Origin of the sequence: Streptomyces sp. NPDC046925 (assembly GCF_040644915.1) — a bacterium.
In the GTDB taxonomy this organism is placed as follows: domain Bacteria; phylum Actinomycetota; class Actinomycetes; order Streptomycetales; family Streptomycetaceae; genus Streptomyces.
The window spans coordinates 967707-1025377 of sequence record NZ_JBEYWZ010000001.1 but is presented as its reverse complement, the minus strand read 5'-3'; the positions used below and the strand labels follow the sequence as shown (position 1 = coordinate 1025377).

The following is a 57671-nucleotide window of genomic DNA, read 5'->3' as shown; positions in this document are numbered from 1 at the left end:
GAACGGCACCGGAGAAGCGATCTTGCTGGAACTCGTCGACGAGGACGGCAGGACGATCGGCACAGTGGAGAAACTCTCCGCGCATCAGGCGCCCGGGCAGTTGCACCGGGCGTTCTCCGTTTTCCTCTTCGACGAGCAGGGACGGCTGCTGCTGCAGCAGCGCGCCCTCGGCAAGTACCACTCCCCCGGCGTCTGGTCGAACACCTGCTGCGGACACCCGTATCCGGGCGAGGCGCCGTTCGCGGCCGCCGCGCGCCGGACATACGAGGAGCTGGGTGTCTCGCCCTCGCTGCTCGCGGAGGCGGGCACGGTGCGCTACAACCACCCGGACCCGGACTCGGGCCTGGTGGAGCAGGAGTTCAACCACCTCTTCGTGGGGATGGTCCAGTCGCCGCTGCGGCCCGACGCCGACGAGGTCGGCGAGACCGCCTTCGTGACGGCCGGGGAGCTGGCGGAGCGGCACGCCGAGGGTCCGTTCTCGGCGTGGTTCATGACGGTCCTGGACGCGGCGCGGCCCGCGATCCGGGAGCTGACGGGGCCCTCCGCCGGCTGGTGAGTCAACTCCTGGCCGGGGTGGAGCCGTTGGGCTTCAGGGGCAGGGCCGCCCAGATGATCTTTCCCCCGCTCGCGGTGTGTTCGACGTCGCAGGCCCCGCCCGCCTCCTGCGTGATCTCGCGCACGAGGAGAAGCCCGCGGCCGCCGGTCTGGCCGTGGTCGGCCACCAGGGCGGTCGGGCGGTAGGGATGGTCGTCCTCCACGGAGACCCGCACCCACTCGGCGCCCACCGCCACCTCCACGGCCAGCATGGGCGACAGCAGGGCCGCGTGCCGCACCGCGTTGGTGACCAGTTCCGAGACGATCAGGAGCAGGCCCTGCACGAGGTCGTCCGACGCGGGCACGCCCTGCCGGGCGAGCAGGTCGCGTACCGCGTGCCGCGCCTGGGGCACCGAGGCGTCGACGGCGGCGGCGGTGAACCGCCACACGCCCTCGTACGGCACTTTCCCGGTCTCCTGAGGGAGTGGGCCCGGCCCCCTCCCCTCGTCGTCCATCGTCCGGTCGCCGCCCTTGCGCTCGATTGTCACCACACGAAGAGTGTTGGGAACGCACTGGTCCGGACCGCATGACTGACCAGAAGTCAGCTCTTATCGACGGCATTTGATCACGGACGTCCGACCGCGTCAGCCCTAAGACAGTTCCTGTTTCCTCGGCTTCGCTTTCATGCCTTCTTCGGGTTGTACGGGTTGTCAGGTCGCTCCGGCCGGTCGGCCACCATGCTGACGATGCGGCGTCCTCCGAGGCCCGTGGCGAGCAGGCCGAGGCCGTCGAAGAGCAGCGCGAGCGAGAAGAAGCAACCGATCACGTACTGACTGCTGCTCGGCCAGTTCGAGAGCACCAGGATGCCGAGCAGCAGACCGAAGGCACCCTGCACGAGCGTCCAGCCGAACTGCGGGCCGCGCACCACCAGGCTGCCCACCAGGCGGAAGACGCCACCGGTCAGGAACAGCAGCGCCGCGAACATCGTCAGCGCCTCCGCCGCCACTTCCGGCCTGCGGATGATCACGACACCGGCGGCGAGGTTCAGGGCCGCCACGACGACGCCGAGCCAGAAAAAGTTCGTGCCGCGCGACTGCACCGCGTGCAGCAGTCCGACGAAGCCGCCGATCAGGAGCAGCCAGCCGAAGAGGAGCATGGAGGTCAGCGTGGCGACGCCCGCGTAGACGAGGCCCACGATCCCCGCGAGCGCCAGGATCGCACCGAGGAGAGCGAGCCAGCCGAGGCTGCGGTTGAGCTGCTTGGCGCCCGCGGCGTCCGGCGCGGCGGGCTTCGAGGTCCCGGCGGTGTCCGAGGACTCGGGGGTCTTGGGGGACTCGGGGGTCTTGGAGCTCTTGAATAGGGCCATCAGCGTCTCCGTCCTGCTTCCCCCGCTGCGCAGAGTTCTCAGGGCCGCCCCTTCTTGATCGTACGTTCGAGGCGTGCGGATAGCATCCGGCGCATGGAGCCGCAGCTGAGGCACGCCGTCACCCTGGGTGTCGCCACCGTCGTCATCGACCATCCGGCCAAGCGCAACGCCATGACGGCGGACATGTGGCGGCAGGTTCCGCCGCTGCTCGCCGGGCTCGCCGCCGACCCGGCCGTACGGACGGTCGTGCTGACCGGCGAGGGCGCGACCTTCTGCGCGGGGGCCGACATCTCCTCGCTGCGGCAGTCGCCGGGCGAGGCGCAGGACCTGGCGGTGCGGGCCGAGGAGGCGCTCGCGCTCTTCCCGAAGCCGACGCTCGCCGCGGTGCGCGGCTACTGCGTGGGCGGGGGCAGCCAGCTCGCGGCGGCCTGCGATCTGCGGTTCGCGGACGAGGGCGCCCTGTTCGGGATCACTCCGGCGAAGCTCGGCATCGTCTACCCCTCCTCGTCGACGCGGCGCCTGGTGTCGCTGGTGGGGCCCGCCACCGCCAAGTACTTGTTGTTCTCCGGCGAGCTGATCGACGCGGGGCGCGCGCTGCGCACGGGGCTGGTGGACGAGGTGCTGCCCGCGGGCGAGCTGGACAAGCGGGTCGCGGATTTCACCCGGATCCTCGCCGTGCGTTCGCAGCTGACGCAGGCGGCGGCCAAGGAATTCGCCGCGGGGCGCGTGGACCGGGACGCCCACTGGGGCGCACAGGCGCGCGCGGGCGGCGACACCGCCGAGGGGGTCGCCGCCTTCCTGGAGCGCCGTGAGCCGCGCTTCACGTGGACGCCCGGGGCGGTCGCTACTGACTGAAGCGGCTCCCCGCGCGGAACTGCTCGACCAGGTGCGCGGGCGCCTTCTGCGGGGACCCGGCGTCGTAGGGCGGCTGGGGGTCGTACTCGGTCAGGAGCTGTACGGCCCGGGCCCGCTCCTCGCCCGCGATCCGGCCGATCAGGGTGAGCCCCATGTCGATGCCGGAGGAGACTCCGGCCGCCGTGACGTACTTGCCGTCGAACACCACCCGCTCCCCCGTCGGCTCCGCGCCGAACCGCCCGAGTTCGGCGAGCGCGAGCCAGTGCGAGGTGGCGCGGCGGCCCTTGAGCAGCCCGGCGGCCGCGAGCAGGAGCGATCCGGTGCACACGGACGTGGTCCAGGTGCTGGTGGCGTCCGCCGAGCGCAGCCAGTCCAGGAGCGTCTCGTTCGCCATCTGGTCGCTCTGGCCGGGCCCGCCGGGGACGACGATGACGTCGGGGCTCGGCACGTCGGCCAGGGCGCGGTCGGCGACGAGCGCGAGGGAGCCGCTGTCGTTGCGCACGGGCCCGGGGCGCTCCGCCACGAAGACGGTCTCGACGCCGGGCATGCGGCTGAGGGTCTCGTACGGGCCGACCGCGTCCAGGGCCGTGAAGCGGTCGAACAAGGCGATGGCGATCTGCATGGGGGTGCCTATCCGTTGAGGGCGGGTGCCGGCCGGTGTGCGAGAGGGGCGCTGGGGGCGAGGGGGGCGTGGAAGCGCCGCCGGTACTCGGCGGGCGCCGTGCCGAGGATCTTGACGAAGGCCCGGCGCATCGCCTCCGGGGTGCCGTAGCCGCAGGCGCGCGAGATCTCCTCGACCCCGTCGGAGGTGTCCTCCAGGAGGCGTCTGGCATGCTCGACGCGCACCCGCTCGACGTACTTGCCCGGCGTCATCCCGGTCTCCGTCTGGAACGCGCGGGCGAAGTGCCGGGGAGAGAGCCGGGCACGGGCGGCGAGCGACTCGACGCAGAGGTCGTCGTCCGGGTGCTCGGTGATCCACTGCTGGACCTCGCGCAGGGGCTCGCGCCGGGCGGTCTGCGCGGCGAGCTGGGCGCTGAACTGCGCCTGGTTCCCCGGCCGCCGCAGGAAGACGACGAGATGGCGGGCGACCGTCAGCGCCTCGTCCCTGCTCAGGTCCTCCTCCACGAGGGCAAGGGCCAGGTCGATGCCCGCGGTCACACCCGCGGACGTCGCGACATGACCGTCCCGGACGAAGATCGGATCGGGGTCGACCTCGACGGCGGGGTGGTCGCGGGCGAGCTTGCCGCAGAACGCCCAGTGCGTCGTCGCCCGGCGGCCGTCCAGGAGGCCCGCTTCGGCGAGGAGGATGGCGCCGGTGCAGACCGAGACCAGGCGCCGCGCGTGCGGGGCGTTCTCACGGAGCCAGGCGATCAGGCGCGGGTCGGCTTCGCGGGTGCCCAGGCCGCCGGGGGCCAGGAGGGTGTGCGGCACGGGGGCGTCGGCGAGGGAGGAGTCCGGTACGAGGGTGAGTCCGCTGGAGGTGCGTACGGGGGCGCCGTCCAGGGACGCGGTGCGGATGCGGTAGGCGGGCTCGTCGCCGCCCCGGCAGGCGGCGGCGCCCGCGAAGACCTCCACGGGCCCCGTCACGTCGAGGCTCTGCACCCCGTCGAAGAGGACGACCAGAACGGTTCGCTGCTCCATGCCCCGATTCTTGGCGCCGTGCCCGATGACCGCAATGACACATGGCCCACCTTTCCTGCCAAAGGCAGCGCACGCCCCTGACGGGATGGCCCGTCCGCGCGGGCGCCCCGGGCTTCACCTCATACCAACCAGTCGGTAACGTGCGTCCATGACTTCTCTCTCGCCCCCCACCCCGGCCCCGGCACTGCACCCGCGCGCGGGACGTCGATGTCACAACGTGCTCAATTCGCTTCACTCGACGCACTACTTCTCGCCCGATACGGGCCGCGAGCTGACCGACATCGGGATCTCGCACCCCAAGGCCGTCAATTTCGCCGTGCGCACGGCGGCGATGGGCCCGGTCGGCGCCGGAGTGGTCACGGCGGCGTTCTACAACTACAAGCACGAAGCAGTCGCCCGGCACGTCCCCGGCATCTGGCGCCTCGCCTCGCCCGAGGACGTCCTCGCCGCACGCGCGCGTGCCGTCGACGCGACGCTGCGGCGCCTCCTGGGCGAGGAAGCCCTCGCGTCCCCGGAGATGGCGGAGGCGGCGGAGCTCGCCCTGCGCGCCGCCGAGGCCTGCTCCCGCTCCGCACGCCCGCTGTACGCCGCCCACGCGGACCTGCCCGTCCCCGAGCAACCGCACCTCGCGCTCTGGCACGCCGCGACCCTGCTGCGCGAGCACCGGGGCGACGGCCACCTCACGGTCCTCCAGCACGCCGAACTCGACGGCATCGAGGCCCTGGTGAGCCACACCGCGACCGGCAAGGGCATGCGGCCGAAGTGGAACTTCTCCACCCGCGGCTGGAACCAGGAGGAGTGGGACGCCGCCGTACAGCGCCTGCACGCCCGCGGACTGCACGACGGGGTGGCCGAGTTGACGGAAGCGGGCGTCGAGCTGCGCCGGGACATCGAAGAGGCCACCGACCGCCTCGACCGGGCGCCGTACGAACACCTGGGCGCCGCGGGCGTCGAGCGCCTGACCGAGCTGGGGACGGTGTTCGCGGGCGCCGCACTGCAGGCCGGGGCGTTCCCGGCGGATCTGCTCGGCAAGGAGTAGGCGGGACCGCTCCGGGGCTCGGCCCGACCGGCAAGGTGCCGGGGCACGACCGGCGAAGTCCCGGAGCATGACCCGCGCGATCCGAGGTACCCGTACCGTCTCCGGCCCCCGCACACCTGCGTGCCGGACCGGGCGACGAAAGGGGGAAAACCCGTGCTCGGTGCGATCGCGGATGTCCTGCGCACGATCGGCACGGCGCTCGCTCTCCTGGTGACCTGGCCCTTCCGCGCCCTGGCCCGCCTCTTCGGCGGAGGCTCACGCTCCGGAGGCCGATCGGCGCGGGCACGCCGGGTCTGATCCCCCCGCTGTCGGTGCCACCTGCCACAATTGCCCGGCAACCCCAGTGAGAAGGCGGGAAACGTGGCACCTCTGCAGACGTCCACTCCAGCATCGATCGAAGGCAGGATCGCCGAAGAACTCGGCGTACGGGAGCGGCAGGTGAAGGCCGCCGTCGACCTCCTCGACGGCGGCTCGACGGTGCCCTTCATCGCTCGCTACCGCAAGGAAGCGACCGAGATGCTCGACGACGCGCAGCTGCGCACGCTCGAGGAGCGCCTGCGCTATCTGCGGGAGCTCGAGGAGCGGCGCGCCGCGATCCTGGAATCGGTGCGCGAGCAGGGCAAGCTCACCGACGAGCTGGAAGCGCAGATCCGCGCGGCGGACACCAAGGCGCGGCTCGAGGACATCTACCTGCCGTTCAAGCCCAAGCGCCGCACGAAGGCGCAGATCGCCCGCGAGGCGGGTCTCGAACCGCTGGCCGACGGCCTGCTCGGCGACCCGTCGGTGGAACCGCTCGCCGCCGCCACGGCCTTCGTCGACGCCGACAAGGGCGTCGCCGAGCCGCAGGCCGCCCTGGACGGCGCCCGCGCGATCCTCGCCGAGCGGTTCTCCGAGGACGCCGACCTGATCGGCGAGCTGCGCGAGCGCATGTGGGTGCGCGGTCGCCTCGCCGCGAAGGTCCGCGACGGCAAGGAGGAGGCGGGCGCCAAGTTCGCCGACTACTTCGACTTCGCCGAGCCCTTCAAGGAGCTGCCCTCGCACCGCATCCTCGCGATGCTGCGCGGCGAGAAGGAGGACGTCCTCGACCTCGTCCTCGAGCCGGAGGAGGCCACGGAAGGTCCTTCCTCGTACGAGGCGACGGTCGCCCACCGCTTCGGCGTCCAGGACCGCGGCCGTCCGGCGGACAAGTGGCTGCAGGACACGGTGCGCTGGTCCTGGCGGACCCGCATCCTGGTGCACCTGGGGATCGACCTGCGCCTGCGCCTGCGTACGGCCGCCGAGGACGAGGCCGTGCGGGTCTTCGCGTCGAACCTGCGCGACCTGCTGCTCGCCGCACCGGCGGGCACGCGCGCGACGCTGGGCCTCGACCCCGGTTTCCGTACGGGCGTGAAGGTCGCCGTGGTCGACGCGACCGGCAAGGTCGTCGCCACCGACGTCATCAACCCGCACGTCCCGGCGAACAAGTGGGACCAGTCCCTGGCCACCCTCGCGAAGCTCGCCAAGGAGCACGCGGTCGACCTGATCGCGATCGGGAACGGCACGGCGTCGCGCGAGACGGACAAGCTCGCCGGTGAACTGATCACGAAGCACCCGGAGTTGAACCTCACGAAGGTGATGGTCTCCGAGGCGGGCGCCTCGGTGTACTCCGCTTCGGCCTTCGCCTCGCAGGAGCTGCCCGACATGGACGTGTCGCTGCGCGGCGCCGTGTCCATCGCCCGGCGGCTCCAGGACCCGCTCGCCGAGCTGGTGAAGATCGACCCGAAGTCCATCGGCGTCGGCCAGTACCAGCACGACCTCTCCGAGGTGAAGCTGTCCCGCTCCCTCGACGCGGTCGTCGAGGACTGTGTGAACGGCGTGGGCGTGGACGTGAACACCGCGTCCGCCCCGCTGCTCGCCCGGGTCTCCGGCATCGGCGCCGGACTCGCCGAGAACATCGTGTCGCACCGCGACGCGAACGGCCCCTTCTCGTCCCGCAAGGGCCTCAAGGACGTGGCACGGCTCGGCCCCAAGGCGTACGAGCAGTGCGCGGGCTTCCTGCGCATCCGCGGCGGCGACGACCCGCTCGACGCCTCCGCCGTGCACCCCGAGGCCTATCCGGTGGTGCGCAAGATGGCGAAGAAGACGGGCGGCGAGGTCGCCTCGCTCGTCGGCGACACGGCGACGCTGCGCTCCCTGCGGCCGGACGAGTTCGTGGACGAGTCCTTCGGTCTGCCCACGGTGACCGACATCCTCAAGGAGCTGGAGAAGCCCGGGCGCGACCCGCGTCCCGCCTTCAAGACGGCGACGTTCAAGGACGGCGTCGAGAAGATCTCCGACCTCGCGGGCGGGATGGTCCTCGAAGGCGTCGTCACGAACGTCGCGGCGTTCGGCGCCTTCGTGGACATCGGCGTCCACCAGGACGGGCTCGTGCATGTCTCCGCGATGTCCAAGACGTTCGTCAAGGACCCGCGGGACGTGGTGAAGCCGGGCGACATCGTCAAGGTGAAGGTGATGGACGTCGACATTCCGCGCAAGCGGATCTCGCTGACGCTGCGCCTGGACGACGAGGCGAACGCCGCGGGCGGCGAGCAGCAGGGGCGCGGCGGTCGCCCGCCGCAGCAGCGGGGGCAGCGGCCCCCGCGCCAGCAGGGCGGCCAGGGCCGGGGCGGTCAGGGCAAGGGCGGCCAGCGGCAGCAGCGGCAGGGCCCGCCGCCCGCCAACGACGCGATGGCCGACGCGCTGCGCAGGGCCGGACTCCTGGACCCCAAGCAGCGCTGAGCCGGACCGGCCCCGGGAGCGAGAGCCGGGCCCCTCTGCGGAGCGACGGCGGAGGTCAGGGTGACAGCTCGGTCACCTTGCCCTCCGCCACCTCCAGACGGCGCGTGACCCGTACGGCGTCCAGCATCCTGCGGTCGTGCGTCACCAGCAGGAGCGTGCCCTCGTACGCGTCGAGGGCCGACTCCAGCTGTTCGATCGCCGGCAGGTCGAGGTGGTTCGTCGGCTCGTCGAGGACCAGGAGGTTGACGCCCCGGCCCTGGAGCAGCGCGAGGCCCGCGCGGGTGCGTTCGCCCGGCGAGAGCGTGGCCGCGGGGCGCAGGACGTGGGCGGCCTTCAGGCCGAACTTGGCGAGCAGGGTGCGCACGTCGGCCGGTTCGGTGTCGGGCACGGCCGCGCAGAACGCGTCCAGGAGCGACTCCGGGCCGTGGAACAGCGCGCGGGCCTGGTCCACCTCGCCGACGAGCACCCCCGAGCCGAGGGCCGCGTGCCCCGCGTCCGTGGGGATGCGGGTCAGCAGGGTGCCGAGCAGGGTCGACTTGCCCGAGCCGTTCGCGCCGGTGATCGCCACCCGGTCCGCCCAGTCGAGCTGGAGCGTCACGGGGCCGAGCGTGAATTCGCCGCGGTGCACCTCGGCGTCGCGCAGGGTGGCCACGACGCTGCCGGAGCGCGGCGCGGAGGCGATCTCCATGCGCAGCTCCCACTCCTTGCGGGGCTCCTCGACGACGTCGAGCCGCTCGATCATGCGCTGCGTCTGGCGTGCCTTGGCGGCCTGCTTCTCGCTGGCCTCGCTGCGGAAGTTCCGGCCGATCTTGTCGTTGTCGCCCGCCTTGCGGCGGGCGTTCTTGACGCCCTTGTCCATCCAGCCGCGCTGCATCTGGGCGCGGCCCTCCAGGGCGGACTTCTTGTCGGCGTACTCCTCGAACTCGTCGCGGGCGTGGCGGCGCGCGACGTCACGCTCCTCCAGATAGGCCTCGTAGCCGCCGCCGTAGAGGTTGATCTGCTGCTGGGCCAGGTCGAGTTCGAGGACCTTGGTGACGGTGCGGGTGAGGAACTCGCGGTCGTGGCTGACGACCACCGTGCCGGCGCGCAGTCCCCGTACGAAGCTCTCCAGGCGTTCGAGGCCCGCCAGGTCGAGGTCGTTGGTGGGCTCGTCCAGGAGGAACACGTCGTAGCGGGAGAGGAGCAGCGAGGCGAGGCCCGCGCGGGCGGCCTGGCCGCCGGAGAGCGAGGTCATCGGCTGGTCGAGGCTGATGTCGAGGCCCAGGGACGCCGCGACCTCGTCGGCCCGCTCGTCCAGGTCGGCGCCGCCGAGCGCCAGCCAGCGCTCCAGGCTCAGCGCGTACGCGTCGTCCGCGCCCGGTGTGCCGTCGACCAGGCCTTGTGTGGCCTCGTCCATGGTCCGCTGGGCTTCCTCGACGCCGGTGCGCCGGGCCAGGAAGCTGCGGACGGACTCGCCGGGGCGGCGCTCTGGCTCCTGCGGCAGGTGGCCCACGGCGGCGGTGGGCGGCGAGAGGCGCAGTTCGCCGCTCTCCGGGGTGTCGAGGCCCGCGAGGAGGCGGAGCAGGGTCGACTTGCCGGCGCCGTTGGCGCCGACCAGGCCGATGACGTCGCCGGGGGCGACGACCAGCTCCAGGGCGGAGAACAGGGAGCGGTCGCCGTGGCCGGCGGCGAGATTCTTGGCGACGAGGGTTGCGGTCATCAGGGGGTCGAGTTTAGGCGAGGCGGCGGCCCGCTCCGGCGGCAGCACGGGCGGGCGGTGCCGCCCTGTCACCGGCTAGCGCACTATCGCGGCCACCAGGACGCTGTCCGTCGTCCGTGCCACCACGAACGAGTCCCCCTTCGTGGCCTTCGCGTCCAGCGTGACGCGGTGCTCCCCCGGTTCCAGGACGCCGTCGAAGACCTCATGGACCTGGGTGCGCGAGAGCCGGTCGAGGCGGTACGCGATGAGCTGGACCCGGCAGGTCGAGGTGATCTCGACGTCCGCCGTGCCGTCCACCGCCCCGAGCCGCATCAGGCGGCGCTGCTCCAGCGGGCTGGGGTCCAGGGCGTCCTCGATCTGCGCGACCAGGAGCGGGATGATCGGGGCCAGCCCGTCGACGTACGCAATCTGGATGCCCGCCGCGTCGAACGAGGCCCGCACTCCTTCGCGGGTCGCCGCGGACACGGCGCGCCCGAAGACCACCGCTCCGTACGTCCGCAGCTCGTCCGGCGGCACGCCCGCCGCGTCCGCGGCGATCTCGGCGCCGATGCCGATCGTGCGCAGCGCCGCCGCGAGCTTGGCCAGGACGGCGACGCGGGCGCCGATCAGGAGCACCCTGCGCCGCGCCGTCGGCTCCCCGCGGGCCAGCAACTGCCCGAGGGCGTCGCGGTATTCGGCGCCGTCGAAGCGGAAGGGCCCTATGCCGTGGTAGCCGTTGAGTTGCAGGTCGGCCCGGTCGGCCGTCTGCCAGGCGAAGTCCCGCCATACGTAGCTGTCGGTGCCGTCCGGTGCCCGCTCGATGACCGCCGTGACGGCCCCGCACTCCAGGCCCTCGCACTCGGGACAGCCGTAGATGACGTGCCGGTCGTCGCTCAGGGGTGCTTCGGCCTCCAGGAGCAGTCCGCGCACATGGTGGGTGAATATCGCGGGTGGTACGTCGGAGGCCAGTGGGGAGACGGCGTCGAGGTCGGAGAGGTGGAACAGCAGCGGGCGCCCGTTCACGATGAAGTCGAGGAAATCCCGGTGGACTTGATATTCACCGTTGGCGAGAACTCCACCGGCGCGCATGGCCGGTGCCAGACCGAAGGTCGCGTACTCGGCAGACATGGTGTGAGTATCCCCACCCGGGGGCTGATGTGAGCACGGCATGAGCCATTCCGCTACGTTCCGGGTCGGATGGGGCATATGACGGCGCTGCGATGACAGCCCGTCGGCCTCAAATGCCCGTCATATGGCCGGGTTTGGGGGCGCTCCGGAGTCGGGCGGGCGTACGCACGGTCGATGGCGTACACAAGCGGTGTCCGGCTGGACGATACGCGCAGGAGGCGGCCGCCTCGCGGACGAGGCGGCCGCCTCCTGAAAGCGGAGAGGACTCAGACCTTGGTGGCCCCGGTGTCCTCCTCTTCCCCGTTCTCCGCCGGACCGATACGGATCTCGAAGTCACCGTCGTACTGCTCGTGGCCCGCGATCACGGCCTTCTCGACGGCCTCCGTGCCGTGCTCGCCCCGGACGATCAGCGGGTCGTGGCGCAGGTCGCGCATGAGCGCCACACACATCCCGATCATCACGAGGACGAACGGCGCGGCGACGAGGATCGTCAGATTCTGCAGGCCCGTGAGGGCGTTGCCCGATCCGTCGCCGATGAGCAGCATGATCGCCGCCACGGCACCGGTCACGACACCCCAGAAGACGACCACGAGCTTGCCGGGTTCGAGCGCGCCCTTCTGGGAGAGCGTGCCCATGACGATCGACGCCGCGTCGGCGCCCGAGACGAAGAAGATGCCCACGAGGATCATCACGAGCAGGCTCGTCGCGGTGGCGATGGGGTACTCGTGCAGCAGGCCGAAGAGCTGGCCCTCGGCGGTCGACTCGTCGGCGAGGCCGCCGCCCTCGGCCACCTTCATCGCGCTGCTGCCGAAGACGGCGAACCAGATGAGGCTGACGGTGCTCGGCACCAGGATGACGCCGCCGACAAACTGCCGGATCGTGCGGCCCCGGCTGATCCGGGCGATGAACATGCCCACGAAGGGCGTCCAGGAGATCCACCAGGCCCAGTAGAAGACCGTCCAGCTGCCCAGCCAGTCCGAGACGCCCTTGCCGCTCGACGCCTCGGTGCGCCCGACGAGCTGGGGCAGATCACCGAGGTAGGAGCCGATGGAGGTCGGCAGCATGTCGAGGACGATGACGGTCGGGCCCGCGATGAAGACGAACACCACGAGCAGCAGCGCGAGCACCATGTTGATGTTGGAAAGCCACTGCACCCCCTTCTCCACACCGGAGATGGCGGAGGCCACGAACGCCACGGTCAGGACGGCGATGATGGCCACAAGGAGGCTGGTGGGAACGTCACTGCTCCAGTCGAGCACCTCGAAGCCACTGCCGATCTGCAGCGCGCCGAGCCCGAGCGACGCCGCCGATCCGAAGAGCGTCGCGAAGATGGCGATGATGTCGATGACCCTGCCCCAGGCGCCGTTCGCGCGCTTCTCGCCCATGAGCGGCGTGAAGACGGCGCTGATGGTCTGCCTGCGTCCGCGCCGGAAGGTGCTGTACGCGATGGCGAGACCCACGACCGCGTAGATCGCCCACGGGTGGAGCGTCCAGTGGAAGAGGGTGGTGGACATCGCCGTTTCCATCTTCGCCGCGGAGTCGGCGGGATCGGTGCCCGGCGGTGGCTTCATGTAGTGGGCGAGCGGCTCGCTCACGCCGTAGAACATCAGGCCGATGCCCATACCGGCGCTGAACATCATCGCGACCCAGGAGACGGTGCGGAACTCGGGCTCCTCGCCCTCCTCGCCCAGGGTGATCTTTCCGTACCGGCTGACGGCGAGCCAGAGCGCGAAGACCACGAAGCCGCTCGCCGCCAGCATGAAGGCCCAGCCACCGTTGTGGATGAGGCCGTTGAGCATCTTCGTGGAGGTGCTCTCCAGCGAGTCCGTGGCGACGCCGCCCCAGACCACGAAGGCCAGGGTCAGCACGGCGGTCACGCCGAACACGATGCGGTCGGTCTGGGGATGGCTGCCGCCGTGGGCGGCATGCATCAGATGCCCGTCCCCTCCCCCGCCGTCCGCTTTCTGTTGGTCTTGCGTCACAAGTACACCTCTCACGGTTTCGCATTCGTACAAACTCTGTGGTCCGCTACCCAGTACCACATGTGACGCACCTATCAACCACTCAACAGTTGGTGTCGGGTGAACCTGTGACGAGGTGGTAGGCGGCGCGCTCGTCGAGGAGCAGCGGCACGAGCGCCCTGGCGGACTGCCTCATCGGTACGTAGGCGGCCTTTCCGTCCCTTCTGACCTTGACTCCGTGCAGGGCCAGTTCGTCCTTGATGCCGCCGTACTGGGCGGCGTCGAGCCGGTAGCCGCAGGGCGGGTCCTGGATCACCTCGGAGGGCTCGGCCGGGTCGTTGTCCGCGCCGCCGACATAGACGGGGCCGCGGTCGCGGAAGCCTTCGGCGCGGGCCGCTCCGGTGGCCGCCTCCAGTTGGCCGCGCCGCTCGTCGGCGTAGGCGAACAGGCCGCCGAGCGCGGAGAGTTGGGACGTCACCCGGCGCCGGTTGTTCAGCGCCTCGTCCTTCTTCTCGGCGTCGGTGAGGGGGTCGACGCGGCTCTCGATGAGCAGGCCCGCCGCGTGCTTGATGCCGGAGACGTTGCGCAGGATGCGTTCCTGGCCGTCGCCCGCCGTCTGCTTGACGGGATCGCCGGTCACGGGATCGGTCCAGATTCCGTACGTTCCTGTCGTGTATCCCGACTTATTGGCCGCGGGCCTGACATACGCCTCGGACAGGGTCCGCGCCTCGTCGTGCACCGCCTCGTCGGTGTTGAGGTTGCGCGGCCACAGGTCGAAGAGGTCCTTGTCGTAGTACTCGGGAGTTGCTCCGTACTCGTGCAGGTCGTAGATGGAGTCGGGCTGCCGGTCGCGGATGACGGCGGCCATGGCGCGGGCTTCGGCGGTCTTCAGCGAGATGTGGTCGCGGTTGATGTCCACGCCGTCGGAGTTGCCGCGGGTGTCGGCGGCGCGGCCGTCCGGGTTGGCGGTGGGGACGACGAGGAGCGTGGTGCGGGAGAGGAACGTGCGGGTCTTCTTGTCCTTCGCATACGCCAGGTCGCGGATCGTCGACAGACACGCCTCGCGGCCCGAGGGCTCGTCGCCGTGCTGGCTGCAGATCAGCAACACCGTGTTCTTCGAGGGGCGTTCGCCGATGCGGACCAGCTGGACGGGCCGGTTCTGCTTGGTGGTGCCGATGCGGGAGACGGAGACCCGGTCGGTCGACTTGTCGATGGCCGCGAGGAGGGCCTGTTCTTCCGGCTGACTGGTCCAGCGCGCCCCGTCGGTCTCCTCGAATCCGGTGCGCGGCGGGGTCGGCGTCGCCTGCGCGGGCGCGGTCACCAGGGGTGCGGCGAGCGCGGCGGTGGCACAGGCGAGCGCCAGGGTGCGGATGCGGGGCATGCGGCCGGTGCGGGGTCTCATGAAGTGCTGCCTCCCGGTACGTGGCGGAACGGACGCGGCGGGGCCACGCCGTCGAGACGGGACTCGCGGGGGGTGACGCTCGCGGGGCTCCCGGAGGTGCGGAACGCGTCGGCGCCGCCGACCAGCGGGACCTTCGCCGACGTACGGGCCAGGTCGATGGCGAGGGTCGGGGTGTCGGCGGGGGGATCGATGAGGTTCTTGTCGGTGCCCGCGACGATCAGCGCGAGGCGGTGGCCCTTGGGCACGACGTGGTCGCTCGCGGCCAGATCGAGGGTGATGGTGTGCTTCTTGCCCGGCGTGAGGGGGCGGCCCTTGTGGTCGTCGGCCCAGTTGCCGAGGTCGGCCCAGCCGCGGCTGAAGACCGTGTGGTCGACGTCGGCGGTCTTCGCCCTCGTCTCCTTGAAGCAGGAGCTGTCGCCGCCGGTGCTCGCGCCCCAGCAGGTGCGTTCGGGGAGCGTGGTGATGCCCTCGCCCGCGCTCGCGTAGTCACGGATGGTGTCGGGGCCGAGGTCGACGAGGACCGCGGAGAGGTGGGCGGTGCGGGTGGTCGGGGTCGCGGTGACGGTGACCTCGGAGGAGCCGGAGAGGCGCAGGTCGCGGCCCAGGGGCTTGCTGATGAACCCGGCCTTGGAGGGGGTGGAGGAGTCGATCTGCGCGGCCCAGTCGGTCTCGCTCAGCTCCGGGTCGTCGGTGAAGGTCTCGCTGCCGGTGCCCGGCCGTGTGCCGAGGGTGCCGACGCCGGGGGAAGTTCCCTTGCCGGGGCGCAGCTTGACGGTGTCGGTGGCGCGCGGGGGCCAGACGCGGTCGGTGGTCCAGCGGTCGGGGGCGCGCTCGATGTCGGCCATCGGCTCGCGGTCGATGCCGTTGTCGTAGCCGAGGAGTTCGTGGTCGAACCAGCGGTGCAGGGTGCGCACCCAGTCGCCGCGGCGGAAGTCGAAGGGGTCGACGTGGCCGGTCTGGCTGAGCCACACCTTGCGCTCGACGCCCGCGTCCGCGAGCGCGTCCCACCACTGGCCGAAGTGCTTCATGCGGACGTTCAGGTCCTGCATGCCGTGTACGGCGAAGACGCTGGCCTTCACCTTGTCGGCGTCCGGTACGTGGTCGCGTTCGCTCCACAGCCGGGTCCAGTCGCCGCTGCGGGGCGCTTCGTCGACAAGTCGCTTCTGTACGGCGGCGCAGCGGGCGCGCGCCTCGGGGCTCTCCACGTAGTCCGAGAGCCACTCGGGGCCGCTGTCGTAGAGCGGGGCGCCCTTGGCGAAGTAGTAGTCGTACCAGGAGGAGATCGCGCCGATCGGGACGATCGTCTTCAGGCCCCGGACGCCGGTGGCGGCCACGCCGTTGGCGATGGTGCCGTCATAGCTCTTGCCGATCATGCCGGTGGCGCCGTTCGTCCAGCCCGCCTCGGCGCTCTTGTCCCCGGTGCGGGTGGTGTAGGCGCGGGCCCGGCCGTTCAGCCAGTCGACGACGGCCTTGGCGGACTGGACGTCGGAGCGGCCCCCGACGTCCACGCAGCCGTCGGAGCGGTTCGTGCCCGCGAGGTCGACGGCGACGAAGCCGTAGCCGCGGGGCACGAAGTAGTTGTCGTAGTAGAGCGGGAACTGGACGGGATTGCCGCCCGCGTCGTACGTCTTCTTCTGGCTCTCGTTGCCGCGCCCGCAGCAGGAGTAGTACGGGCTGGCGTCCATGATCACGGGAATCTTCCGGCCCTGCCGGGCCGGTTCGCGGGGCCGGACGATGTCGACGGCGACGCGGTCGGACTTACCGTCGCCGTCACCGTCGACCTTCGTGTCGACCCAGACGGATTCGCGGATCGCGCTCTCGTACGAGTAGACGGGCTTGCTCTCACGCGGGGCGCCCGGCGTCCCCTGTGCGGTGGCCGGGGCCACGAGCGTGGCAAGGAGGGCGGCGAGCGCCGTCGTCAGCAGTGATCTCCGGATCAAGCGCGTGCGTCGCGCACGTATCGGCATGGCGCGGAAGGTACACCGGTGAACTCCCGCGCGACAGAGGGCAGTAAGCACCGGCGACAGGCTCATGGGGCGTTTTGGCACATGTCGGCCGAATGGCGATCGTGTGACAGGAGCGACCATGGACATGACGCATGGCCGCGGGGCTCAATATGGTCGGACTCATCTACTGAACCGCCCCCACGACTTGGAGTTCCTGTGCACCGCAGACTCATCGCCCCGGGCGCGCTCGCGGCCTCTCTGCTGCTGGCGATCCCGGCATCGGCCGCCGACTTCACGCCCGGAGCACCGGGTATCGGCGATCCCTACTACCCGGCGAGCGGCAACGGCGGCTACGACGTCTCGCATTACGACCTGCGGCTGAAGTACCAGCCGAAGACCGACCTGCTCGAAGGCACGGCGACCATCAACGCCACCACGACGCAGGATCTCTCCCGCTTCAACCTCGACCTCGGCCTGAAGGTCAGCGAGGTGCGCGTCAACGGTAAGAAGGCGGCCTTCAAGAAGTCCGGCGACCAGGAGCTGGAGATCACTCCGGCGGCCGGCCTGCCCAAGGGCACGCCGATCACCGTCGTCGTGCGGTACGCGGGCAAGCCGTCCGAGGTGAAGATCAACGGCTATACGGCGTGGGCGCGTACGCCGGACGGCGGCGTGGCCGCGCAGGAGCCGGAGTCGGCCGCGTGGTGGTACCCGTCCAACGACCACCCGCTCGACAAGGCGACGTACGACGTCTCGGTCTCCGTGCCGGACGGCTCGCAGGCCATCTCCAACGGCGTGCTCCAGTCGCAGAGTTCGAAGCTCGCCTGGACGCGCTTCAACTGGCGCTCCAACAAGCCGCAGGCCAGCTATCTGACGACGCTCGCCGTCGGCAAGTTCGACATCACGACCGACAAGACCGCGGACGGCCTGCCCGTCCTGAACGCCTACAGCAAGGACCTCGGCGACAACGCGGGGGCCGCGCGGGCGAGCATCGAGCGGTCGGCCGAGGTGGCCGAGTGGCTGGAGACGGTCTTCGGCAAGTACCCCTTCAACGCCCTTGGCGGGTACGTCCCGAACGTGACGAGCGGCTTCGCCCTGGAGACGCAGACGCGGCCGTTCTACAGCCCGAAGCAGTTCGCGAACGGGTCCAACGTCTCCGTCGTGGTCCATGAGCTGGCCCACCAGTGGTACGGCGACAGCGTGTCCGTCGACGGCTGGAAGGACATCTGGATCAACGAGGGCTTCGCGCGGTACAGCCAGTGGCTGTGGTCGGAGAAGGAGGGCGAGGGGACGGCGCAGGAGCTCGCGGACTACGTGTACGCCCAGCACCCGGCCGACGATCCCTTCTGGAAGGTCAAGCCGGGCGACCCCGGCCCGGACAACCAGTTCGACCTCGCCGTGTACGACCGCGGGGGTCTTGCCCTGCAGGCGCTGCGCAACGAGATCGGCGAGAAGTCCTTCTCGGCGATTCTGAAGGGGTGGCCGAAGGAGCATGCGTACGGGAACGCGAAGGTGAGTGACTTCGTGAAGTACGCGGAGAAGGTGTCCGGCAGGCCTCTCGCTGCGCTGTTCGATGCGTGGTTGTTCCAGCCGTCGCGTCCGGACGCGCCCGCCGCCAAGGACGCGGGGATCGCCCGGTCCTCGTCCGCTGGTTCGGCTCCGGCTGCGCCGAAGTCCTGGAAGTCCATCGCCGCGACGAACGGCGTCCACGACCACGGTCACTGATCCTGGCCCGCCGCTTCGCGGCGGATGCTCTCCCGCCCACCCACCCGTTTACCCGGCGTCGAGCCGCTGGGAAGGAGGGGTGGGTGGGCGGGGGGAATCAGCGCGTCCGGCGTTTCAGGACGAACTCGGCGGAGCCGGTGATGTGCGGTGCGCCCCCGGTCAGCCCGCCGCCGCGTACGCCCCCAGGATGAGTTCCGTGACGGCGTCCGGCTCGCGCAGAGTCGGGAAGTGGTCGCTGGAGCGCAGCCGCACGAGCCGGCAGCCGGGGATACGGGCCGCCATCTCCTCGTTGCAGCGGACCACCTCGGGGTCGTCGCGCTCCCCCAGGGCCAGGACGCACGGCACGTCGATTTCGCCGAGCCGGTCGAAGGCGAGCGGGTCGGGCACCTGGTGGGGGTGGACCGCGAACCAGGCCGGGATCACCGCCCTGATGAGCGCGTCCGCCGGGTCGTTCCCGGCCCCCGCGGCCGCCGAGGTGCGCTTGACCAGGGCCACGATGCCGTCCATGTCGCCCGCCTCCGCGAGCCGGCCCACCTCGGCCGTGAACTCCGCCATGAGGAAGTCCGGATTGCCGGTGATGCCGGGGACCAGCAGGGCAAGCCCCGCCACCCGGCCCGGGTCACCCAGCGCGAGGCCGATGGCCGTGGTGCCGCCCATGCTCGACGCCGCGAGGAACGCGCGGGCCACGTCGAAGTGGTCAAGGACCGCGGTCAGGTCATCGACGAGCGAGAAGGGCCCGGTGGGGGCGGGAGACCTGCCGTAACCCCGCGCGTCGTAGCGGATGACCCGGCACCGCTCGGTGAGGCGGGGCAGGATTCCGTCCCAGACACGGGAGTCCGCGACGCCGGGATGCAGCAGGACCAGCGGCAGCGCGTCGCCGCCCGTCCTCCCCCGGCCGCCGGGCTCTCCCGAGTCCTCCGCCCAGACCTCGCCGTCCTTGACCGGCACCATGAGTTCCATGGTCCGAGCGTGCCGCGACACCACGCGGGGCGCCAGGCCGGTGGTGCGCCCGGCGCCCCGTGAGACGCGAAAGTGCTCTGCTAGCGGCCGGAACCCGTCGCCGTGGCGACCGGCTCCCCCACGATCCTGCTCGCCAGCTCGGAGGCCAGCTCCGCTACGTGGGAGCGCAGTTCGGCGTCCGCCGCCGCGCGTTCGGCCGCGATCGTGACCTTCCCGTCCGCCAGCGCCTCGTCGCGTTCGCGTACGCCGTCCTCGCGGGCGGCGGCGATCAGGGCGGCCCCTTCTTCCCGGGCCTGCTGGCGCACCTGAGCGGCCTCGCGGCGGGCCTCGGCCAGCGTCGCTTCCTTCACGGCGCGTATCCGCTCGGCGTCGCGGCGCAGCTCCGCCGCCGGTCCGGCGGCTTCCTCAAGGATCTCGGCGCGGACTTCGAGTACGCGGTTGAGGCGCAGGATCATGCGCCTGGCGAAGAAGTAGAGGGGCGCGAACAGCACGGCTCCGACGACCATGTGCTCGACGTCCGGGTTGATGGGCCCTAGCGGCATGGGAATGAGCTGCATGCCGCCGATCTACCCGCTCATACGTGCGGAACAACGCGCACCTGTACGGCAGTTGAGTGATTCCCACCACTCCGCGGCCGCCGCCCCGCCGCAGCCCCGCCTCAGTCCCCGAAGTCGTACACCGTCACCGCGACGCCCCGCTCCACCAGGCGCCGGGCGATCAGCGGCTCGATGCGGGACCACTTTCCGCCCGCGAGACCGCAGCCGATGCGCGGCATGTGCACGGAGGCTTCGAGCTCGACCGCCTTGTCGGCGAGGGCCGCCAGGGCGGTGTCGATGGCTTCGTACCTCACGGGGACGCCCTTGCTGCCCGTACGCATGCCGTGCTGGCCGATCATGTTGGCCACCCATATGTACTGATCGACCTCGACGAACTGGACGGCGCCCAGACCGAAGTCGTTCTTCGCCCGCTCGCGGTGCCACCGGCGGTACGCCGCCTCCGGCTCGGGCCAGCGGCGTGACACCGCCACGACGAAGCCCTTGCCCCAGCCCCCCAGGTCGTTGCAGACATGGGCGATCAGCTTGACGCCCTTGCCGAACGGCGCGGTGGCGTCACCCCGGACATATGAGATCTCCGACATGACGCCACCGTAGACGCAGCCACCGACAGTGGCCGGTCGAGCCGCTACTTCGTGAGGCCCGCCGCCTCGCGGTCGACCCTGCGTCGGATCCCGTACCAGCCGGCGACCAGCGCCGCCCCGATGATCGGGATGAGGTAGAGCGTCTTGCGGCCGATCTCCGGGTCCTTCCACATCAGGACGAGGACGGAGAGCAGGAAGACGATCGTGACGATCTCGGTGACCGGGCTGCCGGGGAGCCGGAAGCCGGGCCGGGTGATCACGCCCTCCTTGGCGCGGCGGACGAATGCCAGGTGACAGACCATGATGATCACCCAGGTGCTGATGATGCCGAGGGACGCCACGTTCAGGACGATCTCGAAGGCCTTGCTCGGCATGAGGAAGTTCAGACCGACGCCGAGCACGCACACGGCGGAGGTGAGCAGGATGCCGCCGTAGGGGACCTGGCTCTTGTTCATCTTCGCGGTGAACTTCGGCGCCGAACCGGCCATCGCCATCGAGCGCAGGATGCGGCCCGTGGAGTACAGGCCGGAGTTCAGCGACGACATCGCGGCGGTGAGGACGACGAGGTTCATCACGTCACCGGCCGCCGGCACGCCGATCTTGGAGAGGACCGTCACGAACGGGCTCTGGTCCGCCGAGTAGACCGCTCCGGGCAGGAGCAGCGCGAGCAGGACGACGGAGCCGACGTAGAAGAGACCCACGCGCCACATGATCGAGTTCACCGCGCGCGGGACGACCTTGTGCGGCTCGGCGGTCTCGCCCGCCGCGACGCCGACGAGCTCCAGCGAGGCGTACGCGAAGACGACACCCTGCATGACGATCACGACCGGCATCAGGCCGTGCGGCAGGAAGCCGCCGTTGTCGGTGATCACGCTCAGACCGGGCGTCTCGCCGCCGACCTTGTGCTGGGTGACCAGCAGGAAGATGCCGATCAGCATGAAGGCGATCAGGGCCGCGACCTTGACGATCGCGAACCAGAACTCCATCTCGCCGAAGTACTTCACCGAGATCAGGTTGATCGCGAGGACGACGGCGAGGGCGATCAGCGCGAGCACCCACTGGGGGATGTCGGTGAACAGGCTCCAGTAGTGCGTGTAGAGCGCGATCGCGGTGATGTCGGCGATGCCGGTGGTCGACCAGTTGAGGAAGTACATCCAGCCGGCGACGTAGGCGCCCTTCTCGCCGAGGAACTCACGCGCGTAACTGACGAACGAACCCGACGACGGCCGGTAGATGACCATCTCGCCGAGGGCGCGTACGACGAAGAAGGCGAAGATGCCGCACACGAGGTACGCGACGGCGAGCGCGGGGCCCGCGGAGTGCAGGCGGCCGCCCGCACCGAGAAAGAGTCCAGTTCCGATCGCGCCACCGATGGCGATCATGTTGACGTGACGGGCCTTGAGGTCCTTGCTGTAACCGGCGTCTCCCGCGTCCGCGGGGGCCTGGGACGCATCTGTGCGGGATGCGTCCGCAGCGGCCGTGTCTACGGCTTCCTTGCTCACGTGGGGGGTCTACTCTCTGGTGCCCGGAAAACTCCGGTGTCCGGATGTGCTCCGGTCCACGACACCCCTGAGGTGCGTGGACCGACGCGACACCTTCCCCCAGAGATCGCTCGACATGCGGTGGCGCACGTCACATAGCGGCACTTCTCACATGGTGGGCAGGGGGTGTACACACAATGATCACCGGGTGTACAGACCGTGGATCACTGGGTGCGTCAGGTGGTGTACAGCCCGTCGATGGCGTCCCCGTACTTCTCCCGGATGACCCTGCGGCGCAGCTTCAGGGACGGTGTCAGTTCTCCCGTCTCCGGGCTCCACTCCTCCCCCAGGAGCCGGTAGCGCTTGATCTGCTCGGTGCGGTTGAGGCGCGCGTTGGCCGCCTCCACGGCCCGCGCGATCTCGTCGCGTACGGCTTCGCTCGCCATCAGGTCGCCCGTGATGCCCCGAGCGGCGGCCCAGGCGGGGGCCATCTCGGCGTCCAGGACGAGCAGCGCCACGAGGTAGGAGCGGCCGTCGCCGTGGACGAGGGCCTGCCCGATGAGGGGGTGCTCCTTGAGCGTGTTCTCGACGAGTGCGGGCGAGACGTTCTTTCCCGTCGACGTCACGATCAGTTCCTTCTTGCGGTCGGTGAGCCAGAGGAAGCCGTCCTCGTCGATCCGGCCGACATCGCCGGTGGCGAACCAGCCGTCGGCGTCGCGGGCCGACTCCACGCCGCCGTCCGGCAGGAGATAGCCGTCGAAGACGGTCGCGCCGCGCACCAGGATCTCGCCGTCTTCGGTGGTGCGGATCTCCAGGCCGTCCAGGGGTCTGCCCACCGAGCCGAGCCGGAAGGAGGCCGGGGTGTTGAGGGTGACGACCCCGGTCGTCTCCGTCAGACCCCACGCGTCCATGATCACGAGGCCGAAGCCCGCCCAGAAGCGCACGACGTCCTGCGGCATCGAGGCCGCCGCGCTCGCGGTCCACACCAGGCGGTCGAACCCGGCCAGGGAGAGCAGCGGATCGAGGACCTTCTCCTTGGCCTCGCGGTACGCCGTCTCCAGGTCGTCCGGCGGGTCCTCGCCACGTTCGACGTACTCCACGCGCGCGCGTGTCGTCTCGTTCGCCGCTTCGATCGCCTCGCGCTGCTCCTGCGGCAGCCCGGCGAGAGCGGCACGCACGGACGCGGCGAGCTTCTCCCACACGCGCGGGACCCCGAAGAACTGCGCGGGACGCAGCTCACGGGCGGTCGCGGCGACGGCGGCGGGGTCCGCGCACAGGTACACGTGAGCGGCGCGGGACACCGGCAGGTAGATGCCCAGCATGCGCTCGGCGACGTGCGCGAAGGGGAGGTAGCTGATGTGCTCCACGAAGTCGGGGAGCTCGACCACGGCGTCCAGGGCCACCGCGTTCAGCACGACGTTGCGGTGGGAGATCCGGACGCCCTTGGGGTCGCCGGTGGTGCCCGAGGTGTAGACGACGGTGAGCGGATCCTCCGCGGCGGATTCGCGCCAGGCCTTCTCGAAGCCGTCCGGATCGAAGAGACGGCTCCCGGTGGCGTGCAGGGAGCCGTACGTGCGGTGCGTGCCCGCGTCGGCGGGCTCGACGACCACCAGGCGCTCCAGCGGGACCGTGACGTCCGGCAGGAGGGGCTCCCAGCGGTCCAGTTCGCGGGCGCCCTCGACGATCGCGAAGCGGGCCCTGCTGTGCCGGGCGATGTGGGCGATCTGTTCGGGGGCCGATGTGCCGTAGACGGTGACGGGGACCGCGCCGAGGTGCACGAGGGCGAGATCGCTGAGCCAGTGTTCGGGGCGGTTGCCCATCATCATGAGGACGTGCTCGCCGCGCCGCACGCCGAGCGCCGCGTATCCGGCGGCGAGGACGGCGATCTTGCGGCGGGCTTCGCTCCAGGTCAGTGTCGTCCACTGGCCTTCGGGTGCGGTGCGCCAGGAGAGTGCGGGGCGGTCGCCGTGGTCCTCGGCGTTGCGGAGCAGCAGGGCGGGGAGCGTGATGCCGGCGGGTTCCCCGGGAAGTCGCAGGATCGTGGTCATGACCGCCTCCTGGCGTCATCGACGAAGCAAGTGACCGGGCCTGACGCTTTCAAGTGACTGGGCGGGACGCTTTCACAACAGTGGTGAGACAGCAATACTGTTGCACCGGATCGGTGCACAACTGCCGGTGCACGAACGGGAAGGCGATGTGCTGCCATGACGATGACGAGGACACCGGACACCGACGAGCCGACGCTCACGGTCGACGAACTGGCCGCGCGCGCGGGCGTCACCGTCCGCACGATCCGCTTCTACGGCACCAAGGGCCTGCTGCCGCCGCCGGTGATCGGTCCGCGCCGGGTCGGTCACTACGGCCAGGAGCATCTGTCCCGGCTCGGGCTCATCGAGGAGCTCCAGCACCAGGGCATGACGCTGGCGGCGATCGAGCGGTATCTGGAGCAGCTGCCGCCGGACCTGAGCGCCCATGACCTCGCCATTCACCGCGCGGTGGTCGCCTCCTGGGCGCCCGACTCGGCCGAGGAGACCGACCGCGCGGAGCTGGAGCGCCGGGCGGGGCGGCCACTGAGCGACGGGGATCTGGACCGGCTCTCGGCGATGGGGGTCGTCGCGCCCGCGGAGCCCAAGGGTGTCTACAGCGTCGATCCGGGGCTGCTGCGCCTGGGCGTGCAGCTGCTCGACGTGCCCATCGCGCACGAGACGATCCTGGCGGCGCGCACGGTCCTGATGGAGCACACGCGCTCGGCGGCCGTAGAGCTGTCCCGCCTCTTCCGCGACGAGGTGTGGGGGCCCTACCGGGAGCGGGAGTCAGACCCGGAGCACGTGGCGGCGATGCGGTCCCTGTCGGCCCATATGCAGCCGATGGTGGTGCAGGCCCTGGTGACGGCGTTCCAGCGCTCCCTCAAGGAGGAGCTGCGGGAGTGGCTCAAGGACTCCTGAGCCACTCCCGGCCCCCTGCTAGACCCTGGTGTTGGCCGCGGTGGCCGTCGGCGTCTCGCCCCGCGAGGCCTGCTGCAGCCGCGTGGCATAGACCTCGGCCAGAACGTTCAGGTCCTTCATGGCCTCCGCGGATCCGGAGTTGTCCCGGATCTTCAGCGTGGCGACGTACTTGCCCTGGAGGATGACGATCTGCCGGGTGTTCTGCTGCCCGGACCCCACAGACCCGAAAGCGACGCTGCCGGAGCCCTGCCGGGGCCCTTCGACGACCTTCAGCTTGTGCGTGTTGGTACGCACATAGTTGTCCCAGGCCGCGAAGGCGAGCCCGGCGGCGCTCTCCCTGCGGTACACGATCAGTTCGTAACTCGCGCCTTCGGCCTTGTCGTTGCTGCGGTAGCCGACCCGGCCGTTGGCGACGGCGCCCTTGCACTTGCCGGTCGGCTCCTTGCACACGGACGGCGCCTTGGCACGGCTGTGCAGCTCGGCGGAGACGGTGCGCAGAGCGGCGGGCATCGTCTCGGCGGGCGGCAGGATCGCCTTCGCGTCGCGCGCGCCGCTCAGCGAACCGGCGCCCTTGGCGGCGGATCCGCCCGCCGCGCCGCCGATGGTGCGGCTGTGCGACGACCCCGAACCCGTCTTGTGCTTCTTGTTCTTCTTCTTGCCGCCGCAGCCCGTCAGGGCCAGCGTCAGGACCAGCACTCCGACGCCGACTGCTCGCGTCGTTCCCCCAGTTGTCAACCGCACAGCGGTACATCCTCCGTTTGTCGTGATCATGCTCTACGGGAGGATACGACGCGGGGGCGACGACCTGCGGTTCCGCCCCGGAGGGAACGGAACCGCAGGTGAAGGGCGTCAGTTGTCGCTGAACTTCTCGCCCCTGTCGGCCTTCTCGACCAGGAGCGCGGGCGGCGTGAACCGCTCGCCGTAGCGGTCGGCCAGCTCACGCGCGCGTGCCACGAAGCCGGGCAGGCCGCCTTCGTAGCCGTTGATGTACTGGAGCACGCCACCGGTCCAGCCGGGGAAGCCGATGCCGAAGATGGAGCCGATGTTGGCGTCCGCGACGGACGTCAGGACGCCCTCCTCCACCAGGCGCACGGTGTCGAGCGACTCCGAGAAGAGCATCCGCTCCTGCATGTCCTTGAACGGGATCTCCGTGCCCGGCTTGGTGAAGTGCTCGCGCAGACCCGGCCACAGGCCTGCGCGCTTGCCGTCCACGTACTCGTAGAAGCCCGCTCCTCCGCTCCTGCCGGGGCGCTCGAACTCGTCGACCATGCGGTCGATGACGGAGTCCGAGGGGTGCCCGGCCCAGGTCCCACCGGCCTCCTCGACGGCCCGCTTCGTCTCGTTGCGGATCTTGCGCGGCAGGGTGAGGGTCAGCTCGTCCATGAGGGAGAGGACCTTGGCGGGGTAGCCCGCCTGGGCCGCGGCCTGCTCGACGGACGCGGGCTCGATGCCCTCGCCGACCATCGCGACGCCTTCGTTGATGAAGTGCCCGATCACGCGCGAGGTGAAGAAGCCGCGCGAGTCGTTGACGACGATCGGCGTCTTGTTGATCTGGCGTACGAGGTCGAAGGCGCGGGCCAGGGCCTCGTCGCCGGTCCGCTCGCCCTTGATGATCTCGACGAGCGGCATCTTGTCGACCGGCGAGAAGAAGTGCAGGCCGATGAAGTCGACGGGGCGCGTGACGCCCTCGGCGAGCTGCGTGATCGGCAGCGTCGAGGTGTTGGAGCACAGCAGCGCGTCCGGCTCGATGACGTCCTGGATCTCCTGGAACACCTTGTGCTTGAGGGCGGTGTCCTCGAAGACCGCCTCGATCACGGCGTCGCAGCCCGCGAGGTCCTGCGGGTCGGCGGTCGGCGTGATGCGGGCGAGCAGCGCGTCGGCCTTCTCCTGCGTCGTACGGCCCCGCTGCACCGCCTTGGCGCACAGCTTCTCGGAGTAGGCCTTGCCCTTGGCGGCGGCCTCGGCCGAGACGTCCTTGAGGACGACCTCGATGCCCGCGCGGGCGCACGAGTAGGCGATGCCCGCGCCCATCATGCCCGCGCCCAGGACGGCGGCCTTGCGGACCTGGCGTGCCTCGATGCCCTTGGGCCGGTTGGCGCCGGAGTTGACGGCCTGGAGGTCGAAGAAGAACGCCTGGATCATGTTCTTCGCGGTCTGCCCGGTGACCAGCTCGGTGAAGTACCGCGCCTCGATGGTCAGCGCGGTCTCGAAGTCGACCTGGGAGCCCTCGACGGCCGCCGCGAGGATGTTGCGCGGGGCCGGGTAGGGGGCGCCGTTGATCTGCTTCTTGAGGTTGGCGGGGAACGCGGGCAGGTTCGCCGCGAACTTCGGGTTGGCGGGGGTGCCGCCGGGGATGCGGTAGCCCGGCTTGTCCCAGGGCTGGGCCGACTCGGGGTTGGCGTCGATGAAGGCGCGGGCCTTCTCGATCATCTCCTCGCGGGTGGCGGCCACCTCGTGGACGAGGCCGTTCTCCAGGGCGCGCTTCGGGTTGTACTGGGTGCCCTGGAGCAGCACCTTCAGGAGCGCGTCCGCGATGCCCATGAGGCGCACGGTGCGGGTCACGCCGCCGCCCGCCGGGAGCAGGCCGAGGGTGACCTCGGGCAGGCCGATCTTGGAGCCGGGCGCGTCGAGCGCGACGCGGTGGTGGCTGGCCAGGGCGATCTCGTAGCCGCCGCCCAGGGCCGCGCCGTTGATGGCGGCGACGACCGGCTTGCCCAGGGTCTCGATGCGGCGCAGGGAGGACTTGATGGCGACGCCAGCCTCGAACGCGTCCCGCGCGTTCTCGGGGCCCGCCTGCATCATGTCCTTGAGGTCGCCGCCCGCGAAGAAGGTCTTCTTGGCGGAGGTGTAGATGATGCCGCGGATGGAGTCCTTCTCGGCCTCCGCGCGCTCGGCGATCGCCGCGATGGAGTCCTTGAAACCCTGGTTCATGGTGTTCGCGGACTGGTTGGGGTCGTCGAGGACGAGAGTGACGACACCGGTGTCGTCCTGCTCCCAGCGGATGGTCGTGCTTTCGGTCATGGTCTTGTCTCCGTGAAGTCTGAGTGGGCCCGGGCGGGATCCGGGGAGGGTGGTGCCGTTTCGTTGCCGACCGGCGGTGGGTGGGGGCTGGTCGCGCAGTTCCCCGCGGGGAAGGCTGCGCGCAGCGCACGCCTTCAGGGGCGCGGGGAACTGCGCGAGCGACCACGACGTACCCGCGGTCGGCGACGGCTCCCGGCCCCCGCGGCGCTACACCCGTTCCACGATCGTGGCGATGCCCATCCCCCCGCCCACGCACAACGTGGCGAGGCCGTACCGCTTGTCCTGGCGCTCCAGCTCGTCGACCAGCGTGCCCAGGATCATCGCCCCGGTCGCGCCCAGGGGATGCCCCAACGCAATCGCGCCGCCGTTGACGTTGACCTTGTCCAGGGACAGGCCCATGTCCTTCACGAAGCGCAGGACGACCGCCGCGAACGCCTCGTTGATCTCGACGAGGTCGATGTCGTCGATGGTCAGGCCCGCCTTGGCGAGCGCCTTGCGGGCGGCCGGGGCGGGACCGGTGAGCATGATGGTCGGCTCGGAGCCGGAGACGGCCGCGGAGACGATGCGGGCGCGCGGCGCGAGGCCGTAGCGCTCGCCGACCTCCTTGGTGCCGATGGCGACCAGGGCGGCGCCGTCCACGATGCCGGAGGAGTTGCCCGCGTGGTGGACGTGGTCGATCTTCTCGACCCAGTGGTACTTCTGCAGCGCGACGGCGTCGAAGCCGCCGAGGTCGCCGATGTCCTTGAAGGACGGCTTCAGCTTGGCGAGCGAGTCGGCGGTGGTGCCGGGACGCATGTACTCGTCGTGGTCCAGGACGACCAGGCCGCTGCGGTCCTTCACCGGCACGACGGACTTCTCGAAGCGGTTGTCCTTCCAGGCCGCCGCGGCGCGCTCCTGGGACAGGGCGGCGTACTCGTCGACGTCACGCCGGGAGTAGCCCTCCACCGTGGCGATGAGGTCGGCGCCGATGCCCTGCGGCACGAAGCCCGTCTCGTAGTTGGTCATCGGGTCGGCGAACCAGGCGCCGCCGTCCGAGGCCATCGGGACGCGCGACATCGACTCGACGCCGCCCGCGAGGACCAGGTCCTCCCAGCCCGAGCGCACCTTCATCGCGGCCATGTTGACCGCTTCGAGGCCGGAGGCGCAGAAGCGGTTCTCCTGGACGCCGGCGACGGTGTCGGGAAGACCGGCGGCGATGGCCGCGATGCGCGCGATGTCGGAGCCCTGGTCGCCGACGGGGCCCACGACGCCGAGGACGATGTCGTCGACGGCCGCCGGGTCCAGGTCGGGGAATCGCGCCCGGATCTCGTGGATCAGGCCGACGACGAGGTCGATCGGCTTGGTGCCGTGCAGGGCGCCATTGGCCTTGCCGCGTCCGCGCGGGGTGCGGATCGCGTCGTATACGTACGCTTCGGTGGTCAAGACAGCAGCCTTTCGCAAAGAACTCTGCAGGTGAGGGTGGGGCGGACTCAGGCGAGCAGGGAGCGGCCGATGATCTCCTTCATGATCTCGGTCGTGCCTCCGTAGATCGTCTGGATGCGGCCGTCGGTGAAGGCCTTGGCGACGCGGTACTCGGTCATGTAGCCGTATCCGCCGTGCAGTTGCAGGCAGCGGTCGGCGACGCGCTTTTGCAGCTCGGTGGCCCACCACTTGGCCATCGAGGCGTGCACGGCGTCGAGCTCGCCGTTCGAGTGATCGACGATGCAGCGGTCGAGGAAGGTGCGGGTGACCGCGCACTCGGTGGCCATCTCGGCGATCTCGAAGCGGATGTGCTGGAGCTTGGAGAGCGGGCGCCCGAAGGCCTCGCGCTCCTTGACGTACGTCGTGGTGATCTCCAGGAGGTGCTCGGCGGCGGCGATTCCCGCGACGGCGATGCCCATGCGCTCCTGCGCGAGGTTCGTCATCAGGTGGATGAAGGCGCCGTCGAGTTCGCCCAGGAGGTTCTCCTTGGGGACGCGTACGTCGTTGAAGAACAGCTCGGCGGTGTCCTGGGACTTCTGGCCGATCTTGTCGAGGTTGCGGCCCCGCTCGAAGCCGTCCATACCCCGCTCGACGACGAGCAGGGACAGGCCCTTCGCGCCGCCCTCCGCCGACGTCTTGGCGACGACGATGACGAGGTCGGCGAGGATGCCGTTCGAGATGAAGGTCTTGGAGCCGTTGAGCAGCCAGTGATCGCCCTGGTCGGTGGCGGTGGTGCGGATGCCCTGGAGGTCGGAGCCCGCGCCCGGCTCGGTCATCGCGATGGCCGTGATGATCTCGCCGGAGCAGAAACCCGGCAGCCAGCGCCGCTTCTGGTCGTCGGTGGCCAGGGAGGTGAGGTAGGGGCCGATGATGTCGTTGTGCAGGCCGAGCGCGAGCCCGGCCGCGCCCGCGCGGGTGAACTCCTCGGCGAGGACGGCGCTGTAGCGGAAGTCGGCGTTGCCGCCGCCCCCGTACTCCTCGGGCACGGCGAGCCCGAGCAGCCCCTGCTTGCCCGCGGCGAGCCACGCGTCACGGCTGACGATCCCGTCCTTCTCCCACTCTTCGTAGTGGGGCACCACTTCCTTGCTGAGGAAGGTGCGGACGGTCTCGCGGAACGCCTCGTGTTCGGCGGAGAAGATCTGTCGCTTCACGTACGGCCTCCTAGAGCCAGCCCTTGACGGTCTCGATCGACGTGGCCGGCTCGGGGCCGACGGGAATGACGTTGAGCATGGTGACGCCCGCCTCACGGAAGGCCTCGACGCGCTCGCGGACGTAGCTCTCGGGCCCGCACAGCGTTATGAGTTCGCAGAACTCGTCCGGGACGGCGGCCTCGGCCTCCTTCTTCTTGCCCGAGAGATACAGCTCCTGGATGCGCGCGGCCTCCTTCTCGTAGCCGTACGCGACCGCGAGGTCGTTGTAGAAGTTCTTCCCCGGTGCGCCCATGCCGCCCACGTAGAGGGCGATCTGGGGGCGGGCCAGATCCCGTGCGGCGGCCGCGTCCTCGCCGATGGAGAGCAGTCCGCCGGCGACCGTCTGCAACGGGCCGAGCGCCGGATCGCGCTTCTCCTTGCCCTCGGCGAGCGGGGCGCCCCACACCTGGTGGGCCTTCTCCGGGATGAACAGGGTGGGCAGCCAGCCATCGGCGATCTCCGCGGTCATGCGGACGTTGGCGGGGCCGAGGGATGCCACGTAGAGGGGCACTTCGGAGCGGACCGGCCTGGTGAGGATCTTCAGGGGCTTGCCCAGCTTGCCGCCCTTTTCGGCGGGCAGCGGCATGTCCGTGATGCCGTGGTGGTCGATGACCTCGCGGCGCAGGATGCGCCGGGTCAGCTCGATGGCCTCGCGGGTGCGGGCCAGGGGCTTGTCGTACGGCTTTCCGTGCCAGCCCTCGACGACCTGCGGGCCCGAGGCGCCGAGCCCGATGATCGCCCGGCCGCCGGAGATCGCGTCGAGTCCGGCCGCCGTCTGGGCGATGAGGGCGGGGGTGCGCGAGTAGACGTTGAGGATCGCGGCGCCGATCTTCATACGCTCGGTGCGCGCGGCAAGGTAGCCCATGATGGTGGGCGAATCGAAGCCGTACGCCTCCGCCACCCAGACGGCGTCCAGGCCCGCGGACTCCAGGGCGGCCACGTCGTCGGCGGCCTGCCTCGGGTCGCCCGCGTAGGCGAGAGGTGCGGAGATCTCCATCAGCTGTCTTCCTTCGTGGTGGTGTCGGAATGCTGGACGAGCACCGGTACGTCCCAGTCGCGGGCCACGTCCTCGGTGTCGGCGCCCGGCTGGGCGGGGCCGCCGCGGACGTGCGTGGGGGTCGAGGAGAAGCGGGGTGCGGGGGCGGGCTGAGTGATGCCGCCGTGGTGCACGAAGGTGCCGCGGGCCGCGAGGTGGGGGTGGTCGGGGGCCTCGGACAGCGAGAGGACGGGCGCCACGCAGGCGTCGGAACCCTCGAAGACGGCCGTCCACTCCTCGCGCGTACGTGCCTTGAAGCGGGCGGCGACCGCCTCGCGCAGCTCGCCCCAGCGCGCGAGATCCTTGCGCGCGGGCGCCTCGCCGGTGAGGCCGAGGAGCTCGATGAACTCGTCGTAGAACTGCTGCTCCAGGGCGCCGACGGCCATGTAACCGCCGTCGGCGGTCTCGTAGTTGCCGTAGAAGGGGCAGCCGCCGTCCAGGAGGTTCGCGCCGCGCCGGTCCTGCCAGCCGCCGCCCGCGAGCATGCCGTGGATCATCGACGTGAGGTGCGCGGTGCCGTCGACGATCGCGGCGTCCACGACCTGGCCCGTGCCGTTCTCGCGCGCGTGGTGCAGGGCCGCGAGGATGCCGACGACGAGATAGAGCGAGCCGCCCGCGTAGTCGCCGACGAGGTTCGCGGGGACCGTGGGCGGCTCGCCGGGATTGCCGATCATGCCGAGGGTGCCGGTGATCGCGATGTACGCGATGTCGTGTCCGGCGCGCTGGGCCAGCGGGCCCTCCTGCCCCCAGCCGGTCATCCGGCCGTAGACGAGCTTGGGGTTGCGGGCGTGACAGGCGCCGGGCCCGACGCCGAGGCGCTCGGCGACGCCGGGGCGGTAGCCCTCGATGAGCACGTCGGCGCGGTCCACCAGGTCGAGGACGCGGTCCGCGCCGTCCGCCGCCTTGAGGTCGACGATCACGGAGCGTTTGTTGCGGTTGGTGACGTCGTACTCGGGATTGATCGCGAGACCGCCGCCGCCCGGCCGGTCGACGCGCACGACGTCGGCGCCGAGGTCGGCGAGGAGCATGGCCGCGAACGGGCCGGGACCGATCCCCGCCAGCTCGACCACGCGCACCCCTGCCAGCGGCCCGAGAACGCCCTTGTCCGGAACTGCCATTGAGCCCCCAGCGTTATGACACAACTGATGTAACACCAGTGATGCTAAGAACGTGTTCCACTCCGCACAAGACCCTAGCAAGCAAGCGCTTAGACAAATCGGGGACGGGCCGTGCGGCCGGCCCCGCTTCGCGCGCTAGCCTCGGCGTCCGACATCGGCGCGGGGCGCACGGCAGAGAGGTGCCATGACCAGTCAGAACGGCAACGGCAAGCAGCGCGCGGCGGACCGCGCGCATGACATCGTCCTGTTCGGAGCGACCGGTTTCGTCGGCGTGCTCACCGCGGAGTACCTCGCCGCGCATGCGCCGAAGGGACTGCGCTGGGCGATCGCGGGGCGTGACACGGGGAAGCTGGAGCGGCTGCGGGACAAGCTCGCCGCCGTCCACCCGGCGTGCGCGGAGCTCCCCCTGGTCCGCGCGGACGTGGCGGACCCGGCGTCCCTGCGGGAGATGGCGGACCACGCGCGCGTGGTGGCCACGACCGTCGGCCCCTATCTCGCGTACGGCCAGGAGCTCGTCGCCGCGTGCGCACAGGCGGGCACGGACTACGTGGACCTCACCGGTGAGCCCGAGTTCGTCGACCTCATGTACGTGCGGCACGACGCCACGGCCCGGGAGACGGGCGCGCGCCTGGTGCACTCCTGCGGCTTCGACTCCGTACCGCACGACCTGGGCGCGTACTTCACGGTGCGACAGCTCCCGGAGGGCGTGCCGTTGCGCGTCGACGGGTTCGTGCGCACCAACGCGACGTTCTCCGGAGGCACGTTCGCCTCCGCGCTCAACCAGTTCGCCCGCGGGCCGCAGATGATGGCCGCCGCCCGTGACCGCCGCCGGCACGAGCCGCGCGTGGTGGGCCGCACGGCGTACGCGCCGCCGGCCGCGCCCCGGTACGCGGGCGAGGTCGGCGCCTGGGCGCTGCCCCTGCCGACCATCGACCCGCAGGTGGTGCAGCGCTCGGCGCGGGCGCTCGACCGCTACGGACCCGATTTCCGCTACCGCCACTACGCGGCCGTGAAGACCCTGCCGTTCGCGGTCGGCGGCGCGGCGGCCGTCGGCGGTCTCGCGGTCGCGGCGCAACTGCCGCCCGCCCGCCGGTGGTTGTCCTCGCGGATGAAGCCGGGCGACGGACCCGGCGAGCAGCGGCGGGCCACGAGCTGGTTCTCCGTGCGGTTCGTCGGCGAGGGCGGCGGCAAGCGGGTGTTCACGGAGGTCTCGGGCGGTGATCCGGGGTACGACGAGACGGCGAAGATGCTGGGCGAGGCGGCGCTGTGCCTGGCCCTCGACGAGGGTCTGCCGGAGGTGGCGGGACAGCTGACCACCGCCGTGGCGATGGGCGACGCCCTGACGGCGCGGCTCGGGGCCGCGGGGCTCAGGTTCCGGGTGGCGGCGTCGCGCTAGCGGTCGCCTCGCGCAGCGCCGCACGGCACAGGGCGTCCGCGCGCCGCGTCGACTCCGGGAGGCGGTAGCGCGGCGTCAGGCTCAGGGTGTGGGCACAGGCGTTGTCCAGGCTCACGCGGTGGCCGACGGAGACGAACACCGGCTTGACGTCCTCGCGGGTGCGCAGCGCGCGGCCGACCTCCTCCGTTCCGTCGAGGAGGGGGGCCGCGCTCGCCCGCGGGGCGCCGGGAGCCTCGTACGTGAACGTGAAGGGGTTCTTGGCCACGCCGATCGTGGGCAGCCCCGTGAGGACGCCGAGGTGGCTCGCGAGGCCGAACCTGCGGGGGTGCGCGATGCCGTAGCCGTCGCAGACGACCAGGCCCGGATCGGCCCCGAGCCTGCCCAGGGCGGCGAGGACGGCGGGGATCTCGCGGAAGGCGAGCAGGCCCGGCACGTACGGGAAGGCCACGCGGCCCACCGCGGTCGCCTCCTCGACGACGTCGAGCGTTGCGGCGTCCAGGACGACGACCGCCGCGGCGACGATGTCGCGCTCGTCGTCGTAGGCGACGTCGACTCCCGTGACGTGCCCCGTGCCCGGCGGCGGGCCCGCCTCGTCGAGCACCGTCCGGGCGCGCAGTGCGTCCTGGACGGCGCGGGCGGCCGTCTCGTCGGCGGGCCAGTCTGCGGGCGCGAGGGTGGTCGTCACCTGGTCGCCTCGAACTTCCAGACGAACGCCTCGCCGTCCAGATCGGACCAGTGGACCTCCAGGTCCTTCGCGTTCTCGGGCACCAGGTAGGTCTCGCACAGGACGTGGGACTCGCCCCGCTTCCAGCCCTTGATGGACCGGGGAGCCTCGCAGCCCTGCTTGCCGTCGGCGGCGCCGACGATCAGCGTGCCGCGCCTGCCGTCCGCCCAGATCCTGCTGGAGTAGCTCACGCGCGGGCTCGTCGCGAGGGGCGTGGCGGACTTGTAGGTGTACTTCACGTGGGCGACGGCCGGGATCAGGCCCTTGGCCTCCTCGGGGTCCGACACCATCTTCGCGGTCTCGGCCTCGGTGCCCAGCTCGACCTTCTGCGCGGTGACCTCGTAGTCGGCGGAGACCAGGCCCTCCTTCGACTCGCCGGTGGCGCTCTCGCCTGTGGCGCGCGCACCGGCCTTCGCCCGGTCCCCGGAGTCCTTCTTGCCGTCGCCGCCCCCGCAGGCGGTCAGTGCGAGGGCGGCGACGGCCACGGGTGCGGCGACGCGCAGAGCGGTCTTCCTGTACAGCAAAGCGAACTCCCGGCGGAAATGGGGCGGCCACGCGTCACTAAGCCGCCCCATGGAGCGACCGGTTGAACGATCAGGATAAAGCGAACGCCCCGGGCCGCGGCCACGCCTGGCGGGCCGCGCCGGTAGCCTCGCGCTCATGTTCGTTCTGGAGTTGACCTACACCGCGCCCGTGTCCGCCGTCGACAAGGAGCTGGAAGCGCATGTCGCCTGGCTCGACGAGCTGTACGCGCAGGGCGTCGTCATCGCGTCGGGGCGCAAGAATCCGCGGGACGGCGGCGTGCTCATCGCGGTGGCCGACGACCGCGCGGCGATCGAGAAGATCGCGGCGAGCGATCCCTTCGTGCTCGCGGAGGTCTGCGAGTACCGCATCACCGAGTTCATCGCCACGAAGACGGCCCCGGCACTCGCCCCCTACCGGCAGGTACTGCCCTAGGCACGCCGCCGGGACCCGCTAGTCCCGCTCCCAGCGCGCGATCCGGCCCTTCTCGCCCGCCGCCCAGCAGGCCCGGTCGCGCGTGCAGTCCACGGTGTCGTACGACCCCGCGTCGACCGTCCGCCAGGTGCGCCCGCCGTCCGCGGTGACGTCCGTGCCGGTGGGCCCGACCGCGAGGGCGCCCCGGCGGCTCCCCGGCAGCCAGGCCACTCCGGAGCGGTAGGCGGGCGGGGGCTGCTTCGCCGTGGTCCAGGTGCGGCCGCCGTCCCCGGTGGTGGCCGCGGCCTTCGGTGACGGCTGGTCGGCGCGGTAGTCGCCGCCGACCGCGATGCCGTGCGTACGGTCGCGGAAGGCGAGGCCGAAGACGCCGCGCGCCGGGTCGCCCGCCGGGATCGGGGCGTCGGTGGCTCTCCAGGTGCGGCCGCGGTCGGCGGAGTGCAGGACACGCGCGCGTGCCGCTCCCCCGGTGGCCAGCCAGACGTCGCGGGGGCCGGAGCTCACCAGGCACTGGCCGCTCGCGGCGAAGCCCGCCTCGCCCTCCTGCGCGGCGGGCATGCCCTGGTCGGGCAGGACCTTCCAGGAGCGGCCGCCGTCGGCGGTGGACAGGATGCGGAACCTGCCGTCCACCGGGTCGCTCATGGCCAGGCCGTGGCGCCGGTCGAAGAACGTCATGCAGTCGTAGAAGGCCTTGGGTTCGGTGTTGCGGAACGACTCCGTCCAGGTCGCGCCGCCGTCCGAGGTGCGCAGGACCCGCGAGGCCTCCCCCTCACCGATGGCGAGGACCACCGCGCGGCGGCCGTCGAACGCCTCGATGTCGCGGAACTCCAGTTCCCCGGCTCCGGGCGGAGAGACGTTCCGCCAGCTGTCGCCGCCGTCCGAGGTGCGCAGCACGGTGCCCTTCGTGCCCGCCGCCCAGGCGGTCTTCCGGCTGACGGCGGCGAGGCCGCGGAAGCGGGCGTCGGTGCCGCTGTCCTTGAGATCCCAGCCGCCGCGCTGCTGCGCAGGGCTTGCGGGGCTCGCAGGGCTCGCGGGAACTGCTCCGGCGGACTCCGGCGCGGCCAGTGCCATCGCGGCGAGAGCGGCCCCGCACAGCCCCACCGACACCGTGCGGCCCACGGGCCACGACCATCTCGTCTTCCCCAAGGACTTCATGGCCGGCGAAGTTACCACCGGAACTCATGATTCCTTCCGCGATTTCTGTGAAGACGGTGAAGAGCACGCGGTGACCGAGGTCACTCTGTGTTCGCGTGCACGGATTCCGTCATTCCGACGTCTATCCAAGTGTCGACCCGAGTCGTCCAGCTGTAGTTGAGGGAGCAGGCCTTGTCCACCAGCATCGATCAAGCCGTAGAGGCCCGCCTCGTCGCCGCCGCGCCGCGGATGCCGACGATTCCCGCGTCGCTGCACTACGACCGGAATGATCCGTTCGCCGTCCGCATGAGCTTCCCCGCCCCGGCGACCCTCGAGGGCATCGAGGTCTTCTGGACCTTCGCCCGCGAGCTGCTCACCCTGGGCATGGAACAGGCGGTCGGCGACGGCGACGTCCGCGTGCGGCCGTACGGCTTCGACCGCACGGTCGTGGAGTTCCACGCGCCCGAGGGCACGGCGATCGTCCACATCCGCACCGGCGAGCTGCGCCGCTTCCTGCACCGCACGCTGGCCCTGGTTCCCGCGGGCGACGAGCATCTGCACGTCGATCTGGACCACGACCTCGCCGAGCTGATGCGGGACGCCTGCTGAACACGCGGCAGGCCCGCTGAACCGTCGCCCGCGACACCCCCGCCGTCACCCGGCGTCACCCGGCGAGCAGCGTGTTCAGCTCCCCGTAGTCGAGCCCGCCCGCCAGCGACGTGTACGTGCCCTCGGCCAGCAGCTCGCGCGCCGCCTCGCGCACGACGGCGTGCGCGGCCTGGGCGATGCCCGACCCCACGCTGATCCGCGCGACGCCGAGAGCGGCGAACTCGGCGACCGACGGCGCACCGGGTCCCGCCATCACGTTGAGCGGTCCGTCGACGCCCTCGACGAGCGTCTTCACGGTCTCCGGGTCCACGGCCCCCGGCACGAAGATCCCGTCCGCTCCCGCGGCCAGGAAGGCGGCAGCCCGCTCCAGGGTCAGCCCGGCGCGGTCCGCCCGCTCCCCCACCCCTCGCAGATACGTGTCGATGCGCGCGTTGACGAACAGCGGCACGTCCGCCGCGTCGGCGGCCGCGCGCGCCGCCGCGATGCGCTCCGCCTGTCCGGCGACCGAACGCAGCGGTGCGCCCTCCTCGTACAGGGCGTCCCCTTCGTACAGCGCGTCCTCGATGTTCACGCCGACGGCGCCCGCGGCGAGCACCTCGCGCACCGTGCGGGCGACACCCGCCGGGTCCGCCGCGTAGCCGCTCTCGATGTCGGCGGTCACCGGCACCGCGACCGCCGCCGCGACCTCGGCGAGCGCCCCGAGCGCACGGTCCTTGCCGAGCCGGTCGCCGTCCGCGGCCCCGCGGTCCCACGCGACACCGGCGCTGGTGGTGGCCACGGCCGCGGCTCCGGCGGCCTCGATGATGCGGGCGCTGGCCGCGTCCCACGCGTTCGGCAGCACGAGGGGCCGGCCGGCGATGTGCAGGGCCCGGAATGCCGCTGCCTGATCACGAAGGTTCGTCGTCGTCATGCGGCCACTCAATCAGCGCCGTACGCAACTGAGCTGGCGAGAATCCGACATGTACGTCCGCACCGCGCGACCCTTCGCACGGCTCCTCGCACGGCCCCCTCAACCGCCCCCGCCCCCGTTGCCGCTCGACCTGGCCGCCTCCGCGGCCGTGACCGCCGAGGCCAGCGCCTTGCGCAGCGTCCGCATCACCTCGGGCAGCCCCGGAACGGGCGCCCCGCTGCGCTCGGTCAGCTCGTCGAGGCGCTCCTTGTGCTGCCTGCGCTCCTTGCCCGGGATGACGCCGCGCAGCTTGCCCGTCGCCGCGCACACGACCAGGGCCGCGTCGCCCGCCGGCACCTCGGACACCGGCACCGGACCGCGCAGCACGGCGAGCGCCTCGGCGTGCAGGACCTCGACGTACCCGGCGCGCTCGAGTTCGTACCGCCGGGAGGGGAAGATCCCGAGGATCCGGGTGCGCTCCGTGCGCAGAAAGCCCTCGGCGACCAGCTGGTCACGCACCCGGTCCAGAGTGTGGCGGGCCTTGTGCGTGACCCAGCCGCGCCATTTTCGGGGTCGGGACTCCTCGACGAGTTCGAGGAGGCTGTCCAGGGCCGCGTCGCCGGTGCGCGCGCCGAAGACCGGTGTGACGATGCCGTCCACGTCCGAGACGAGGCCGCGCTGGGCCAGTTCGGCGAGCGCGCAGGCCCGTACCGCGTAGTGCAGGTCGGGGGCGCCGGTGATCCTGCCGCGCCCGGTGTCCCAGGCCAGCAGGAAGATCCGCATCGGCAGCGAGAGCGAGCCATAGGGCATGGGGCCTCCTTGTTCACGGGGTCCGCAGGGTCCGCGCGGTCACGATAAAGCGTTGACAGCGCCGGGGGCGCCCCGTACGGTGTATAGCGGTTCTGTTGTCGCCGATAGGAGTAGGACGTTGCTCGTCTGAGGTCTGGAGTCACCGCGTCACACGGCTCGGCTGTGTGCGTAGCGTGCGACCTCGGCGTACGAGCCGTCCCCGGGCACAGGGCCCTTTTTTCTGCCCTCGCCTCCTGACGACGCTGCTCCCGTCCTGCCTGTCGCGCCCCGCGGTGTCCCGAAACGCGTTGCCCCTGACCGCGCTTCATCTCACGCAACCGCGAGGACCACATGTCTACTACCCCCACCTCCATCACCTGCACGTCGCTCGACTTCACCTGGCCGGACGGCACCGGTGTCTTCGACGGACTCCAGGTGGCCTTCGGGCCTGGAAGAACCGGCCTCATCGGGGTCAACGGGTCAGGAAAATCAACCCTGTTGAAGCTCGTCGCCGGTGAGCTCAGGCCGAGCGAGGGCGCCGTCCGCGTCGCGGGCGACATCGGGTACCTGCCGCAGAACGTCACCCTGGACACCGGTCTGCGCGTCGACGAAGTGCTCGGCATCGCCGCGACCCGCGCCGCCCTGCACGCCATCGAGTCGGGCGACGTGGCCGAGGAGCACTTCACGGCGGTCGGCGACGACTGGGACGTCGAGGAGCGTGCGGTGGCGACCCTCGATCAGCTCGGCCTCGGCCACATCGGCCTGGACCGCACCACCGGGGAGGTGTCGGGCGGCGAGTCCGTACTGCTGCGCCTCGCCGCGCTGCTGCTGCGCCGCCCCGACGTACTCCTGCTCGACGAACCCACCAACAACCTCGACCTGTACGCCCGTCGGCGTCTGTACGCGGCCGTCGACGCCTGGTCCGGGGTCCTGGTCGTGGTCAGCCACGACCGCGAACTCCTCGATCTGGTCGACCAGATCGCCGATCTGCGGGACGGAGGGGTCAAGTGGTACGGCGGCAACTTCACCGCGTACGAGGAAGCGCTGGCCGCCGAACAGGAGGCGGCCGAGCGCATGGTGCGCGTCGCCGAGTCCGACCTGAAGAAGCAGAAGCGCGAACTCGCCGACGCTCAGGTCAAGTTGGCCCGCCGCAAGCGGTACGGCCAGAAGATGTGGGACACCAAGCGCGAGCCGAAGGTCGTCATGGGCGAGCGCAAGCGCCAGGCCCAGGTGTCCGCGGGCAAGCACCGCATCATGCACGAGGAGAAGCTCACCGAGGCGAAGGAGCGCCTCGACGACGCCGTCGACGCGGTGCGGGACGACGACGAGATCCGCGTCGACCTGCCGTTCACCGCGGTCCCGCCGGGGCGCACCGTACTCACGCTGCGGGACCTCTCGCTGCGCTACGGAGCGCGCGTGCAGGGCGAGTTCGAGCTGCGCGGCCCCGAACGGATCGCGCTGATCGGCCGCAACGGCGCGGGCAAGACGACCCTCCTGCGCACCATCGCCGGGGAGCTGGAGGCCGTGGAAGGAGAGGCGCTCGCGCATGTCCCGCTGCGTTTTCTGCCGCAGCGGCTCGACGTGCTCGACGAGGAGCTGACCGTCGCCGAGAACGTGGCGCGCTTCGCGCCCGACGCCACCAACAACCGGATCCGGGCCCGCCTGGCCCGCTTCCTGTTCAAGGGGGCGCGGGCCGACCAGCGGGCGGCGACCCTGTCGGGCGGCGAGCGGTTCAGGGCGGCGCTGGCGGCGCTGCTGCTCGCGGAGCCCGCGCCGCAGCTCCTGATGCTCGACGAACCGACGAACAACCTCGACATGGCGAGCGTGAAGCAGCTGGCCACGGCCCTGGAGTCGTACGAGGGAGCGCTGATCGTGGCCAGTCACGACGTGCCGTTCCTGGAGTCGATCGGCATCACACGCTGGCTGCTCCTCGACGGCGAAATGAAGGAAATCACGACAGAAGATGTCGGGTATTCCGGCTAGCTTCGCGTGTATGCACCAATACATCACGATCACCGGAGCCCGTGAGAACAACCTCAAGGAGGTGAGCCTGCGCATTCCCAAGGACCGGCTCACGGTCTTCACCGGCGTCTCGGGGTCGGGGAAGTCGTCGGTCGTGTTCGACACGATCGCGGTCGAGTCGCAGCGCCAGCTGAACGAGACCTTCACGTGGTTCGTCCGCAACCGGCTGCCGAAGTACGAGCGGCCGCACGCGGACACCATCGAGGAGCTCTCGCCCGCGATCGTCGTCGACCAGCGGCCGATCGGCGGCCACTCCCGGTCGACGGTGGGCACGATGACGGACGTCTACTCGGTGATGCGCGTGCTGTTCTCGCGGCACGGCACACCGAGTGCCGGTCCCGCGACCGCCTACTCGTTCAACGACCCGTCGGGCATGTGCCCCGAGTGCCACGGTCTGGGCAAGACCGTGCGGCCCGACTACGACCGCATCCTGGACCCCGCCAAGTCCCTGGCGGACGGCGCGATCGTCTTCCCGCCGTTCACCGCGGGGACCTGGCAGGGCCAGACGTACACCAACACCCCCGACCTGGACCCGCACAAGCCGGTGGGCCGGTTCAGCGCACGGGAGCGGCAGTTCCTCATGCGCGGCGGCAAGAAGGGCGCCAAGGTCAACGTAGACAACAGCGGCGGGGCGACCCGCGACATCGACTACGAAGGACTCGCCGACCGCTTCGAGCGGCTCTACCTCAACCGCGATCTGTCGACGCTCAGCCAGAACACCCGCGATCTGGTCCAGCGCTTCCTCGTCGAGGGCCGGTGCGACGTGTGCCAGGGAGCGCGGCTCAACGAGGCGGCGCTCGCCACCCGTATCGGCGGGCTGACCATCGCCGACTGCGCACGCATGGAGGTCACCGACCTCATCACCGCCCTGGAGCCGATCGACGACCCGGTGGCCGGACCGATCGCGGCGGCGGCCGTGGCCGCGCTCGAACGGATCGAGGCGATCGGCCTGGGCTACCTCAGCCTCGGCCGCGAGACGTCCACGCTGTCCGGCGGCGAGGGCCAGCGCCTGAAGACGGTGCGGCACCTGGGCTCCAGCCTCACCGGCATGACGTACATCTTCGACGAGCCGAGCGTCGGCCTGCACCCGCGTGACGTGGGGCGCCTCAACGACCTGCTGCTGCGGCTGCGCGACAAGGGGAACACCGTGCTCGTCGTCGAGCACGACCCGGACGTGATCGCCGTCGCCGACCATGTCGTCGACATGGGACCGGGGGCGGGCACGGGCGGCGGCGTGGTCGTCTTCGAGGGGACACCGCAGGAGCTTCGGCACGCGGACACGCTCACCGGCCGGCACCTGCGGCGCTCCACGGGCGTCAAGGAGAGCCCGCGCGAGGCCATCGGCGGCCGCTGGGTCAAGGGCGCCGACCTGCACAACCTCAAGGACGTGAGCGTGCGCGTGCCCACGGGGGTGCTCACCGCGGTGACGGGCGTGGCGGGCTCGGGCAAGAGCACGCTGGTGTCGCGGGCGTTCGTCGCCGGGCATCCGGACGCCGTGGTCGTCGACCAGTCGGGCATCGGCATCTCGGGCCGCTCGACCCCGGCGACGTACCTCGGGATCATGGACTCGCTGCGCAAGCTGTTCGCGCGCGAGACCGGCCGGGAACAGGGCCTGTTCAGCTTCAACTCCGCCGGTGCGTGCGAGAGCTGCCAGGGCCGCGGGATCATCTACAGCGACCTGGCGTTCATGGACCCGGTGACGACGACCTGCGAGGCGTGCGAGGGGCGCCGCTTCAAGGAGGAGGTGCTCGGCCTTACCGTCGGCGGCAGCTCGATCGCCGACGTGCTCGACATGACGGCCGAGCGGGCCCTGGACTTCCTCGCCGCGGTCGACGACACAGGCGTGCGCCGCAGGCTGAGGGCGCTGCACGAGGTGGGCCTCACCTACCTGACGCTCGGGCAGCCGCTGAGCACCCTGTCGGGCGGCGAGCGCCAGCGCATCAAGCTGGCCACGCAGCTGCACCGCACCGGCACGACGTACGTCCTCGACGAGCCGACGACCGGCCTGCACATGGCCGACGTGGACGGTCTGCTCGCCCTCCTCGACCGGCTCGTCGACGCCGGGAACACCGTGGTCGTCGTCGAGCACAACCTGGAGGTCGTCAAGCACGCGGACTGGGTGATCGACCTCGGCCCCGACGGCGGCAAGCACGGCGGCCGCATCGTCTTCGAGGGCACTCCGGAGCAGCTGACCGGCGCGGACGGCTCGTTCACCGCCGCTCATCTGCGACGAGACCTGGGCCTGGACCCCTTGCACGCTGCATGATGTGCGGACACCCCGGCCCGGCGCGCGCCGGGCGGGGCCGCCCCCGCCGCTGCATCCGTTACGGAGAACACCCCGTGCCCAGCAGGAAAGCGCTGATCCGCCGGCCAGGACCACGTCTCGCGGAAGGCCTGGTCACGCATGTCGAGCGGACCCCGGTCGACACGGGTCTCGCCTTTGACCAGTGGGTGGCGTACGCCGAGACGCTGCGGGCGCACGGCTGGGAGACCGTCGAGGTGGAGCCCGCCGACGACTGCCCCGACGCGGTCTTCGTGGAGGACGCGGTCGTGGTCTTCCGCAACGTGGCACTGATCGCCCGGCCCGGCGCCGAGTCCCGGCGCGCGGAGACGGCGGCCGTGGAGGAGTCGGTGGCGCGGCTCGGCGCCTCCGTCAACTGGGTGTGGGAGCCGGGCACCCTCGACGGCGGCGACATCCTGAAGGTCGGCGACACGATCTACGTGGGGCGCGGCGGGCGCACGAACGCCGACGGCGTCCGGCAGCTGCGGGCCGCCTTCGAGCCGCTGGGGGCGCGGATCGTGGCCGTGCCCGTGGCCAAGGTCCTGCACCTGAAGTCGGCGGTGACGGCGCTGCCGGACGGCACCGTCATCGGCTTTCCGCCGCTCGTGGACACTCCTTCGCTCTTCCCGCGCTTCCTGCCGGTCCCCGAGGAGCCCGGGGCGCACGTGGTGCTGCTCGGTGGCTCAAAACTGCTCCTGGCGGCGAGTGCGCCCAAGAGCGCGGAGCTGTTCGCGGAGCTCGGTTTTGACCCGGTAATAGTCGACATCGGCGAGTTCGAGAAGCTCGAAGGCTGTGTGACATGCCTCTCAGTACGGCTGAGAGAGCTGTACGCCTGACCAGTCACGGGGCGGGTGGGGCGTGCGGGGCTCGTGGGGCCCCCTGACTCGGCCACTTTACGGAGGGCTTAACCTACGGCAACGTAACCTACGACACCGTAGGTAGGTAGCACCCGCTCGTGCTGTCGCGTAAGCCCTGCGCACGTAATCCGCAAAAAACTCCCGTCCCCCTGGAGCCCCCGTGACGATCACCTCTCCGCAACTCGGCAGCACGGACGACTGGACCGACGCCCGGTTGCTGTTCGCCCTGGAAGAAGTGGTCGAGAAGGAGCTCAACCGCCACCTGAAGGTGGCCAAGGACTGGATGCCCCACGAGTACGTCCCGTTCTCCGACGCCCGCAACTTCCCGGGCCAGTTCGAGGACGGCGAGGCCTGGGAGCCCGAGCAGTCCAAGGTGACCGACATCGGCAAGGTCGCCCTGGTCGTCAACCTGCTGACCGAGGACAACCTCCCCAGCTACCACCACGAGATCGCCTCGCTCTTCGGCCGCGACGGCGCCTGGGGCACCTGGGTGCACCGCTGGACCGCCGAGGAGGGCCGCCACGGCATCGTGATGCGCGACTACCTCCTGGCCTCGCGCGCCGTGGACCCGGACAAGCTCGAGCAGTTCCGCATGGCGCACATGGCGGAGGGCTTCGAGTCCGACAACCGCCACTCGATGCTGCACTCCGTCGCGTACGTGGCCTTCCAGGAGCTCGCGACCCGCGTCTCGCACCGCAACACGGGCCACCAGTCGGGCGACCCGGTCTGCGACCGCATGCTGGCGCGCATCGCCACCGACGAGAACCTGCACATGGTCTTCTACCGCAACCTCCTGGGCGCGGCCTTCGAACTCGCCCCCGACCTGACCATGCAGTCCGTGCGTGACGTGGTCGTCAACTTCCGGATGCCCGGACACGGCATGCCCGGCTTCGAGCGGGCCGCCGCGCAGATGGCGATCGGCGAGATCTACAACATGCGCATCCACCACGACGACGTGATCCAGCCCGTCCTGCGCTTCCTGAAGGTCATGCAGATCGGCGGGCTCGGCCCCGAGGGTCTCAAGGCGCAGGAGGAGCTTGGCCTGTACATGAACGGGCTCGACTCCGAAGCCTCCAAGTTCGACGAGAAGCTGGCCGCGCGGAAGGCGCGGATGGCGGCTCGGGGCAAGTAGCCACTCCCCTCCCCCGCAGGGTCAAGAAGCGGGTGGAGCGTCACTCGTACGAAGTGCAAACCGCCAGTGCGGCGTCCCGGACGTCCGGGACGCCGTGACCCCGCAGGGACCTGAGCAAGTCCCGCCACGGCCCGGGCCAGTTCGTCCGCTCGCCCAGGCCGTCGGTCAGCGCCAGGGCGAACAGCCCGTTCGCGTGGCCGCCCGCCGCCGCGAGGCGGTGCGCCACCGGTAGCAGCGAGGCTGCTTCTCCCGTGTACTCCGTGTCCGCGAGGCGCTGACCGAGCGCTGTCGCGGACCGCATCGCCAGCGCCGGGCGCCCCTCGTGCAACCGGGCGAGCCGGAGCAGGGTCTCGCCCACCTCGTCGGGCTCCCCGTCCACGTCGAGCGCCGCCACGAGGATCTCCGCGGCCTGCGGCACGTAGTCCGCGTACCCGGCCAGGAGACCGCCCGCGGCCACAGCGGGCTCCCGGTGCGTCTCGCCCCCTCCGGCCAGCCTCTGCGCCACGTACTCGATCCGACGTCGCGCGGGCAGATCCCGGTCCGGCTCGTCCGGCAGCGCGCCCGCGTCGGGGCCCGCGAGCGCCGCGAGCGCCCCGCACAGCGCCTCGCCGCCGCGCGGCGCGGTCGCCGCCGCCGTCACCAGGCCCCGCGCCGCGACCTGCCACGTGGCGCGCCGGCCGAGGTCCGCGGTCGCCTCCGCGAGTACCGAAGCCGCGTCCGGCGACCACGGGGCCCACCGCGCCAGTGCGGCAAGCGCGAGGGCGGCCGCTTCGTCGTCGTCCGTGCCCACCGCCTCGCGTACGAGGCGTGCGTACCGCTCGCGGTGCTGTCGCGCCAGGTCGAGCGGCCGCACCCGCAGCACGGCCGTCCGCAGCACCGGCTCTCCCCCGGCGGCGTCCCGCAGCAGGTCCCACACCCGCTCCTGGCCGAGCAGCCCGCCCGCGAAGGCGACGCACGCCGCCCGTACGTCGCGGTGGGCGTCCGGCGCCTCGTAGGCATCGGCGAGCAGCGCTGCCGCATCGGATGCGGGAAGGCGTACGGCCGCGAGGCGTGCGGCCTCCTTGCGGCTCGTCACCTTCGTGCCGGGCCCGCTCAGAACCTCCCGCAGCTGCGCCGCGAGCCGGGAGGGCGCGACATGGCGTGAGGCCCCCGTCGCCGCGTACACCGCGACCCGCGCCCGCTCACCGCCCGCGTGCGCGAGCAGCTCGGGCAGCGCGTCCCCCGGCCGGGAGGTGTGGGCGAGGGCGCCCAGGGCCGCCTCGGCGAGCACGGTGTCGGGCGATGCGGTCCAGCGGCGTACGGTCTCCTCCCCGGCGCCGGGAATGTGGGCACTGCGCGCGATGGCCACCGCGCGGGCCCACTGCGGAAGACCCACGTCATGGGCGGACCGCTCCAACTGCCGTGCGAACGCCCGCTGTTGGCGTGGCAGCCAGCGACGGGCCAGACGGGCGTCGGCCGGTACGGTCCAGGCCGCGCCCTTCGTCAGGAACCGCCCGTACGGCGGTGTGTCGGAAAGGAGTTGGTCGAGCAGGTCCGTGCGGCGGGCGCTCAGGACGGAGTGGACCGGTTCGAGCACGGCGGTGGACGGCTCCTGGGTCAGGACGCGGGCGACGCGTTCGTCACGGGTCGCGGCCGGCTCCAGCCAGAGGCCGATCGCCGTCGACACCGTCGCGTTGCCGCCGAACCGGATGGCCTGCCACAGGAGTTCCTGCAACTCCGCCATCCCGGCGGCGCGCCTGCCGACCGCGCGGGCCAGCGCGAAGGCGAGGCTGTAGTCGGCCTTCTCCGCGCCGGCCTCGATCCATGGACGCAGGGCCTCGAACACGTCGTGCTCCTGGCCGCGGCGCAGGGTGTGGTCCAGGCGCCCGAGGTCGGCGCCGCCGGTGTTGCCGGAGATGCGGACGAGGGTGCGCAGCGCCCAGCTCACCAACTCCCTTTGTCCGCACGCCGCGTGTTCGCGCAGGACGGCGACGGCCAGGCGGCTGAGGCTGTTGCGGGTGGCGTACGAGGAGTCGCGGGCCGCGACGGCGTCCGCGGATATCCGGTCGAGGAACGGTTCGGCGTCGGCTCCGAAGAGGGCGGGCCCGGTCTCGGCGAGCGCGGCCAGGGCGGCGGACCGGACGGGGTCCTGCTCGTTCGCCAGGCGGGTCATCTCTTCGAGTACGAGGGTGACTTGCTCCTGCTCTCCGGAGCGCGCGGCGTTGCGCACCAGCAGCGGCCACGCCTCGGCGCGGTCCTCGGCGGCGGGCCGCCGGGTCGCCGCCACGAGACGGTCGCGCACCTCTCCGCAGGGCAGGAACGACTCGGCGAGCAGCACGGAACTGCGGTGCGCGCCGCGCTCCTTGGCCCGTTCGGCCATCCGCCGCGCCTCGTCGGCGACGGCGCTGCGGGGCAGTGCGCCGAGGATGACCCCGTCGACGTCGGCGAGCCCCGCGCCGCGCCCCTCCACGGCCCGCGCGTGCACGGCGGCACGTTCGGCGGGCGCGTGGGCGAGCATCAGCCGGGCGAGGTCGCCGGAGTCGTCGGCCACGGAACGGGCGTAGGCGAGGAGTTCGGGTGCGCCGGAGCGGGCGAGCTTGTGCAGCACGGAGGGGGTGAGCGCGCCGCCGCGCCGCAGCGACCACCCCCAGGTCCCGGCAAGGATCGTCAGGACGCGTCCCGGCGCCGCGTCGGCGAGGACACCGAGATGCGAGCCCAGTCGGTGCGGGAAGGCGCTGGGCGCGGACTGTTCGAGGAGGTCGAGCACCCGCTCCGGTTCCGTCCGCGCGGCGGACGCGACCCCTGCCGCGTACCGCTGCCACCACCCGTCCCGCAGTGCATCGGGCAGCGCGGCGAGCTCCGCCGCGGCCACGTCGAGCAGCGGCCCCGCGTGCCGCTTCGCCAGCGGCCGCCAGCTCCGTACGGCATGAAAGAGCTCCGGAAGCAGGCGCTCCACCACAGGGTCCGAGCAGCCCGGCAGGAGCCTGGCCGCCTCCGCGTCGCCCCAGTCGCGCCGCAGCGGGCCGATGAGGCGATCGGCGAGGTCGGTGCGGTGCCCGGCGACGATCGCCCGCAGCAACTGCCGCCGCACCGCTTCGGGAGCGTCGTCGAGGGCCGCCTCGAACGCGGCGTCCGGCACCCCATGGCTCCGGGCCACCCGCAGCGCCTGCCCGCGTACGAAGGAGTCGGGGTCGGCGATCCGCGCTCCGGTCCACTCGGCGTCACCACCGGCGCAGGCCAGCAGGACGGCCACTCCGCGCTCGTACGGCCCTCCGTCCTCGAGCTCCTCCAGGACGGGCCGCAGCGCACCGCGCGCCGCGAAGTCCCGCGCGCTCTCGGCGACCTCTCGCAGACGCCGTGGATACGGCAGGGGTTCGAGGTCGGAGAGCAGATAACGCGCGGGGGTCTTCTCGGGCAGTGCCATGCGCGGATTCTGCCCGCAGGGACCGCTCCAAGGACAGCGAATTGCTTCGCCGAGGGGGGGCGGGACGGCTGGAGTCGAACCAGCGTGTTCCGGTTCTGGAGACCGGCGCGACAACCTCTGCGCTACGTCCCGCCTTGCTGCGGATCGTACCCTCCGGCTGTGCCCCTTAAGGGGCGCGGTCCCCTCAGCGATGCACACTCCGCACGGCGGCGACGTCCGCCGGGACGGAAGGCGGGGGAACCTGCGCGGCGAACGCCGCCAGCCGTCGCTTCACGCTCGCCGCGATGCCCTGCCCGAGGACGAACCGCGTGGGCGAGAAGGCCCGCCCCGCGGTGTCAAGGAGCCGGTGGGCCTCACGGCTGCGCATCCCGGTGTGGCCGAGCACCAGATGCGCCAGGCGGTGCTCGGCCCCGGCAAGGCTCTCAGCGATGGCCGCGGCCCCCGCGTCGTCGATGCGGTTGTCGGCCGCACCCAGAGCCCCCGCCGCCCGCACCCGGCCGAGGTCGAGCAGCTCCACCCCCGCGGACACGGCCGCCGCGACAAGGCGAGCGGCGCCCCGCGGCCCGATGCCGTTGCTCGCGACGGAGAGGCGTTCGAGCACACCCCGCGGGGCACGCTCAAGCGCGTCCGCGATCAGCAGCGCTCCCCCGTCCCCCAACCCCGCCGCCGATACGTACAGTTCACGCACCCCGCCCCCGGCGACCAACTCGGCGAGCGGCACCGCGCCCGCCGTCCCGAGCGCGTTGCCGCCCAGGAAGACCCGCTCGACGCGCCGCCCGGTGTCCGCCGCCGCGAGCAGCGCGTCGACGAGGACCGCGGCTCCGGCCGCGTCGAGCCCGGTCTGCACCAGGTCGAGCGTGCGCAACGTACTTACGGACTCGATGAGTTCGCCCGCGGCGGCACCTCCCCGCGGCCCCAGCGGATTGCGTTTGAGCCAGACGCCGGTCACGACCTGCGGCGAGGCCCGCAGCTGGTCCGCGACGCGGCAGGCGCCGCCCGCGGTGATGCCGTTGCAGCCCAGGTAGAGCGTCTCCACGCCGGTGGGACCGGCCGCGCCGGTCACGGCATCCGCCGCGACGGCCGCGCCCTCGTCCCCGAGGCCGTCCGTGCCGAGCAGCAAGTGACGTACGGGAGAACGGTCTTGCGCTCCCTCACCCCGGAGCGCGTCGGCGACCAGCGCTGCGCCGTCGGCCCCGAGCGACTGCTTGCACAGGTCGAGGCGTCCGTCCGGAAGCACCGTCCCCGCCGCGAAGTCCAGACGCCCCTCCGCGGGACGTCCGCCGCGCAACCAGGCGAGCAGCGGCTCCAGTTCCGCCGCGGGCCGGGGCACGACCGGGGGAACGCCCGCGAACTGCCCGCTGCCGGGCTCCACGCCTACCACTCCGCCTCCCGGTAGTCCTTCAGGAAGACCCCCGAGACCGGTGCGCCCGCCTCGCCCCGCACGATCGGGTCGTAGATACGGGCCGCGCCGTCCACCACGTCCAGGGGCGTGCGGAAGCCCGCGCCGGCGATGCGGTCCTTCTTGGGGGCGGGGTTCTCGTCGGTGATCCAGCCGGTGTCGACGGCACACATGTGCACGCCCTGCCGGGCGAGTTCGGCCGCGCTCGTACGGGTGAGCATGTTCAGGGCGGCCTTGGCCATGTTCGTGTGCGGATGCCCGGCCATCTTCTTGCGCACCGCGAAGCGGCCCTCGACCGCCGTGACATTGACGATGTACGTACGGGGGCGGGGCGAGGCGAGCAGCAGCGGAAGGAGGCGGTCGCAGAGCAGGGCCGGGGCGAGCGCGTTGACCAGCTGGGTCTCCAGGACCTCGGCGGGGTCGAGCTCGCCGAGCCGGGCGGACCAGGAGTTCTCCGGCGAGGGATCGGGCAGCAGACCCGCCTCGTCGGCCGTGCTCAGCAGATCGGCGGCGCCCGGGACATCGGACTCGGCCAGGGCATCGGACTCGGCCAGGACCAGGGCGAGCGCTCCCGAAGCCCCCGAAGCGGCGGAAGCGTCCAGCGCCCGCATCGGCCGGAACCCCGGCGCACGACGCGCCCCGGCAGGCAGCCCCGCCGGCTCCCCGGCCGCGAGAGCCGCGTACGACTCGGGCGGTCTGCGTACCGTCTGCGCCGCGTTGTTGACCAGGATGTCCAGCGGTTCGCCCTCCTGCCGCAACTCCTCGCACAGGCCCAGGACTTGGCGTGGGTCGCGCAGATCCACGGCGAGCACCGTGAGCCGGTCGAGCCACTTCTCGCTGCCCGGCACGGCGCGGAAGCGGCGCCGTGTGTCGTGCGGGAAGCGGCTGGTGACCAGGAGTTCGGCGCCGTCGCGCAGCATCATCAGGGCCAGCTGGAAGCCGATCTTCACGCGGCCGCCGGTGAGCAGCGCGCGGCGTCCGCTCAGATCCGTGCCGAGCGCGCGCCGTGTGCGGTTGTCGGCGGCGCACGCGGGACAGAGCCGGTGGTAGAAGGAGTCGACCTGCCGATACGACGCCTTGCAGACATAGCAGGGCCGTGGCTTGCGGAAGACCCCGGCGGCTCCCTCGGCGACCAGCGGCGCGTCCTCGCGGCGGTCGCCGGCTCCGGTGGCGGTCGCCGCCATCACGGCCGCGTCGGCTGCGGAGAGTTCGGCCCCGCGCGCCTTGCGTCTGCGCAGCCGCCCGTCGCGGGCGAAGGAAGCGGCGACCTGCTCGGCCCGCAGCCGCACCGGATCGTCGACCGGCAGCGCGCGGAGCCTGCCGACCACGTCGTGGAAGACCGCGAGGTCCGCCTCGCCGATCCCGCCGCTCTCACCCATCAGCCCCGCCCCGCCCGTACTGTCCGCTCGTGGTCCCGGCCGGATTCGAACCGGCGTATCCGCCCTGAGAAGGCGGCGAGTCTGCCTCTGCTCTACAGGACCTCGCACACGCGCGGACCAGGAGACTCCGGCCCGCCCGCGCCACCGGATCTTAACCACGCGACGACCGCCGCGCCGAACGGATTTACGACCGCCCGCCCCGGTGCAACGGTGGGCACGGGGGTGGAACCCATGGCTCAGACCCACGAGTGGATGTTCTACGAGGTCATGTGGCGAGGCTGGGCGGGACGGGATCGGATCCCCTACCCCGTTCCGTGGTGGGCGCAGGCGGCCTTCCGGCGCTGGAGCGACGACTTCGACCGGGGGACGTACGAGTCCAAGGAGGCGGCCTTCGCGTCCAACGCCCTGTACCGCTACTGGCACATGGTGGGCGTCAAGGATCACCGCCAGGAGTCCCTGATCGGGCAGGCGGGTGAGATCGAGCCGGTCTACGACAAGTACTGCCTGTCGTTCTTCTTCTACTCACCGTCGACCGGCGCCGTGCGCCTGCCGCAGCTGACGACCCACGGGGCCGTCGGCCAGCGCATGGAGGCGGCGCATCTGCCGGTGGTCCTGACGACGTTCCGCACCGCCGACGGCACCGAGTTCGTGCAGCGGACGTTCGGCACGGCCGTCGGGCCCCGGCAGCGGGACCTCGTCGTGACCCGCCTGACCGTGGGCAGCGCGACCGGGCAGCCGCGCGAGGGCTGGCTGTGCGCGGCCCTCATGCCCGCCGGGCCGAGCGGCTTCCAGCGGCACGACCGCAACGGCCGGCAGATCACCGACCGGCGCCTGACCTATCTGCGCCATCTGCCCGACGAGGCGAGGGTGGAGACCAACAGCGGCTGGGGTCCTGTGTTCGACACGCCTCCCGAGCAGTACGGCGTGTACGGCAACCCGGACTTCACGTACGACCCCGGTTCCTATCTGACCCGCAACGCGTTCCACGACCTGGTCACGGGCGGCAAGCTGAACGGCGCCGTACAAGCGCAGGACCAGGTCGCGGGGCTGTGCAGCGCGGCGTTCGCCTGGCCCTACCGGATCGTGGACGACGAGCTGTTCGAGCTCGACGTACGGCTGCCCGTCGACCTCTACAGCGGCGGCGCCGATCTGGCGGAGATCAGGGCCACGCCCGCCGCCGCCCTGGAGGAGGCCAACCGCGTCTTCTGGACGGGCAAGCTGATCGCGCAGGGCGTGCAGCCCGAACTGCCGCGTCCGGTGGCGCACTTGGCGGACCAGTTCCGTCAGTGCCGCTCGCAGCTTTTGATCCTCTCCGACCACGGCGAGATCCATCCCGGCCCCACCGTGTACGACTCCTTCTGGATCCGGGACTCCTCCGTCGAGGCCACGGCGTGCTCCCTGGTCGGTGACGCGGCCCTGGCCGAGCGCCAGTTGGGCACGCACTACCCGCTCAAGTTCAACCGCGGCGCGGGCCGGATCGGGCCGTGCGCCGAGTACGGCTTCTACGGCGGGCCGCACGAGAGGGACGACCGGGAGTGGGACAGCAACGGCCAGGCGCTGTGGGCGATCGGCCGCTTCGACCGGACGCACGGCCGCTCCACGTCGTTCGGGGCGAAGCTCTACACGCCCTACGTCGTCGACGCGGCCCGGTGGCTGCGCGACAACCGTGATCAGTACGGTCTGCTGCACAGCGGCTGGAGCGCCGAGCACCTCGGCGAGCGCGACAAGCCGCACTACTGGGACGACCTGTGGGGCCTGGCCGGTCTGTACGAGGCCGCGCGGCTCGCGGAGCGGATCGGCTCCCCGGACGTGCCCGAACTCTGGGGCGCCTTCGACGACCTGAAGCGGGCGACAGCGGCCTCGGTGCGCTGGGTCCTGGAGGAGCAGCGCAGGCGCGGCGCGTGGGAGACGTACATCCCGACCGGGCCCGCCGACGTCGGCAGGCTCGACTCGACGATGATCGGCACGGCGGCGTTCTTCCATCCGCTGCGGCTGCACATGGGCAGCAAGCTGGGCGAGGACATCGACCGGGCGGCCCGCTGGACGCTCGACACGATGTACGCGCACTTCGTGACCGGCGGCTTCCGGCACGAGGCGGCCTGGAACGCCTACGGCCCCTACCTCACGACGCAGTTGGCGCACGCCTATCTGCTGTGCGGCGACACCGTCCGGATGGACGCGCTGCTCGGCTGGATCATGGGCGCTTCGCTGCCGCGGACCGAGGAGCGGGCGGTGGCGCTCGGCGCGTGGAACGAGCAGCACGCCTTCCCCATCGCCTCCGACTACCGTGAAGTCCCCTCGCGCCCTTGGTACATGGGGGACATGCCGCACGGCTGGGCGGCGGCGGAGTATCTGCTCCTGGTCCGCGACATCCTCTTCTTCGAGGCCGACGAGGACCGCGACCCGCATCTCTACATCGCTGCGGGCATACGTCCGCACTGGGTGCCGGACGGCGCTTCGGTGGCCGTCGCCGACGCACCGAATCTGTTCGGCACGCCCTTCGGCTACCGGCTCACCCATGACGCGGACGACAGGAAGGTCACCGTGGACATCACGCGGGCGCCGGAGCGCGTGCGGTACGTCTACCCGTGCCGGTTCGGCCCGGTGCGGGCGGTGACGGCGGACGGCCGCGATCTGGCGGTGACGGGGGACGACGTGCACATCCCGGCGGGGACGAGGAGGTTCACGGTCACGTACGGCTGAGGAGGTTCGCGGTCACGTACGCCTGAGGAGGTACAGGGTCACGTACGCCTGAGCTGGAGCCGCTCCTTCTCGGAGAGGCCGCCCCAGACGCCGAACCGCTCGTCGTGGGCCAGGGCGTACTCCAGGCAGGCGGGGCGCATTTCGCAGAGTTGGCAGATGTACTTGGCCTCGCGCACGGAGCTGCCCGGTTCGGGGAAGAAGAAGTCTGCTCCCGTCTGGGCGCACAGGGCCTGCTCCTGCCAGGCGAGTTCCGGCTCGGCTGTCATGTGGATCTGCATGCGACCGATGCTGGCAGGGCGCGCGAAACAAGGGATCAACGAACGATCAACGCTGCGACGTGCGCTGTTTCGGGCTCCTGCTGCCTGCCCATGGCGTTGGCGGGCGAAACGCGGGCGGGCCGTTCATGTGCCGGACGGGACGGGTCCGTTTGCGGCCTCGCGCCCCGTCCCGTCCGGCCGCGGGTTCCTCAGCCGGTGCTCGGCGCCTCCGGCTGCATCAGCGCGAACCGCGCCCCCGACGGGTCAGCGAGCTTGGCGAAGCTGCCGACGCCCGCGAGGTCCATGCGCGCCACCCGCACCGTGCCCCCGGCCGGCTCGACCTCGGCGAGCACCGCGTCTATGTCGGTCACCTGGAAGTACGGGGTCCAGTACGCCCCCGCCGAGGCTTCCTCCGGGGCGTCGGAGAGCGGCCACACGCCGCCGAACATGTCGTCCTCGGTGCCGCCCGCGGGGTGCACCATCGTGTACGAACCGCCCTCGAAGGCCTGGGTGGAGGTGCCCCAGCCGAACACGGAGCCGTAGAACTCCCGGGCGGCTTTGATGTCCGGGGTGTAGAGCTCGGTCCAGCACAGGCTGTTCGGCGCGTCGACCAGGTCGAGGCCCTTGAGCGTGCCCGGCTGCCACACGGCGAAACCGACCCCCTGGTCGTCCCTGAGGACGGCCATGCGACCGAGGTCGCCGACGTCCATCGCCGCGTACACCGTCGCGCCGCCGGCCTGTTCGACCGCCTTGGCCGTCGCCTCGGCGTCCGGCGTCTTGAAGTAGAGCGTCCAGGCGGGAGGGGCCTGATCGGCGGTGACGGTCATGGCGCCCGCCACGGTCTTGCCGTCCGCCTGATACATGCCGTATCCGCCGAATTCGGCGCCGCCCGGCCGGAACTCCCAGCCGAAGAGCGCGCGATAGAAGGCATGGGCGCCGTCCGGGTCCGGGGTGCCGAGCTCGACCCACGAGGGGGCTCCCGCGACATAACGGGTATTGAGCATGATCGACTCCTTTGTCGCATCTCTCTTCCGTCCTCCCGAGTCTTGCACCCGGCACTGACAGTGCGCGCCCGCTGCCACCTTGTGAAGGAAACGGGATTTTGAGAGCGCTCTCAGCCACAACTCTTGACGCCCGAATACGCCGACGCGACAGTGGTCGCACCACAACGCCAGCCACCCCCCACGGCTGCACAACATCCCCCCACATCCCGGGAGTTCTTCCGTGATATCGCGTCGAGTGTTCCTGTCCGCTGCCGCCGGTGCCACCGGAGCCCTCACCTATCCCCTCTGGGGAAGCGCCCTCAGCCCCGGCGCCAAGGCAGCCCCCGCGACCTGTGAAATCGCCCTGCAGAACAAGTCGTTGCCGGGCAAGGTGAACGCCTACGTCACCGGACACGAGGAGGGCACCGACCGCTGGGTCCTGCTGAAGCCGGACGGCGGTGTCTACCGTCCCGACTCGCCTTCTGCCCCCGAGACCCCGCTGCCCGTCGACTGCGCGATTCCGCTCGGTGCCGCGGGTTCGGAGCCGAAGGTCCTGACGCTGCCTCACATGTACGGCGCGCGCGTCTACTTCGTGCGCGACGACAAGCTGGACTTCTTCCTCAACCCCGGCCCGTCGCTGGTCGAGCCCGCGTTCGCGACCAAGGAGGACCCCAACTACGGGCGCACCTGGTCGTTCTGCGAGTTCACCTTCAACACCGAGCAGCTGTACTCCAACATCAGCTACGTCGACCTCGTCACGGCCCTGCCCATCGGCCTGACCCTGGAAGGGGACGAGAAGCACACGGTGGCTCCGCTGCCGGATGGAGCCGTCGACAAGATCGCCTCCGACCTCGCCGCCCAGGAGGCCAAGGACGGGCAGCCCTGGGGCGACCTGGTGATCCGCGGCGACGGCGACAAGGTCCTGCGGGTCATCTCGCCGCAGAACCTCATGGCCCCGTACTTCGACCGCCCGAACGAGATGCCGTTCAGGGACGTGTTCGACGGCTACATCGACGAGGCGTGGAAGAAGTACGGCGGCACCGACCTGAAGATCGACCTCCAGGGCGGCCGGGGTGTGTTCACCGGCCGGGTGAGCGGCGACACGCTGACCTTCAACGGCGGGCACACGTTCTCGAAGCCGACGTCGAAGGACATCTTCACCTGCAACCACGGCCCCTTCGCCAACAACCCCGACGACCCCGACGACAAGAAGGGGCTGCTCGCGCGGCTCGCGGCGGGCTTCAACCGCAGCATCATGCTGTCGCACCCGGAGCAGCCGAACGGGGCCGGCGCGGGGGACTACTACAAGGGTGACGTGACCAACCACTGGTCCCGTATCGTCCACGCGAACTCGCCCATCGGGTACGCCTTCCCGTACGACGACGTCCGGCCGGACGGCGAGCCCGACGTGTCCGGTGCGGCGCACGACGGCAACCCGCGACGGTTCACCGTGAGCGTCGGGTCGTAGCCTCCCCGCCACGACCGACACCGCACCGCCCCGTCGCGCGCTGGTCGCGACGGGGCGGTGCGGCGTTGCGGCTTTTCGGCGGAGCTACTTGCAGGTGTTGCCCGTGGCCGGGTTCAGCGCCCCGAGGACGTTGATGGAGTCACCGCAGACGTTGACCGGGATGTCGACGGGGACCTGGAGGAGGTTGCCGCTGAGGACGCCGGGCGAGTTCGCGGCCACGCCCTCGGCGTTGGCGCCGGGGCCGGGGTCGGCGGCGGCGGTGCTGGCCCCGCCGATGACGGTGACCGCGGCGAAGGCGGCTGCTGCCAGGATTGCGCGCTTGCGCATGGTGTTACCTCCGGATGAGGGGAAGTGCTGAACCGAGCCTCGCCCGATCACCGCGGGACAAAAACGCGGATGGTCCGTGCGGGGGAAAGAGGACACCCGTTAGTGGGATAAACAGCTGATCCCGAGCCGCGAGAAGCGGGGCAGGGGGCAGGAGGGGAGCCCGGATCAGCGCGGAACGGGGGGCTGCCCCGCACCCCGGCACATCCGTAACACGCGAGGCCCGCGCCTCCTGCCCCTCCGAGCAGAGCAGCCCCCACCGGGAGGCGGCCGGGCGGGCCGGGCGGGCCCGGGAAGCGCGCCGGGGACCGCGGGAGAGGCGGGCCGGGAGGACCCGGGAGACGAGCCGTGCGCCGCCGGACAAGTGGGTGGCCGGGCGGGCCGGGACGCGAGCGGGGCACAGCCGGAGAGACGAGCCCGGACAACCCCGCAGCCGCCCCAGCCACAACCGGAAAAGCGAGCCCGCAGGGCCGGGACGCGATCCGGACACAACCGGAGAGACGAGCCCGGACAACCCCGCAGCCGCCCCAGCCACAACCGGAAAAGCGAGCCCGCAGGGCCGGGACGCGATCCGGACACAACCGGAGAG

At 71.4% G+C, this 57671-nt stretch carries 47 protein-coding genes and 2 tRNA genes (1 of these 49 only partly in view); 16 read left to right on the top strand and 33 right to left on the bottom strand.

The window, feature by feature from the left end; genetic code table 11:
* Window positions 1–556, top strand: partial view of an isopentenyl-diphosphate Delta-isomerase gene (idi, locus tag ABZ906_RS04315; protein ID WP_361377143.1) — the 3' portion only. It extends 38 nt beyond the left edge of the window; only the last 556 of its 594 coding nucleotides appear in the window; its start codon lies beyond the left edge, outside the window; its stop codon occupies window positions 554–556.
* Between the two features lies 1 nt (window position 557).
* Here idi and ABZ906_RS04310 read toward each other — a convergent pair whose 3' ends face one another.
* On the bottom strand, window positions 558–1049 hold the full coding sequence (locus ABZ906_RS04310) for an ATP-binding protein (RefSeq protein WP_361186068.1): 492 nt from the start codon (window positions 1047–1049) through the stop codon (window positions 558–560).
* Window positions 1050–1216: 167 nt separating this feature from the next.
* Window positions 1217–1900, bottom strand: a complete 684-nt coding sequence (locus ABZ906_RS04305; RefSeq protein WP_361377140.1) for a DUF308 domain-containing protein — start codon at window positions 1898–1900, stop codon at window positions 1217–1219.
* Window positions 1901–1993: 93 nt separating this feature from the next.
* Between ABZ906_RS04305 and ABZ906_RS04300 the strand changes: the two genes are divergently transcribed.
* Window positions 1994–2755, top strand: a complete 762-nt coding sequence (locus ABZ906_RS04300) for an enoyl-CoA hydratase-related protein (protein ID WP_361377137.1) — start codon at window positions 1994–1996, stop codon at window positions 2753–2755.
* Here ABZ906_RS04300 and ABZ906_RS04295 read toward each other — a convergent pair.
* Window positions 2745–3377, bottom strand: coding sequence for a DJ-1/PfpI family protein (locus ABZ906_RS04295; protein ID WP_361377134.1), 633 nt, complete (start codon window positions 3375–3377; stop codon window positions 2745–2747). The genes ABZ906_RS04300 and ABZ906_RS04295 overlap by 11 nt on opposite strands.
* A gap of 8 nt (window positions 3378–3385) precedes the next feature.
* The gene (locus ABZ906_RS04290; RefSeq protein WP_361377131.1) at window positions 3386–4396 is read right to left on the bottom strand and encodes a GlxA family transcriptional regulator; all 1011 of its coding nucleotides are present in this window, start codon (window positions 4394–4396) and stop codon (window positions 3386–3388) included.
* Between the two features lie 148 nt (window positions 4397–4544).
* Between ABZ906_RS04290 and ABZ906_RS04285 the strand changes: the two genes are divergently transcribed.
* The 3 genes from ABZ906_RS04285 to ABZ906_RS04275 all read left to right on the top strand — a co-directional run bounded on the left by ABZ906_RS04285 (window position 4545) and on the right by ABZ906_RS04275 (window position 8192).
* Window positions 4545–5435 (top strand): hypothetical protein, encoded by an 891-nt coding sequence (locus ABZ906_RS04285; protein WP_361185416.1) that lies wholly within the window; start codon window positions 4545–4547, stop codon window positions 5433–5435.
* Window positions 5436–5588: 153 nt separating this feature from the next.
* Window positions 5589–5732, top strand: a complete 144-nt coding sequence (locus tag ABZ906_RS04280) for an LPFR motif small protein (RefSeq protein WP_361377128.1) — start codon at window positions 5589–5591, stop codon at window positions 5730–5732.
* 63 nt (window positions 5733–5795) lie between these two features.
* Window positions 5796–8192 (top strand): Tex family protein, encoded by a 2397-nt coding sequence (locus tag ABZ906_RS04275; protein ID WP_361377125.1) that lies wholly within the window; start codon window positions 5796–5798, stop codon window positions 8190–8192.
* Window positions 8193–8247: 55 nt separating this feature from the next.
* On the opposite strand, the gene ABZ906_RS04270 is transcribed toward ABZ906_RS04275, so the two are convergent.
* The 5 genes from ABZ906_RS04270 to ABZ906_RS04250 form a co-directional block, all read right to left on the bottom strand.
* Complete coding sequence (locus ABZ906_RS04270; RefSeq protein WP_361377122.1) at window positions 8248–9891, bottom strand: ABC-F family ATP-binding cassette domain-containing protein; 1644 nt, start codon at window positions 9889–9891, stop codon at window positions 8248–8250.
* A gap of 75 nt (window positions 9892–9966) precedes the next feature.
* Window positions 9967–10998, bottom strand: coding sequence for an oxidoreductase (locus tag ABZ906_RS04265; RefSeq protein ID WP_361377119.1), 1032 nt, complete (start codon window positions 10996–10998; stop codon window positions 9967–9969).
* A gap of 266 nt (window positions 10999–11264) precedes the next feature.
* On the bottom strand, window positions 11265–12929 hold the full coding sequence (locus tag ABZ906_RS04260; RefSeq protein ID WP_361186066.1) for a BCCT family transporter: 1665 nt from the start codon (window positions 12927–12929) through the stop codon (window positions 11265–11267).
* Between the two features lie 133 nt (window positions 12930–13062).
* Window positions 13063–14340 carry a M14 family metallocarboxypeptidase gene (locus ABZ906_RS04255; protein ID WP_361378077.1) on the bottom strand — a complete coding sequence of 426 codons (1278 nt, stop codon included), beginning with the start codon at window positions 14338–14340 and terminating at the stop codon, window positions 13063–13065.
* Between the two features lie 17 nt (window positions 14341–14357).
* A complete protein-coding gene (locus ABZ906_RS04250; protein WP_361377116.1) occupies window positions 14358–16328 on the bottom strand; it encodes a Xaa-Pro dipeptidyl-peptidase in 1971 nt (656 codons plus the stop codon).
* 195 nt (window positions 16329–16523) lie between these two features.
* Here ABZ906_RS04250 and ABZ906_RS04245 point away from each other — a divergent pair, with 195 nt between their 5' ends.
* Window positions 16524–18029 carry a M1 family metallopeptidase gene (locus ABZ906_RS04245; protein WP_361377114.1) on the top strand — a complete coding sequence of 502 codons (1506 nt, stop codon included), beginning with the start codon at window positions 16524–16526 and terminating at the stop codon, window positions 18027–18029.
* A gap of 159 nt (window positions 18030–18188) precedes the next feature.
* Here the strand turns inward: ABZ906_RS04245 and ABZ906_RS04240 are convergent, their stop codons facing one another.
* The 5 genes from ABZ906_RS04240 to ABZ906_RS04220 all read right to left on the bottom strand — a co-directional run bounded on the left by ABZ906_RS04240 (window position 18189) and on the right by ABZ906_RS04220 (window position 23656).
* Window positions 18189–18989 carry an alpha/beta hydrolase gene (locus ABZ906_RS04240; protein ID WP_361377111.1) on the bottom strand — a complete coding sequence of 267 codons (801 nt, stop codon included), beginning with the start codon at window positions 18987–18989 and terminating at the stop codon, window positions 18189–18191.
* Window positions 18990–19069: 80 nt separating this feature from the next.
* Window positions 19070–19546: a hypothetical protein gene (locus ABZ906_RS04235; RefSeq protein ID WP_361185393.1), complete on the bottom strand. Its 477-nt coding sequence runs from the start codon at window positions 19544–19546 to the stop codon at window positions 19070–19072.
* 101 nt (window positions 19547–19647) lie between these two features.
* Window positions 19648–20127, bottom strand: a complete 480-nt coding sequence (locus tag ABZ906_RS04230) for a macro domain-containing protein (RefSeq protein WP_361377108.1) — start codon at window positions 20125–20127, stop codon at window positions 19648–19650.
* A gap of 44 nt (window positions 20128–20171) precedes the next feature.
* A complete protein-coding gene (locus tag ABZ906_RS04225; RefSeq protein ID WP_361185388.1) occupies window positions 20172–21629 on the bottom strand; it encodes an amino acid permease in 1458 nt (485 codons plus the stop codon).
* Between the two features lie 215 nt (window positions 21630–21844).
* Window positions 21845–23656, bottom strand: coding sequence for an AMP-dependent synthetase/ligase (locus ABZ906_RS04220; protein WP_361377105.1), 1812 nt, complete (start codon window positions 23654–23656; stop codon window positions 21845–21847).
* A 156-nt stretch (window positions 23657–23812) separates the two neighbouring features.
* On the opposite strand from ABZ906_RS04220, the gene ABZ906_RS04215 reads away from it, so the two are divergent.
* On the top strand, window positions 23813–24553 hold the full coding sequence (locus ABZ906_RS04215; protein WP_361377102.1) for a MerR family transcriptional regulator: 741 nt from the start codon (window positions 23813–23815) through the stop codon (window positions 24551–24553).
* An 18-nt stretch (window positions 24554–24571) separates the two neighbouring features.
* Here the strand turns inward: ABZ906_RS04215 and ABZ906_RS04210 are convergent, their stop codons facing one another.
* The 6 genes from ABZ906_RS04210 to ABZ906_RS04185 form a co-directional block, all read right to left on the bottom strand.
* Window positions 24572–25294: a hypothetical protein gene (locus ABZ906_RS04210; RefSeq protein ID WP_361185381.1), complete on the bottom strand. Its 723-nt coding sequence runs from the start codon at window positions 25292–25294 to the stop codon at window positions 24572–24574.
* A 108-nt stretch (window positions 25295–25402) separates the two neighbouring features.
* Window positions 25403–27574: a 3-hydroxyacyl-CoA dehydrogenase NAD-binding domain-containing protein gene (locus ABZ906_RS04205; RefSeq protein ID WP_361377099.1), complete on the bottom strand. Its 2172-nt coding sequence runs from the start codon at window positions 27572–27574 to the stop codon at window positions 25403–25405.
* Window positions 27575–27781: 207 nt separating this feature from the next.
* Window positions 27782–28996 carry an acetyl-CoA C-acetyltransferase gene (locus ABZ906_RS04200; RefSeq protein WP_361377096.1) on the bottom strand — a complete coding sequence of 405 codons (1215 nt, stop codon included), beginning with the start codon at window positions 28994–28996 and terminating at the stop codon, window positions 27782–27784.
* A gap of 47 nt (window positions 28997–29043) precedes the next feature.
* Window positions 29044–30186, bottom strand: a complete 1143-nt coding sequence (locus tag ABZ906_RS04195) for an acyl-CoA dehydrogenase family protein (RefSeq protein WP_361185374.1) — start codon at window positions 30184–30186, stop codon at window positions 29044–29046.
* A 10-nt stretch (window positions 30187–30196) separates the two neighbouring features.
* Window positions 30197–31222: an LLM class F420-dependent oxidoreductase gene (locus ABZ906_RS04190; RefSeq protein ID WP_361377093.1), complete on the bottom strand. Its 1026-nt coding sequence runs from the start codon at window positions 31220–31222 to the stop codon at window positions 30197–30199.
* Window positions 31222–32379 carry a CaiB/BaiF CoA-transferase family protein gene (locus ABZ906_RS04185; protein ID WP_361377090.1) on the bottom strand — a complete coding sequence of 386 codons (1158 nt, stop codon included), beginning with the start codon at window positions 32377–32379 and terminating at the stop codon, window positions 31222–31224. The genes ABZ906_RS04190 and ABZ906_RS04185 overlap by 1 nt, the downstream gene beginning before the upstream one ends.
* A gap of 184 nt (window positions 32380–32563) precedes the next feature.
* Between ABZ906_RS04185 and ABZ906_RS04180 the strand changes: the two genes are divergently transcribed.
* Window positions 32564–33775, top strand: coding sequence for a saccharopine dehydrogenase NADP-binding domain-containing protein (locus tag ABZ906_RS04180; protein WP_361377087.1), 1212 nt, complete (start codon window positions 32564–32566; stop codon window positions 33773–33775).
* On the opposite strand, the gene ABZ906_RS04175 is transcribed toward ABZ906_RS04180, so the two are convergent.
* Both ABZ906_RS04175 and ABZ906_RS04170 read right to left on the bottom strand, forming a co-directional pair.
* Window positions 33747–34460 (bottom strand): endonuclease V, encoded by a 714-nt coding sequence (locus tag ABZ906_RS04175; protein WP_361377084.1) that lies wholly within the window; start codon window positions 34458–34460, stop codon window positions 33747–33749. The genes ABZ906_RS04180 and ABZ906_RS04175 overlap by 29 nt on opposite strands.
* Window positions 34457–35023, bottom strand: a complete 567-nt coding sequence (locus tag ABZ906_RS04170; protein WP_361377081.1) for a hypothetical protein — start codon at window positions 35021–35023, stop codon at window positions 34457–34459. Before ABZ906_RS04170 ends, ABZ906_RS04175 begins: the two co-directional genes overlap by 4 nt.
* A gap of 136 nt (window positions 35024–35159) precedes the next feature.
* Here ABZ906_RS04170 and ABZ906_RS04165 point away from each other — a divergent pair, with 136 nt between their 5' ends.
* Entirely contained in the window at window positions 35160–35456 is a 297-nt protein-coding gene (locus tag ABZ906_RS04165) for a YciI family protein (protein ID WP_361377078.1), read from the top strand.
* Between the two features lie 18 nt (window positions 35457–35474).
* Here ABZ906_RS04165 and ABZ906_RS04160 read toward each other — a convergent pair whose 3' ends face one another.
* Window positions 35475–36524 (bottom strand): oxidoreductase, encoded by a 1050-nt coding sequence (locus tag ABZ906_RS04160; protein WP_361378074.1) that lies wholly within the window; start codon window positions 36522–36524, stop codon window positions 35475–35477.
* Between the two features lie 255 nt (window positions 36525–36779).
* On the opposite strand from ABZ906_RS04160, the gene ABZ906_RS04155 reads away from it, so the two are divergent.
* The gene (locus ABZ906_RS04155) at window positions 36780–37196 is read left to right on the top strand and encodes an SsgA family sporulation/cell division regulator (protein ID WP_361185356.1); all 417 of its coding nucleotides are present in this window, start codon (window positions 36780–36782) and stop codon (window positions 37194–37196) included.
* 55 nt (window positions 37197–37251) lie between these two features.
* Here ABZ906_RS04155 and ABZ906_RS04150 read toward each other — a convergent pair whose 3' ends face one another.
* Window positions 37252–38106, bottom strand: a complete 855-nt coding sequence (locus ABZ906_RS04150) for an isocitrate lyase/phosphoenolpyruvate mutase family protein (RefSeq protein ID WP_361377075.1) — start codon at window positions 38104–38106, stop codon at window positions 37252–37254.
* A 99-nt stretch (window positions 38107–38205) separates the two neighbouring features.
* On the bottom strand, window positions 38206–38895 hold the full coding sequence (locus ABZ906_RS04145) for a GPP34 family phosphoprotein (RefSeq protein WP_361185352.1): 690 nt from the start codon (window positions 38893–38895) through the stop codon (window positions 38206–38208).
* 330 nt (window positions 38896–39225) lie between these two features.
* On the opposite strand from ABZ906_RS04145, the gene ABZ906_RS04140 reads away from it, so the two are divergent.
* From ABZ906_RS04140 to ABZ906_RS04125, 4 genes are all read left to right on the top strand, one after another.
* Window positions 39226–40857: an ATP-binding cassette domain-containing protein gene (locus tag ABZ906_RS04140; protein ID WP_361377072.1), complete on the top strand. Its 1632-nt coding sequence runs from the start codon at window positions 39226–39228 to the stop codon at window positions 40855–40857.
* A gap of 10 nt (window positions 40858–40867) precedes the next feature.
* Window positions 40868–43162 carry an excinuclease ABC subunit UvrA gene (locus tag ABZ906_RS04135; protein WP_361377069.1) on the top strand — a complete coding sequence of 765 codons (2295 nt, stop codon included), beginning with the start codon at window positions 40868–40870 and terminating at the stop codon, window positions 43160–43162.
* Between the two features lie 74 nt (window positions 43163–43236).
* A complete protein-coding gene (gene ddaH, locus ABZ906_RS04130; protein ID WP_361377066.1) occupies window positions 43237–44013 on the top strand; it encodes a dimethylargininase in 777 nt (258 codons plus the stop codon).
* Between the two features lie 181 nt (window positions 44014–44194).
* Window positions 44195–45166, top strand: coding sequence for an acyl-ACP desaturase (locus tag ABZ906_RS04125; protein WP_361185345.1), 972 nt, complete (start codon window positions 44195–44197; stop codon window positions 45164–45166).
* A 40-nt stretch (window positions 45167–45206) separates the two neighbouring features.
* Here ABZ906_RS04125 and ABZ906_RS04120 read toward each other — a convergent pair whose 3' ends face one another.
* From ABZ906_RS04120 to ABZ906_RS04100, 5 genes are all read right to left on the bottom strand, one after another.
* Entirely contained in the window at window positions 45207–48569 is a 3363-nt protein-coding gene (locus ABZ906_RS04120; protein WP_361377063.1) for a hypothetical protein, read from the bottom strand.
* Window positions 48570–48628: 59 nt separating this feature from the next.
* Window positions 48629–48701, bottom strand: a tRNA-Trp gene (locus tag ABZ906_RS04115).
* A 52-nt stretch (window positions 48702–48753) separates the two neighbouring features.
* A complete protein-coding gene (locus tag ABZ906_RS04110) occupies window positions 48754–49941 on the bottom strand; it encodes a ribonuclease inhibitor (protein WP_361377060.1) in 1188 nt (395 codons plus the stop codon).
* 2 nt (window positions 49942–49943) lie between these two features.
* Window positions 49944–51347: an SDR family NAD(P)-dependent oxidoreductase gene (locus ABZ906_RS04105; protein ID WP_361377057.1), complete on the bottom strand. Its 1404-nt coding sequence runs from the start codon at window positions 51345–51347 to the stop codon at window positions 49944–49946.
* A gap of 30 nt (window positions 51348–51377) precedes the next feature.
* Window positions 51378–51449 (bottom strand) — tRNA-Glu (locus ABZ906_RS04100).
* A gap of 129 nt (window positions 51450–51578) precedes the next feature.
* Between ABZ906_RS04100 and ABZ906_RS04095 the strand changes: the two genes are divergently transcribed.
* Window positions 51579–54050, top strand: a complete 2472-nt coding sequence (locus ABZ906_RS04095; protein ID WP_361377054.1) for a hypothetical protein — start codon at window positions 51579–51581, stop codon at window positions 54048–54050.
* A gap of 38 nt (window positions 54051–54088) precedes the next feature.
* Here the strand turns inward: ABZ906_RS04095 and ABZ906_RS04090 are convergent, their stop codons facing one another.
* Complete coding sequence (locus ABZ906_RS04090) at window positions 54089–54328, bottom strand: WhiB family transcriptional regulator (RefSeq protein WP_361185332.1); 240 nt, start codon at window positions 54326–54328, stop codon at window positions 54089–54091.
* A 188-nt stretch (window positions 54329–54516) separates the two neighbouring features.
* Complete coding sequence (locus tag ABZ906_RS04085) at window positions 54517–55311, bottom strand: VOC family protein (RefSeq protein ID WP_361377051.1); 795 nt, start codon at window positions 55309–55311, stop codon at window positions 54517–54519.
* Window positions 55312–55531: 220 nt separating this feature from the next.
* Here ABZ906_RS04085 and ABZ906_RS04080 point away from each other — a divergent pair, with 220 nt between their 5' ends.
* Window positions 55532–56758 (top strand): glycoside hydrolase family 64 protein, encoded by a 1227-nt coding sequence (locus ABZ906_RS04080; RefSeq protein WP_361185328.1) that lies wholly within the window; start codon window positions 55532–55534, stop codon window positions 56756–56758.
* An 84-nt stretch (window positions 56759–56842) separates the two neighbouring features.
* On the opposite strand, the gene ABZ906_RS04075 is transcribed toward ABZ906_RS04080, so the two are convergent.
* Window positions 56843–57085, bottom strand: coding sequence for a chaplin (locus ABZ906_RS04075; RefSeq protein WP_361185326.1), 243 nt, complete (start codon window positions 57083–57085; stop codon window positions 56843–56845).
* Window positions 57086–57671: the final 586 nt, after the last annotated feature.

Coding starts and splice junctions, on each gene's coding strand:
- ABZ906_RS04310 (WP_361186068.1), bottom strand. CDS start 1,049: ATGGACGACGAGGGGAGGGGGCCGGGCCCACTCCCTCAGGAGACCGGG.
- ABZ906_RS04305 (WP_361377140.1), bottom strand. CDS start 1,900: ATGGCCCTATTCAAGAGCTCCAAGACCCCCGAGTCCCCCAAGACCCCC.
- ABZ906_RS04300 (WP_361377137.1), top strand. CDS start 1,994: ATGGAGCCGCAGCTGAGGCACGCCGTCACCCTGGGTGTCGCCACCGTC.
- ABZ906_RS04295 (WP_361377134.1), bottom strand. CDS start 3,377: ATGCAGATCGCCATCGCCTTGTTCGACCGCTTCACGGCCCTGGACGCG.
- ABZ906_RS04290 (WP_361377131.1), bottom strand. CDS start 4,396: ATGGAGCAGCGAACCGTTCTGGTCGTCCTCTTCGACGGGGTGCAGAGC.
- ABZ906_RS04285 (WP_361185416.1), top strand. CDS start 4,545: ATGACTTCTCTCTCGCCCCCCACCCCGGCCCCGGCACTGCACCCGCGC.
- ABZ906_RS04270 (WP_361377122.1), bottom strand. CDS start 9,891: ATGACCGCAACCCTCGTCGCCAAGAATCTCGCCGCCGGCCACGGCGAC.
- ABZ906_RS04265 (WP_361377119.1), bottom strand. CDS start 10,998: ATGTCTGCCGAGTACGCGACCTTCGGTCTGGCACCGGCCATGCGCGCC.
- ABZ906_RS04260 (WP_361186066.1), bottom strand. CDS start 12,929: ATGCATGCCGCCCACGGCGGCAGCCATCCCCAGACCGACCGCATCGTG.
- ABZ906_RS04255 (WP_361378077.1), bottom strand. CDS start 14,340: ATGCCCCGCATCCGCACCCTGGCGCTCGCCTGTGCCACCGCCGCGCTC.
- ABZ906_RS04250 (WP_361377116.1), bottom strand. CDS start 16,328: ATGCCGATACGTGCGCGACGCACGCGCTTGATCCGGAGATCACTGCTG.
- ABZ906_RS04240 (WP_361377111.1), bottom strand. CDS start 18,989: ATGGAACTCATGGTGCCGGTCAAGGACGGCGAGGTCTGGGCGGAGGAC.
- ABZ906_RS04235 (WP_361185393.1), bottom strand. CDS start 19,546: ATGCAGCTCATTCCCATGCCGCTAGGGCCCATCAACCCGGACGTCGAG.
- ABZ906_RS04230 (WP_361377108.1), bottom strand. CDS start 20,127: ATGTCGGAGATCTCATATGTCCGGGGTGACGCCACCGCGCCGTTCGGC.
- ABZ906_RS04220 (WP_361377105.1), bottom strand. CDS start 23,656: ATGACCACGATCCTGCGACTTCCCGGGGAACCCGCCGGCATCACGCTC.
- ABZ906_RS04215 (WP_361377102.1), top strand. CDS start 23,813: ATGACGATGACGAGGACACCGGACACCGACGAGCCGACGCTCACGGTC.
- ABZ906_RS04205 (WP_361377099.1), bottom strand. CDS start 27,574: ATGACCGAAAGCACGACCATCCGCTGGGAGCAGGACGACACCGGTGTC.
- ABZ906_RS04190 (WP_361377093.1), bottom strand. CDS start 31,222: ATGGAGATCTCCGCACCTCTCGCCTACGCGGGCGACCCGAGGCAGGCC.
- ABZ906_RS04185 (WP_361377090.1), bottom strand. CDS start 32,379: ATGGCAGTTCCGGACAAGGGCGTTCTCGGGCCGCTGGCAGGGGTGCGC.
- ABZ906_RS04180 (WP_361377087.1), top strand. CDS start 32,564: ATGACCAGTCAGAACGGCAACGGCAAGCAGCGCGCGGCGGACCGCGCG.
- ABZ906_RS04165 (WP_361377078.1), top strand. CDS start 35,160: ATGTTCGTTCTGGAGTTGACCTACACCGCGCCCGTGTCCGCCGTCGAC.
- ABZ906_RS04160 (WP_361378074.1), bottom strand. CDS start 36,524: ATGGCACTGGCCGCGCCGGAGTCCGCCGGAGCAGTTCCCGCGAGCCCT.
- ABZ906_RS04150 (WP_361377075.1), bottom strand. CDS start 38,106: ATGACGACGACGAACCTTCGTGATCAGGCAGCGGCATTCCGGGCCCTG.
- ABZ906_RS04145 (WP_361185352.1), bottom strand. CDS start 38,895: ATGCCCTATGGCTCGCTCTCGCTGCCGATGCGGATCTTCCTGCTGGCC.
- ABZ906_RS04140 (WP_361377072.1), top strand. CDS start 39,226: ATGTCTACTACCCCCACCTCCATCACCTGCACGTCGCTCGACTTCACC.
- ABZ906_RS04135 (WP_361377069.1), top strand. CDS start 40,868: ATGCACCAATACATCACGATCACCGGAGCCCGTGAGAACAACCTCAAG.
- ABZ906_RS04120 (WP_361377063.1), bottom strand. CDS start 48,569: ATGGCACTGCCCGAGAAGACCCCCGCGCGTTATCTGCTCTCCGACCTC.
- ABZ906_RS04105 (WP_361377057.1), bottom strand. CDS start 51,347: ATGGGTGAGAGCGGCGGGATCGGCGAGGCGGACCTCGCGGTCTTCCAC.
- ABZ906_RS04095 (WP_361377054.1), top strand. CDS start 51,579: ATGGCTCAGACCCACGAGTGGATGTTCTACGAGGTCATGTGGCGAGGC.
- ABZ906_RS04090 (WP_361185332.1), bottom strand. CDS start 54,328: ATGCAGATCCACATGACAGCCGAGCCGGAACTCGCCTGGCAGGAGCAG.
- ABZ906_RS04085 (WP_361377051.1), bottom strand. CDS start 55,311: ATGCTCAATACCCGTTATGTCGCGGGAGCCCCCTCGTGGGTCGAGCTC.
- ABZ906_RS04075 (WP_361185326.1), bottom strand. CDS start 57,085: ATGCGCAAGCGCGCAATCCTGGCAGCAGCCGCCTTCGCCGCGGTCACC.